53 protein-coding genes (1 of these 53 running past the window's edge) are annotated in these 55397 nt (G+C 71.1%); 20 read left to right on the top strand and 33 right to left on the bottom strand.

Annotated elements, in window-relative coordinates:
* Nucleotides 1-484 carry the beginning of a glycosyltransferase gene (locus tag ABZ434_RS29500; RefSeq protein ID WP_359142934.1) on the bottom strand. Its footprint begins 3407 nt before the window's first position, so only the first 484 of its 3891 coding nucleotides appear in the window; its start codon is at nt 482-484; the stop codon falls past the left edge of the window.
* Nucleotides 485-859: 375 nt separating this feature from the next.
* Entirely contained in the window at nt 860-1123 is a 264-nt protein-coding gene (locus ABZ434_RS29495; protein ID WP_018103995.1) for a WhiB family transcriptional regulator, read from the bottom strand.
* A gap of 701 nt (nt 1124-1824) precedes the next feature.
* Between ABZ434_RS29495 and ABZ434_RS29490 the strand changes: the two genes are divergently transcribed.
* The 3 genes from ABZ434_RS29490 to ABZ434_RS29480 all read left to right on the top strand — a co-directional run bounded on the left by ABZ434_RS29490 (nt 1825) and on the right by ABZ434_RS29480 (nt 4744).
* The gene (locus ABZ434_RS29490) at nt 1825-2316 is read left to right on the top strand and encodes a cysteine dioxygenase family protein (RefSeq protein WP_359142932.1); all 492 of its coding nucleotides are present in this window, start codon (nt 1825-1827) and stop codon (nt 2314-2316) included.
* 155 nt (nt 2317-2471) lie between these two features.
* Nucleotides 2472-3428 carry a 2-phospho-L-lactate transferase gene (cofD, locus tag ABZ434_RS29485; protein ID WP_359142930.1) on the top strand — a complete coding sequence of 319 codons (957 nt, stop codon included), beginning with the start codon at nt 2472-2474 and terminating at the stop codon, nt 3426-3428.
* A complete protein-coding gene (locus ABZ434_RS29480) occupies nt 3425-4744 on the top strand; it encodes a coenzyme F420-0:L-glutamate ligase (RefSeq protein WP_359142928.1) in 1320 nt (439 codons plus the stop codon). Before cofD ends, ABZ434_RS29480 begins: the two co-directional genes overlap by 4 nt.
* Before the next feature lie 184 nt (nt 4745-4928).
* On the opposite strand, the gene ABZ434_RS29475 is transcribed toward ABZ434_RS29480, so the two are convergent.
* The 3 genes from ABZ434_RS29475 to ABZ434_RS29465 all read right to left on the bottom strand — a co-directional run bounded on the left by ABZ434_RS29475 (nt 4929) and on the right by ABZ434_RS29465 (nt 8737).
* On the bottom strand, nt 4929-5909 hold the full coding sequence (locus tag ABZ434_RS29475; protein ID WP_359142926.1) for a DNA-3-methyladenine glycosylase 2 family protein: 981 nt from the start codon (nt 5907-5909) through the stop codon (nt 4929-4931).
* A gap of 89 nt (nt 5910-5998) precedes the next feature.
* Nucleotides 5999-7090 (bottom strand): NDP-sugar synthase, encoded by a 1092-nt coding sequence (locus ABZ434_RS29470; protein ID WP_359142924.1) that lies wholly within the window; start codon nt 7088-7090, stop codon nt 5999-6001.
* A gap of 300 nt (nt 7091-7390) precedes the next feature.
* Nucleotides 7391-8737, bottom strand: a complete 1347-nt coding sequence (locus ABZ434_RS29465; protein ID WP_359142922.1) for an N-acetylmuramoyl-L-alanine amidase — start codon at nt 8735-8737, stop codon at nt 7391-7393.
* A gap of 138 nt (nt 8738-8875) precedes the next feature.
* On the opposite strand from ABZ434_RS29465, the gene ABZ434_RS29460 reads away from it, so the two are divergent.
* The 4 genes from ABZ434_RS29460 to ABZ434_RS29445 all read left to right on the top strand — a co-directional run bounded on the left by ABZ434_RS29460 (nt 8876) and on the right by ABZ434_RS29445 (nt 14930).
* On the top strand, nt 8876-9625 hold the full coding sequence (locus ABZ434_RS29460; protein ID WP_359142920.1) for a TIGR03089 family protein: 750 nt from the start codon (nt 8876-8878) through the stop codon (nt 9623-9625).
* A gap of 203 nt (nt 9626-9828) precedes the next feature.
* Nucleotides 9829-11193: an LCP family protein gene (locus ABZ434_RS29455; protein WP_359142918.1), complete on the top strand. Its 1365-nt coding sequence runs from the start codon at nt 9829-9831 to the stop codon at nt 11191-11193.
* A 223-nt stretch (nt 11194-11416) separates the two neighbouring features.
* Nucleotides 11417-13183, top strand: coding sequence for an LCP family protein (locus ABZ434_RS29450; RefSeq protein ID WP_359142916.1), 1767 nt, complete (start codon nt 11417-11419; stop codon nt 13181-13183).
* A 49-nt stretch (nt 13184-13232) separates the two neighbouring features.
* Nucleotides 13233-14930 (top strand): LCP family protein, encoded by a 1698-nt coding sequence (locus ABZ434_RS29445; protein WP_359142914.1) that lies wholly within the window; start codon nt 13233-13235, stop codon nt 14928-14930.
* Nucleotides 14931-15003: 73 nt separating this feature from the next.
* Here the strand turns inward: ABZ434_RS29445 and ABZ434_RS29440 are convergent, their stop codons facing one another.
* Nucleotides 15004-16035 carry a glycosyltransferase family 2 protein gene (locus tag ABZ434_RS29440; RefSeq protein ID WP_359142912.1) on the bottom strand — a complete coding sequence of 344 codons (1032 nt, stop codon included), beginning with the start codon at nt 16033-16035 and terminating at the stop codon, nt 15004-15006.
* 281 nt (nt 16036-16316) lie between these two features.
* Between ABZ434_RS29440 and ABZ434_RS29435 the strand changes: the two genes are divergently transcribed.
* Complete coding sequence (locus tag ABZ434_RS29435) at nt 16317-17681, top strand: LCP family protein (protein WP_359142969.1); 1365 nt, start codon at nt 16317-16319, stop codon at nt 17679-17681.
* A 29-nt stretch (nt 17682-17710) separates the two neighbouring features.
* Here ABZ434_RS29435 and ABZ434_RS29430 read toward each other — a convergent pair whose 3' ends face one another.
* Nucleotides 17711-18259 (bottom strand): acyl-CoA thioesterase, encoded by a 549-nt coding sequence (locus ABZ434_RS29430; protein ID WP_359142910.1) that lies wholly within the window; start codon nt 18257-18259, stop codon nt 17711-17713.
* A gap of 140 nt (nt 18260-18399) precedes the next feature.
* On the opposite strand from ABZ434_RS29430, the gene ABZ434_RS29425 reads away from it, so the two are divergent.
* Entirely contained in the window at nt 18400-19695 is a 1296-nt protein-coding gene (locus tag ABZ434_RS29425; RefSeq protein WP_359142908.1) for an LCP family protein, read from the top strand.
* A 73-nt stretch (nt 19696-19768) separates the two neighbouring features.
* Here ABZ434_RS29425 and ABZ434_RS29420 read toward each other — a convergent pair whose 3' ends face one another.
* The 4 genes from ABZ434_RS29420 to ABZ434_RS29405 all read right to left on the bottom strand — a co-directional run bounded on the left by ABZ434_RS29420 (nt 19769) and on the right by ABZ434_RS29405 (nt 22284).
* Nucleotides 19769-20575 (bottom strand): class I SAM-dependent methyltransferase, encoded by an 807-nt coding sequence (locus ABZ434_RS29420; RefSeq protein ID WP_359142906.1) that lies wholly within the window; start codon nt 20573-20575, stop codon nt 19769-19771.
* Nucleotides 20572-21048, bottom strand: a complete 477-nt coding sequence (locus ABZ434_RS29415; RefSeq protein WP_359142904.1) for a hypothetical protein — start codon at nt 21046-21048, stop codon at nt 20572-20574. Before ABZ434_RS29415 ends, ABZ434_RS29420 begins: the two co-directional genes overlap by 4 nt.
* Nucleotides 21049-21092: 44 nt before the next feature.
* Nucleotides 21093-21485, bottom strand: a complete 393-nt coding sequence (locus ABZ434_RS29410; RefSeq protein WP_359142902.1) for a hypothetical protein — start codon at nt 21483-21485, stop codon at nt 21093-21095.
* A 361-nt stretch (nt 21486-21846) separates the two neighbouring features.
* A complete protein-coding gene (locus ABZ434_RS29405) occupies nt 21847-22284 on the bottom strand; it encodes a hypothetical protein (RefSeq protein ID WP_359142900.1) in 438 nt (145 codons plus the stop codon).
* A 134-nt stretch (nt 22285-22418) separates the two neighbouring features.
* Between ABZ434_RS29405 and ABZ434_RS29400 the strand changes: the two genes are divergently transcribed.
* Nucleotides 22419-23078: a DNA alkylation repair protein gene (locus ABZ434_RS29400; RefSeq protein WP_359142898.1), complete on the top strand. Its 660-nt coding sequence runs from the start codon at nt 22419-22421 to the stop codon at nt 23076-23078.
* Nucleotides 23079-23183: 105 nt separating this feature from the next.
* Here ABZ434_RS29400 and ABZ434_RS29395 read toward each other — a convergent pair whose 3' ends face one another.
* The 5 genes from ABZ434_RS29395 to ABZ434_RS29375 are packed head-to-tail and all read right to left on the bottom strand — an operon-like array spanning nt 23184 to nt 27773.
* Complete coding sequence (locus tag ABZ434_RS29395; protein ID WP_359142896.1) at nt 23184-24131, bottom strand: hypothetical protein; 948 nt, start codon at nt 24129-24131, stop codon at nt 23184-23186.
* Entirely contained in the window at nt 24128-25327 is a 1200-nt protein-coding gene (locus tag ABZ434_RS29390) for a protein phosphatase 2C domain-containing protein (protein WP_359142894.1), read from the bottom strand. Before ABZ434_RS29390 ends, ABZ434_RS29395 begins: the two co-directional genes overlap by 4 nt.
* Nucleotides 25328-25334: 7 nt before the next feature.
* The gene (locus tag ABZ434_RS29385; RefSeq protein ID WP_359142892.1) at nt 25335-26000 is read right to left on the bottom strand and encodes a VWA domain-containing protein; all 666 of its coding nucleotides are present in this window, start codon (nt 25998-26000) and stop codon (nt 25335-25337) included.
* A gap of 25 nt (nt 26001-26025) precedes the next feature.
* Complete coding sequence (locus ABZ434_RS29380) at nt 26026-26511, bottom strand: hypothetical protein (RefSeq protein ID WP_359142890.1); 486 nt, start codon at nt 26509-26511, stop codon at nt 26026-26028.
* Nucleotides 26508-27773: a methyl-accepting chemotaxis protein gene (locus ABZ434_RS29375; RefSeq protein WP_359142888.1), complete on the bottom strand. Its 1266-nt coding sequence runs from the start codon at nt 27771-27773 to the stop codon at nt 26508-26510. Before ABZ434_RS29375 ends, ABZ434_RS29380 begins: the two co-directional genes overlap by 4 nt.
* A gap of 266 nt (nt 27774-28039) precedes the next feature.
* Between ABZ434_RS29375 and ABZ434_RS29370 the strand changes: the two genes are divergently transcribed.
* A complete protein-coding gene (locus ABZ434_RS29370; protein WP_359142886.1) occupies nt 28040-28687 on the top strand; it encodes a tellurium resistance protein TerA in 648 nt (215 codons plus the stop codon).
* A gap of 194 nt (nt 28688-28881) precedes the next feature.
* Here ABZ434_RS29370 and ABZ434_RS29365 read toward each other — a convergent pair whose 3' ends face one another.
* Nucleotides 28882-30039, bottom strand: coding sequence for an acyl-CoA dehydrogenase family protein (locus ABZ434_RS29365; protein ID WP_359142967.1), 1158 nt, complete (start codon nt 30037-30039; stop codon nt 28882-28884).
* 174 nt (nt 30040-30213) lie between these two features.
* On the opposite strand from ABZ434_RS29365, the gene ABZ434_RS29360 reads away from it, so the two are divergent.
* Nucleotides 30214-31557 (top strand): UDP-glucose/GDP-mannose dehydrogenase family protein, encoded by a 1344-nt coding sequence (locus tag ABZ434_RS29360; RefSeq protein WP_359142884.1) that lies wholly within the window; start codon nt 30214-30216, stop codon nt 31555-31557.
* Between the two features lie 23 nt (nt 31558-31580).
* Here the strand turns inward: ABZ434_RS29360 and ABZ434_RS29355 are convergent, their stop codons facing one another.
* Nucleotides 31581-32093, bottom strand: a complete 513-nt coding sequence (locus tag ABZ434_RS29355) for a CGNR zinc finger domain-containing protein (RefSeq protein WP_359142882.1) — start codon at nt 32091-32093, stop codon at nt 31581-31583.
* A 102-nt stretch (nt 32094-32195) separates the two neighbouring features.
* On the opposite strand from ABZ434_RS29355, the gene ABZ434_RS29350 reads away from it, so the two are divergent.
* Nucleotides 32196-32555 (top strand): VOC family protein, encoded by a 360-nt coding sequence (locus ABZ434_RS29350; protein WP_359142880.1) that lies wholly within the window; start codon nt 32196-32198, stop codon nt 32553-32555.
* 20 nt (nt 32556-32575) lie between these two features.
* Here the strand turns inward: ABZ434_RS29350 and ABZ434_RS29345 are convergent, their stop codons facing one another.
* Genes ABZ434_RS29345 through ABZ434_RS29335 form a run of 3 tightly spaced genes read right to left on the bottom strand, consistent with a single transcriptional unit; the run spans nt 32576 to nt 35507 of the window.
* Nucleotides 32576-33772 (bottom strand): dipeptidase, encoded by a 1197-nt coding sequence (locus ABZ434_RS29345; protein WP_359142878.1) that lies wholly within the window; start codon nt 33770-33772, stop codon nt 32576-32578.
* A gap of 5 nt (nt 33773-33777) precedes the next feature.
* A complete protein-coding gene (gene purE, locus ABZ434_RS29340; RefSeq protein ID WP_359142876.1) occupies nt 33778-34317 on the bottom strand; it encodes a 5-(carboxyamino)imidazole ribonucleotide mutase in 540 nt (179 codons plus the stop codon).
* A complete protein-coding gene (locus ABZ434_RS29335; RefSeq protein ID WP_359142874.1) occupies nt 34314-35507 on the bottom strand; it encodes a 5-(carboxyamino)imidazole ribonucleotide synthase in 1194 nt (397 codons plus the stop codon). Before ABZ434_RS29335 ends, purE begins: the two co-directional genes overlap by 4 nt.
* A 238-nt stretch (nt 35508-35745) precedes the next feature.
* Here ABZ434_RS29335 and ABZ434_RS29330 point away from each other — a divergent pair, with 238 nt between their 5' ends.
* On the top strand, nt 35746-36297 hold the full coding sequence (locus ABZ434_RS29330) for a GtrA family protein (RefSeq protein ID WP_359142872.1): 552 nt from the start codon (nt 35746-35748) through the stop codon (nt 36295-36297).
* A 4-nt stretch (nt 36298-36301) separates the two neighbouring features.
* Here ABZ434_RS29330 and ABZ434_RS29325 read toward each other — a convergent pair whose 3' ends face one another.
* Entirely contained in the window at nt 36302-37567 is a 1266-nt protein-coding gene (locus ABZ434_RS29325) for an ATP-binding protein (protein ID WP_359142870.1), read from the bottom strand.
* Between the two features lie 15 nt (nt 37568-37582).
* Complete coding sequence (locus ABZ434_RS29320) at nt 37583-38260, bottom strand: response regulator transcription factor (protein WP_359142868.1); 678 nt, start codon at nt 38258-38260, stop codon at nt 37583-37585.
* Between the two features lie 421 nt (nt 38261-38681).
* Between ABZ434_RS29320 and ABZ434_RS29315 the strand changes: the two genes are divergently transcribed.
* Nucleotides 38682-40178 (top strand): oligopeptide:H+ symporter, encoded by a 1497-nt coding sequence (locus ABZ434_RS29315; protein ID WP_359142866.1) that lies wholly within the window; start codon nt 38682-38684, stop codon nt 40176-40178.
* A gap of 84 nt (nt 40179-40262) precedes the next feature.
* Here ABZ434_RS29315 and ABZ434_RS29310 read toward each other — a convergent pair whose 3' ends face one another.
* The 6 genes from ABZ434_RS29310 to ABZ434_RS29285 all read right to left on the bottom strand — a co-directional run bounded on the left by ABZ434_RS29310 (nt 40263) and on the right by ABZ434_RS29285 (nt 45870).
* Nucleotides 40263-41600, bottom strand: coding sequence for a hypothetical protein (locus tag ABZ434_RS29310; protein WP_359142965.1), 1338 nt, complete (start codon nt 41598-41600; stop codon nt 40263-40265).
* Nucleotides 41601-41635: 35 nt separating this feature from the next.
* A complete protein-coding gene (locus tag ABZ434_RS29305) occupies nt 41636-42772 on the bottom strand; it encodes a hypothetical protein (protein WP_359142864.1) in 1137 nt (378 codons plus the stop codon).
* A complete protein-coding gene (locus ABZ434_RS29300; protein WP_359142862.1) occupies nt 42769-43812 on the bottom strand; it encodes a hypothetical protein in 1044 nt (347 codons plus the stop codon). Before ABZ434_RS29300 ends, ABZ434_RS29305 begins: the two co-directional genes overlap by 4 nt.
* Nucleotides 43813-43857: 45 nt before the next feature.
* Nucleotides 43858-44535, bottom strand: a complete 678-nt coding sequence (locus tag ABZ434_RS29295) for a peptidase (RefSeq protein WP_359142860.1) — start codon at nt 44533-44535, stop codon at nt 43858-43860.
* Nucleotides 44536-44726: 191 nt separating this feature from the next.
* Nucleotides 44727-45275, bottom strand: coding sequence for an ATP-binding protein (locus ABZ434_RS29290; protein WP_359142858.1), 549 nt, complete (start codon nt 45273-45275; stop codon nt 44727-44729).
* Between the two features lie 226 nt (nt 45276-45501).
* Nucleotides 45502-45870, bottom strand: coding sequence for an STAS domain-containing protein (locus ABZ434_RS29285; RefSeq protein ID WP_359142856.1), 369 nt, complete (start codon nt 45868-45870; stop codon nt 45502-45504).
* Between the two features lie 281 nt (nt 45871-46151).
* Here ABZ434_RS29285 and ABZ434_RS29280 point away from each other — a divergent pair, with 281 nt between their 5' ends.
* Nucleotides 46152-47117: an RNA polymerase sigma factor SigF gene (locus tag ABZ434_RS29280; protein ID WP_359142963.1), complete on the top strand. Its 966-nt coding sequence runs from the start codon at nt 46152-46154 to the stop codon at nt 47115-47117.
* Between the two features lie 87 nt (nt 47118-47204).
* Here ABZ434_RS29280 and hutI read toward each other — a convergent pair whose 3' ends face one another.
* The 4 genes from hutI to hutU form a co-directional block, all read right to left on the bottom strand.
* Complete coding sequence (hutI, locus tag ABZ434_RS29275) at nt 47205-48392, bottom strand: imidazolonepropionase (protein ID WP_359142854.1); 1188 nt, start codon at nt 48390-48392, stop codon at nt 47205-47207.
* A gap of 71 nt (nt 48393-48463) precedes the next feature.
* Entirely contained in the window at nt 48464-49849 is a 1386-nt protein-coding gene (locus tag ABZ434_RS29270) for a formimidoylglutamate deiminase (RefSeq protein ID WP_359142852.1), read from the bottom strand.
* On the bottom strand, nt 49840-51057 hold the full coding sequence (locus tag ABZ434_RS29265; protein ID WP_359142961.1) for an allantoate amidohydrolase: 1218 nt from the start codon (nt 51055-51057) through the stop codon (nt 49840-49842). Before ABZ434_RS29265 ends, ABZ434_RS29270 begins: the two co-directional genes overlap by 10 nt.
* A gap of 17 nt (nt 51058-51074) precedes the next feature.
* A complete protein-coding gene (gene hutU / locus ABZ434_RS29260; RefSeq protein ID WP_359142851.1) occupies nt 51075-52787 on the bottom strand; it encodes a urocanate hydratase in 1713 nt (570 codons plus the stop codon).
* Between the two features lie 233 nt (nt 52788-53020).
* On the opposite strand from hutU, the gene ABZ434_RS29255 reads away from it, so the two are divergent.
* The 4 genes from ABZ434_RS29255 (at nt 53021) to ABZ434_RS29240 (ending at nt 55198) form a co-directional block, all read left to right on the top strand.
* Nucleotides 53021-53443, top strand: a complete 423-nt coding sequence (locus ABZ434_RS29255; protein WP_359142850.1) for a hypothetical protein — start codon at nt 53021-53023, stop codon at nt 53441-53443.
* A 65-nt stretch (nt 53444-53508) separates the two neighbouring features.
* On the top strand, nt 53509-54240 hold the full coding sequence (locus ABZ434_RS29250; protein WP_359142959.1) for a transcriptional regulator: 732 nt from the start codon (nt 53509-53511) through the stop codon (nt 54238-54240).
* A gap of 38 nt (nt 54241-54278) precedes the next feature.
* Complete coding sequence (locus tag ABZ434_RS29245) at nt 54279-54749, top strand: roadblock/LC7 domain-containing protein (protein ID WP_359142848.1); 471 nt, start codon at nt 54279-54281, stop codon at nt 54747-54749.
* 74 nt (nt 54750-54823) lie between these two features.
* Nucleotides 54824-55198, top strand: a complete 375-nt coding sequence (locus tag ABZ434_RS29240) for a hypothetical protein (protein ID WP_359142846.1) — start codon at nt 54824-54826, stop codon at nt 55196-55198.
* The last annotated feature ends 199 nt before the right edge of the window (nt 55199-55397 follow it).

Here is a 55397-nt window from a genome sequence, read left to right as displayed (position 1 = left end):
CGACGCGCAGCATCTCGGCGAGGGCGTCGGGCTCGGGGGCGCAGTCGTCGTGGAGCAGCCAGAGCCACTGCACCGGTTCGCCGTGCGGCAGGTCCGGCAGGTCGTAGGCGTCGTCGCGCCAGGACCTGGTGACGGGGTCCCAGCCGCTGGGGCGCTTCAGGTACGGCAGGTCGTCCGGGGTGAGGACCCCGGCGGTGCGGCTCGCCTCGTCGACGGCGGTGCCGAAGCTCGTACGCCGCGCGAGGTGCAGGACGCGGTCGGCGCCGAGCGCCTCGGTGACCAGTCGCGCGGAGTCGTCGGCGCTGCCGGTGTCGGCGGCGACGACGTTCTGTACGGGGCGTTCCTGCCCGAGCAGCCCGGCGAGCGCGTCGGGCAGCCAGCGTGCGCCGTCGTGGGAGACGAGCACGGCGGTGACGACATGCCGGGGGAACTCTGGGGCGGCGGCGGCCGCGTACGGCGCCGTTGCTTGGCTGTGCACGGACATCGAGGTACGGGCCCTCCGGCCGGGTCCGGGGGACGTCCCCCGGGGGCTGCATCGGTGTACACGCGCGCCCTGTCGGGTCGTTGGCGCGTCTCGGACGGGGCCCCACACTAACGGTACGGATAACCGGGGTGGCGCGGAGCGGCCGAACCAGGGCCGCGGCACAGCGGCGGAGGGCGGCCGGCGCACCGGTCCGGCAGGGCGGCGCAGCGCCCCGGGCGGGCGGGCGCGGAGGCCAGGGGCACGACAATGGCCCGCCGCCTGCGGGCAGGGTGCAGGCGGCGGGCCATGGACGGCGCCGGTCCGGGGAGGGTCCGCTCCTCGGGGGCCGGCTTCTTGTGGCCTGCCTTCGCGGCCGGGCGTTCCGTAGGGGCCGGGTCAGACCGCGGCCTTCTTGAGGCGCCGTCGCTCCCGCTCGGAAAGACCGCCCCAGATACCGAATCGCTCGTCCTTGGAAAGGGCGTACTCAAGGCATTCGGACCGGACTTCACAAGCGAGACAGACCTTCTTGGCCTCGCGGGTGGATCCGCCCTTCTCGGGGAAGAAGGACTCGGGATCGGTCTGGGCGCACAGTGCGCGCTCCTGCCAGCCGAGTTCCTCGTCCGCGTCCTCGACCAGCAGTTGCTGGAACAGCTCGGTCATGTGCGCCCCTCGTCTGTCTCTTGCGTCCCGTGATGCGGCCGTTATCGAATCGGCCGAACGACACGAGTGAAATTACAAGTGTGTAGCTCCGGTCCGGTCAAGCTCAGATCTGCTATTGGGCCCGGTATTCACTCTGCGGAACCAAGCCTATGCGTAAAGTGTGCAAATCACCAAAAACCTGACATATGCCATAGGCTTCGCCACGCTCCGAGCCTCCACAGGCAAGAACTCCCATGAGGGTGGAGACGTTGCGATTCGATCACCGAAGCGACCAAGATCACATTCGGGTCACAGGGGCCCGATCACGTTTGCCGCTGCGGTTGTTGCGCCATGTCTCCGGCGCGGGGGCTGCATAAACCTTTCTCCGCATGGAGTAACCGGATGAGGTGAAACATCAGCCCTAAATCGGGCATTGGGTTGACAGTCGAAGGTTCTCCGGTTCTCCTTGATGTCATGCCAGCGACCTCAGACACGCGCGCCACCCACATCCGTGGGTTCCGCAGCGCTGTCCAGGCCCGCTGTTGCTGTTCCAGCTGTCTCAGCTGTTGAAGCCCTCGCGCTCCAGCTCGACACAGCTCATCCCGGACCCCGGGCCCTCCCCACGCGGCTTCGAAGTTCCGCGGTCACCGGTCCCCAGGTCCTGCGACACCCCAGCATCCGCACTGCACCACCTGCATCCCTGCCGAGGAACCACCGCACCCATGAACAGCGACAGCGACCTCCAGATCGCCGGAGACCTCCTCGAGGTCCAGCACCTCCTGCGCCCCGCCCCCGAGCACCCCGCCACGGTGGCCGAGTTCGTCGGGCTCGCCCGCACCATCGCCAACGACCGCTCCCAATGGGCCCCGCTCGTCCGGTACGACACCACCACCCGCTGGTACCACCGGCTCCGCACCGGACCCGGCTACGAGGTCTGGCTGCTCAGCTGGGTCCCCGGCCAGGGCAGCGGCCTCCACGACCACGGCCCGTCCTCCGGCGTACTCACCGTGCTGGACGGCGAACTGACCGAGCGCACGGACCGCGGCCAGCGGACTCTCGACGCCGGCGCGCAGCGCGTCTTCGCCCCCGGCTACATCCACGAAGTGGTCAACGACTCCCTCGAACCGGCCGTCAGCCTGCACGTCTACTACCCGGGCCTGACCGACATGCCGATGCACACCGCGCAGTGCGCCGCGGTCCCCGCCACGGTCTGACACCCGCCACCACCCCGACAAGGATCAGGCTCCGCCTGACAGTCCCACCCGTCACCCGCCACCACCCCGACAAGGATCAGGCTCCGCCTGACAGTCCCACCCGTCACCCGCCACCACCCCGACAAGGATCAGGCTCCGCCTGACAGACTGATTGCATGCGCATTGTGGTTCTGGCCGGCGGTATCGGTGGTGCTCGTTTTCTGCGTGGCCTCAAGGAGGCCGCGCCCGACGCGGACATCACGGTGATCGGCAACACCGGTGACGACATCCATCTGTTCGGCCTCAAGGTCTGCCCCGACCTCGACACCGTGATGTACACCCTCGGCGGTGGCATCAACGAGGAACAGGGCTGGGGCCGTACCGACGAGAGTTTCCACGTCAAGGAGGAACTCGCGGCATACGGCGTCGGCCCCGAGTGGTTCGGGCTCGGCGACCGTGACTTCGCCACCCACATCGTCCGTACGCAGATGCTCGGCGCGGGCTATCCGCTGAGCGCCGTCACCGAGGCGCTCTGTGCGCGCTGGAAGCCGGGGGTCCGGCTGCTGCCGATGTCCGACGACCGGATCGAGACGCATGTGGCGGTCGACGTCGACGGCGAGAGCAGGGCCATCCACTTCCAGGAGTACTGGGTGAAACTGCGCGCCTCCGTCCCCGCGCAGGCGATCGTGCCCGTCGGCGCCGAACAGGCCAAGCCGGCACCGGGCGTCCTGGAGGCGATCGCCGGGGCCGACGTCATCCTCTTCCCGCCGTCGAACCCTGTGGTGTCCGTAGGGACCATCCTCGCCGTGCCCGGGATCCGGGAGGCCATCGCCGAGGCCGGGGTGCCGGTCGTCGGCCTCTCCCCCATCGTCGGGGACGCACCGGTGCGCGGGATGGCGGACAAGGTCCTCGCCGCGGTGGGCGTCGAGTCGACGGCCGCGGCGGTCGCCCAGCACTACGGTTCGGGGCTGCTCGACGGATGGCTCGTCGACACCGTGGACGCGGGGGCCGTGGACGAGGTGGAGTCCGCGGGCATCCGCTGCCGCTCGGTACCGCTGATGATGACCGACGTCGCCGCCACGGCCGAGATGGCGCGGCAGGCGCTGGCCCTGGCCGAGGAGGTCCGCGCATGAGCGCCGCCGCCCCGGACTCCGCCCCCTCGTACCGGGTGTGGGCGCTGCCCGGCATGCCCGAGGTGCGGGCCGGGGACGACCTCGCGAAGCTGATCGCCGCCACCGAGCCCGCACTGGCCGACGGTGACGTCCTGCTCGTCACCTCGAAGATCGTCTCCAAGGCGGAGGGCCGGATCGTCGAGGCCGCCGACCGGGAGGCGGCGATCGACGCCGAGACGGTACGGGTGGTGGCGCGGCGCGGCACGCTGCGCATCGTGGAGAACCGGCAGGGCCTGGTCATGGCCGCCGCCGGAGTCGACGCGTCGAACACCCCCGCCGGAACGGTCCTGCTGCTCCCCGAGGACCCGGACGCCTCGGCGCGGACGATCAGGGAGGGGCTGCGGGACACCCTCGGGGTCGATGTCGGAGTCGTCGTCACGGACACCTTCGGGCGGCCGTGGCGCAACGGGCTGACCGATGTCGCGATCGGCGCGGCCGGAGTGCGGGTGCTGGACGATCTGCGGGGCGGCAGTGACGCGTACGGCAATCCGCTGAGCGCGACCGTGGTCGCCACCGCGGACGAGCTGGCCTCGGCCGGTGACCTGGTCAAGGGCAAGGCCGACGGGTTGCCCGTCGCGGTCGTGCGGGGGCTGGGCCACGTACTGGACCCGGACGACGCCGCCGGGGCCCGCGCGATGGTGCGGGTGGCGGCCGACGACATGTTCCGGCTGGGGACGTCCGAGGCGGTACGGGAGGCGGTCACCCAGCGGCGCACGGTCCGCGAGTTCACCGACGAGCCGGTGGATCCGGGGGCGGTGCGGCGTGCCGTGGCCGCGGCGGTGACGGCCCCGGCGCCCCACCACACGACGCCCTGGCGGTTCGTCCTGCTGGAGTCGCCGGAGTCGCGGACCTGGCTGCTGGACGCGATGCGGGACGCGTGGATCGCGGATCTGCGGCGTGACGGCAAGAACGAGGAGTCGATCGCCAAGCGGGTGCGGCGGGGCGATGTGCTGCGCCGGGCGCCGTACCTGGTGGTGCCGTGCATGGTGATGGACGGCTCCCACACGTACGGGGACGCGCGGCGGGACGCGGCGGAGCGCGAGATGTTCGTGGTCGCCGCGGGCGCCGGGATCCAGAACTTCCTGGTGGCGCTGGCAGGCGAGGGGCTCGGCTCGGCGTGGGTGTCCTCGACGATGTTCTGCCGGGATGTCGTGAGGGAGGTCCTGGACCTGCCTCCGTCGTGGGACCCGTTGGGGGCGGTGGCTGTGGGGCGGGCCGCGGTGTCGCCTTCGGCGCGGGGGGTACGGGCCGCGGAGGCTTTTGTCGCTGTGCGGTGAGGCGGTGACCGGTGCGGGGTGGTTTCGGCGCCCCGGACCCCGGTCCTCAATCGCCGGACGGGCTTGATCTGGCCGCCCTGATCCGAAGAGGGAGCCGGGAAGGCTGATGGGGCCGCCCTGATCCGTGAAGAAGCCGGGCCGGCTTGGCTTGGCGCCCTGGTCAGCGAAGAGCCCGGACGGCTTCCTACAGACGGGCGATGTTGCGTGGCTGCATGCGGGGGGCGCGGCGGGACGGGGTGTTGTCCGAGAGCATGATCAGGCGGGTGGCCCGGTGGCGTTGGCCCTCGTACGGGGCCAGCAGGGACAGCATCTCCGCGTCGTCGGCGTTCCGGTTGCCGGCCAGCGCGTGGCCGACGATTCCGGGCAGGTGGAGGTCGCCGACCGTCACCGCGTCCGCCGCGCCGTTCGCCCGTTGCAGGGTCTCCGCGGCCGTCCACGGGCCGATGCCGGGGATCGCCTGGAGGCGGGCCATGGCCTCGGGCAGCTCCATGACGGCCGCCTCCTCCATGCGGCGGGCCACCCGGACCGCGCGCAGGATCGTCGCCGAGCGCTTGCTGTCCACGCCGGCGCGGTGCCACTCCCAGGACGGGATCAGCGACCAGGTCCGGGCGTCCGGCATGACGTAGAGGCCGTACTCCTGCGGGCCCGGCGCCGGCTCTCCGTACGTACGGACCAACAGCCGCCAGGCGCGGTACGCCTCGTCCGTGGTGACCTTCTGCTCCAGGACCGACGGGATCAGGGACTCCATCACCAGGCCGGTGCGCAGCAGCCGAAGGCCCGGGCGACGGTGGTGGGTCATGGCGAGCAGGCGGTGTCGCGGGGCGAAGGCCGCCGGGTCGTCCGTCTCGCCGAGCAGGGTCGGCAGCTGGTCCAGCAGCCAGGCCGCGCCGGGCCCCCAGGCCGCGGCTTCGATCCGGCCGTCCCGGGCCACGACGTGGAGCGTGCCGGGGCCCGCGGGGGTGCGGCTGGCCCGGCGGACCGAGCCGTCCGCGGACATCCGGAACGTGGGGTCGGCGGGGCCGCGGCGCAGCGGGCCGAGGACGAGCCGCAGGTCGAGAGGGCCCGGTGGGGTCCAGGCGCGGGTGAGCGGCGCCGGTACGGGCGTCGCCTGCTGGTGCGGGACGGCCACGCGCGGGGCGCTGCGGGGAGCGAATCGTCCTGCCACGGATGAGGTCCTCGGTAGTCGGGGGTGCCTGTCGAGGGTACGGCTGTTTCCGGCCACTCGGTGAGTCCACGAGGGAGTGGCCGGTCCGGTCATTCGTCCGAGGAGAACCTCACCGACGCGGCGGGCAGGTGTGCCCCGCACCAGATGCGGACGCCGTCGCGCAGTTCGTTGTCGGCACCGACCTTGGCCCCGTCTCCGACGACCGCACCCGCCAGCACCGTACGGCTGCCGATCCTGGCACCCGCTCCGACCATGGAGTCCGTGATCACGGCGCCCGGTTCGACGACCGCGCCGGCGAGCACGGTGGAGCCGTCGATCCTGGCGCCCGCGCCGATGACGGCGTCGGCGCCGATGACCGTACCGCCGGAGAGTTTGGCGTCGGGTGCGACGGAGGCGGTCGGCAGGACGAGGCGGTCGCCGCAGCGGCCGGGAACGGCCGGGGACGGGGCGCGGCCGAGGACCAGGTCGGCGGAGCCGCGTATGAACGCCTGCGGGGTACCGAGATCCAGCCAGTACGTGGAGTCGACCATGCCCTGGAGGTGCGCGCCGTCGGCCAGCAGTCCGGGGAAGGTCTCGCGTTCCACGGAGACCGGGCGGCCCGCAGGGATGGTGTCGATGACCGACCGGCGGAAGATGTACGCCCCCGCGTTGATCTGGTCGGTGACGATCTCCTCGGGCGTCTGCGGTTTCTCCAGGAACGCGGTGACCCGGCCGGTGTCGTCCGTCGGCACGAGGCCGAAGGCGCGCGGGTCGTCGACCCGGGTCAGGTGGAGGGAGACGTCCGCTCCGGAGTCGGCGTGCGAGGTGACCAGCGCGCGGATGTCGAGGCCGGTGAGGATGTCTCCGTTGAAGATGAGGACCGGTTCGTCCGGACCCGAGGTGAGCCGCCGGGCGACGTTGCGGATGGCGCCGCCGGTGCCGAGCGGTTCACGTTCGGTGACGTACTCGATGTGGAGGCCGAGCGACGAGCCGTCACCGAAGTACGGCTCGAAGACCTCCGCCAGGTACGACGTCGCGAGGACGATGTGCTCGACCCCGGCGGCCCGGGCACGCGCCAGCTGGTGCGTGAGGAAGGGGACGCCTGCTGCCGGAACCATGGGTTTCGGGGTGTGCACCGTGAGCGGGCGCAGCCGGGTTCCCTTGCCGCCGACCAGGAGAATCGCTTCTTTTGCCTCTGTCACAGCACTGTCTCTGCTTCCTGCTGGGGCCGGGCCTGTTGAGAAGCTGTTGTCCGGATCTCCGCTGGATCGGCGCGGGGCGTCCGGCGCGGTCGCTCGCAGGGTGCCGGAGTGTCCTCATGGCGGAGCCATTCGGTGCTTCGGCAGCGTTGCGAGCGGCCGTGCCGGACGCCCCTCGCCCAGCGGAGATCGGACAACAGTTTCTTCGGCTGGCCAGTGTATGCAGACCGGTGGAGGGTCCCCGGTCAGCAGCCCGCAGCGGGCCCCCGGCGCGGCAGGCGCCGGTTCACGGCTCCTCTCGCGTCAGCGGCCCTGCAGCCGGGCCGAAGCGGTCCGGGCCGTGCCGAGCTTCTTGTAGAGACGCGCTCCGGGGCATTCGGTTGCGAATCCGTCCCGGTGGCCGGAGATGACGTTGAGTTTGACCTTCTTGCCCTTCTTGTACTTGTTGCTGCCGCCCGAGACCAGGGTCACCTTGCCCTTGGGGTTGCCGCCGAACAGCCCGAGCTTCCAGGCGGTGAGCTTGGAGACGGCGTTCACGGCCGCGGCCGGCGGGTTCGACTTGGTGAAGGTCCCGAGCACGGCGATGCCCATGCTGTTGGTGTTGAAGCCGAGCGTGTGCGCGCCCATGACGGCCTTCGTCACGCCTCCGGCGCGGCCCTCGTAGATGTTTCCGCACTTGTCGACGGCGAAGTTGTAGCCGATGTCGCGCCAGCCGCTGCTCTTGACGTGGTAGCGGTAGATGCCGCGCAGGACCGAGGGGGCCTGGGAGCACGTGTAGTTGTTGCCGGTGGCGCTGTGGTGGATGAAGGCGGCTTTGACGCTCTTCGTGTACGCGAAGCCCTTCTCGCGGAGCTTCTCGTCGGCACCCCAGCCCTTGCGGGTGATGATGCGCGGACGGGGGCCGATGTACGGCTTGGCGGCGGGCGTGAGGCCGGCGGCCTCCTCGGTCCCGGCCCTGCTGAGGGCCGGGAGCGCGGTGGTGTCGAGCGAGGTGGCACGGCCGGCACCCGCCGCGCCGGTGTCGGGCGTCTGCGCCTGGTCGGCGCCGGTGACCTGGTGCGGGTCCTTGCCGGGGTCGACGAGTTCGAGGTGCAGGCCCGCGGGCAGCGGTACGGGGGCTTCGGCGCTCTCGCCGGAGGGCTCGGGGCTCACCCTGACCTCGACGCCGTCGGAGTCGCCGACCCAGAGCGGGGCGGTGGAGCCGCGGGCGGCGCCCGCGTCACGCTCGGCGGTCCCGGCGTCGGCGGAGTGCTCGGCGTTGTGCGTCTCCAGGTCCTGCCAGTCGGACCAGCGGCCGGTGCCGGTGGCGCGGGTGCGGACCTGGGCGGTGCCGTGGAGCTCGGTGTCCACGTCGTCCCAGACGACGCCGACCAGGGAGAACGGCTGGACGTCACGTTCGGACAGCCCCTGCTCGGCGGCCGCGGCGGCGGGTGCGCCGGTGGCCCGTACGGAGGGGGAGGCCAGCGGGTTCAGGGCCAGGGACTGCGTCGAGCCGGGCACCTGGGCCGGTTCGGACGTCTCGGCGGGCAGGGATCCCGCGGTGGCCGGGTGGGCGGGGGTGTCGGGGGCGGCGCCCGCGGGCGCGGCGAGCGGCAGCACGAGGGCTGACGCGCAGGTGACACCTATGGCGGATGCAATGAAGGCACGCATACATATGATCCTTGGCATAAGCCCACCACTCCGGCGACCCGGACTTTTCCGGGCAATTGACGGCTCGTCTGCCGAACCGGTGTACTCGGCTCCTGCCGCACCCGGCCCCTCCCGGCACCGCCGCGTACCCTTCTGCGAATGAACGCCAGCGACCGCACCCCTGCCGACCTGCTGCGTTCCGCGCTCGCCGCGGACCCGGCCCGCCCCATGGTCACTTTCTACGACGACGCCACCGGAGAGCGCGTCGAACTGTCGGTGGCCACCTTCGCCAATTGGGTGGCCAAGACGGCGAACCTGCTGCAGGGCGACCTCGCCGCCGAGCCCGGCGACCGGCTCGCCCTGCTGCTGCCCGCGCACTGGCAGTCCGCGGTCTGGCTGCTGGCCTGCGCCTCGGTCGGCGTGGTCGCCGATGTGCAGGGGGATCCCGCCGCCGCCGACCTCGTCGTCTCCGGGCCGGACAGCCTGGACGCCGCGCGGGCCTGCCGCGGCGAGCGGATCGCGCTGGCGCTGCGCCCGCTGGGCGGCAGGTTCCCGCAGGCCCCGGAGGGCTTCGCGGACTACGCCGTCGAGGTGCCGGGCCAGGGTGACCGGTTCGCCCCGTTCGCGCCCGTCGACCCGGACGCCCCGGCGCTGACGGTGGGCGGTGCGGGGTTCACCGGGGCGGAACTGGTCGCGCGGGCGCGCGCCGACGGTGCCGCACTGGGGCTGGGCGCCGGGTCGCGGCTGCTGTCGGGGCGTACGTACGACACCTGGGACGGCCTCAGCGCCGGGCTCTTCGCACCGCTCGCCACGGGGGGCTCCGTGGTCCTGTGCCGGCATCTGGGGCAACTGGGCGAGGACGCGCTGGCTCAGCGCGTCGAGAGCGAGCGGGTCACGCGGACCGTGTGACGGCCGACGGGCTCCCGCCAACACCGCGGTATGACAAGCGGTCTGAGGGCCACCCGTCCGGCCCAAGGTGGGCCGAGCCCTCCCACCGATGCGTCAACTCCGGTACATGATCTGCGGTACAGACCACTCGAGGCACAACCAAGCGTGAGGTTCAGCCGTCTACTTCTGCGACCGGCGGCCGAACGCGCTGCCGAATGTGAAGGATGGACGCAGACGTGACCGAAAGCGGCGGCACGCCGGCCGACCCCGACGACTCGGCCGCGGACGGAGACGGGACGCCCGGCGACTCGGCCGCGGGCGAGAGCCGGGCGCCGGACGGGTCGCCCGGTGCGGAGCCCGGCAAGAACCACGCCCCGGGTGGTGAGACGCGCAGCGGGTCCGGCAGCGGGCCGTCGCACGGAGTGCCGCCGGAAGGCTCCGGCGGACCGGGCCCGACCGTCGACATCGTCGTCAAGCGCAGGCGTCACTGGCTGCGTTGGACCGCCCTCGGCGCCTCGTTCGTCGTGCTCGTCGCCGCGGGGGCCGGCTGGTGGCTGTACAAGAAGCTGGACGGCAACATCCGGACGGACACCTCCGCGGCCGCCGAACTGAGGGCGTACGAGAAGGAGCGCCCCTCCTCCGTGGTCCACGACGCGCAGAACATCCTGCTCATCGGATCGGACAGCCGGGCCGGGGACAACCGCAAGTACGGCCGCGACGACGGCGGCAGCCAGCGCTCGGACACCACGATCCTTCTCCACCTGGCCGCGAACCGTAAGAGCGCCACGGCCATGTCCCTCCCCCGCGATCTGATGGTGAACATCCCGGAGTGCCACAAGCCGGACAAAACTGTCAGCAAGCCGCAGTTCGCGCAGTTCAACTGGGCCTTCGAGGTCGGTGGAACCGCCTGCACCATCCGCACGGTCGAGAAGATGACCGGCATCCGCATCGACCACCACATGGTCGTCGACTTCAACGGCTTCAAGAACATGGTCGACGCGGTGGACGGGGTCGAGATCTGCCTGAAGAAGCCGATCAACGACAAGGCCGCACACCTGGAACTGCCCGCCGGCCGCCAGAAGCTCACCGGCGAGCAGGCCCTGGGGTACGTACGGGCCCGCAAGTCCATCGGCAACGGCAGCGACACCGAACGGATGGACCGCCAGCAGCAGTTCCTGGGCGCCCTGGTGAACAAGGTGCAGAGCAACGGGGTCCTGCTCAACCCCACCCGGCTCTACCCGGTGCTGGACGCGGCCACCAAGGCGCTGACCACCGACCCGGGGCTGGACAGCCTGAAGGACCTCTACGACCTGGTGCGCGGCATGCGCAACGTACCGACCGACAAGGTGCAGTTCCTGACCGTCCCCCGGCAGCCGTACACCGCCAACGCAAACCGGGACGAACTGGTGCAGCCCGACGCGGACAAGCTGTTCAGGCAACTGCGTGAGGACAAGCCCGTCGCCGTCGTGCCCGCGGATCAGCTGAAGGATGACGACCGGAAAAACGCTGACGCCACCGACGCCTCGGGCCCGACGCCCACACCCACCTACTCGGGGAACAATGCGGCAACCGACCTGTGCAAGCAGTAAAGCAATGACCAAGCGGACATCAACGTTCGGTGTGCAATGGGAAGAATGCCCGGTTGTAAGGGCCGTGGAATAGGTCACGCCCGTCGCTGGACAGCGAATGGGACGGATAGTGTGACGCGATCCGGTGCTTCCGGCCAGTCGGCCGCGCACTTACGGAGCGAAGGATTGAGCGCCTTATCGGGGGAGGCGCCTCGCGTGGCACCGACGGAGGACTCAAACGACCGTGGATGCACAAGGCCGTGGGCGGGCGGAAGAAATCGATCCCGCAGACCAATGGGTTCTCAACCCGGACACCGGCGACTACGAACTGCGACTGAATCATTCCGGAGGGGATTCGGCCAGGGCGTCAGAGGTTTCGGCTCCGCGGGGTTCCCGGCGCAGAGGTGCCGTCCGTGAAGGGGAGGGTGACAGCCGCGGTACGGCGGGCGAGGGTGCTCGCCGCAGCCGTGAGGTGCCGCGGCAGGGTGGCCGTCGTTCGGCCCCCGGGGCGCGGGGCCAGGAGGCTGCCGCTTCCACCGAGAACGGCGCAGGCCGCCGCAAGCGCAAGGCGCCCAAGGCCCGCCGCAAGAAGGCGCTGCTCTGGACGGGAGGGGTGATGGCCTTCCTGCTCGTCGCCGTCTCGGCCGGCGGGTACTGGCTGTACCAGCACTTCAACGGCAATCTGAACTCCGTGGACATCGGCGACCGCGGCAACAAGGACGTCGTGACCGCGAACGCGCCCCTCAACATATTGGTCATCGGGACGGACAAGCGGACCGGCAAGGGCAACGAGGGCTACGGCGACAAGGGCAGTGCCGGCCACGCCGACACGAACATCCTGTTCCACGTGTCCGAGGACCGCACCAACGCCACGGCGATGAGCATCCCCCGCGACCTCATGACCAACATCCCGGACTGCAAGAGCAAGCAGGCGGACGGGTCCGAGAAGACCATCCCGGGCACGCAGAACGTCCGGTTCAACACCAGCCTCGGCCAGGACGGCCGCGACCCGGGCTGCACGATGGACACCGTCAAGGAGATCACCGGCCTGACGGTCGACCACTTCATGATGGTCGACTTCAACGCGGTCAAGGAGCTGTCGACGGCGGTCGGCGGCGTCAAGATCTGCCTGGCCCACGCGGTCAAGGACGACAAGTCGCACCTCGACCTGCCGGCGGGCCCGAACACCGTTCAGGGCGAGGAGGCGCTGGCGTTCGTACGGACCCGGCACGCCTACGCCAACGGGAGCGACCTCGACCGGATCAAGGGCCAGCAGCAGTTCCTCGGCTCGATGATCCGCCAGATGAAGTCGAACGACACGCTGACGAGCCCGAAGAAGCTGTTCAAGCTGGCGGACGCGGCGACCAAGGCGCTGACGGTCGACTCGGCCATCGACTCGGTGCCGAAGCTGAGCACGCTCGCCAAGGAACTCACCAAGATCGACACGAAGAACATCTCGTTCGTCACGCTGCCGGTGATCGACAACCCGGCCGAGCCCAAGCCGATCACGGTGGTCGTGGACCCGGTGAAGGCGCCTCAGCTGTTCTCGATGATGCAGGCGGACACCTCGCTGACCGAGGTGGCCGCGCAGAAGAAGGCTGCCAAGAGCAAGCAGGACGCACTGCTCAAGGGGACGAAGGCAGCGGCCGCCGATGTGCGCGTCGATGTCTACAACGGCGGCGAGGTCGCCGGTGGTGCCCAGCAGACCGTCACCTGGCTGCAGAACGACAAGGGCGTCCTGAAGTCCACGAACAAGGCCAATGCCCCGGCGAAGGCCGCCAGGACGACACTCGAGTACGCGCCGAACCAGGCCGACCAGGCCCGGGCGCTCGCCGAGATGATGGGGCTTCCCGCATCGGCGATGAAGCCGGGCACCGAGGATGCCGTCGGCCTGCAGGCGATGGTGCTGACGCTGGGGGCGGACTTCAAGGGCGCGGGCACCCCCATCACCGGGCCGGCGAAGATCGACATTCCGAAGTCCAGCGCCGACAAGGCAGAGTGCGCCAAGTGACACCGGGTCACCGCGCGATATCGCGAGTCTGAACAGCAGGGGGGTCCTGGTGGGACGGAGCAGCACGCCCGGGGAGGGGACGCGACCACGCGTCCGGCATGCCGGCCAACTCGGCTGGGACGACGACCTCTACGAGGACGGGGACAGCGGCAAGGGGGCCGCGGAACCCGAGACCGGTGAGAGCAGGGGCGGGGGCGGAGGCCGGCGCGCCGCCGGCCATGGCGGACGCCGCGGCCGGCCCCGCCGCGCCCCCAAGAAGAAGCACCGCGTCCTGCGCTGGACGGCCTTCACCCTCGCCTTCCTCATACTCGGCACCGGCGCGGCCGGTTATCTCTGGTACGAGCACCTGAACAGCAACCTCCGCAAGGGTGAGCGGAGCGCGGGCAACAGCGCGGCCAAGAAGAAGGCGCCGAACGCCGCGGGCCAGACGCCGCTGAACATTCTGCTGATCGGCTCCGACAGCCGTAACAGCAAGGAGAACCTGAAGCTCGGCGGCTCCAAGAAGAGCGTCGGCGGCACCCCGCTCGCCGATGTGCAGATGCTGCTCCACGTGTCGGCCGACCGGAAGAACGCCTCGGTCATCAGCATCCCGCGCGACACCCGGGTGAACATCCCGGCCTGCGAGAATCCCGACACCCACGAGAAGTACCCCGCCACCAACGGCATCATCAACGAGACGCTCCGCGGCGGCCCCGGCTGCACACTGGACACCTGGGAGCAGCTCACGAAGGTCTACATCGACCACTGGATGATGGTCGACTTCGCCGGTGTGGTGGACATGGCGGACGCCGTGGGCGGTGCCTGGGTGTGTGTGAACCAGAACGTCAACGACGTGTCCAAGCCCGGCGTGCCCGGAGGCTCCCACCTGAGGCTGACGGCGGGCCGGCACAAGATCAAGGGCGAGGACGCGCTGAAGTGGCTGCGCACCCGGCACGCCTTCGAGAGCGACATCGGCCGCTCCAAGGCCCAGCACATGTATCTGAACTCCGTCATGCGTGAACTGAAGAGCCAGAACGCGTTCACGGACACCGGTCGTCTGATGAACCTCGCCGAGACCGCGACCAAGTCCCTCCAGGTCTCCGAGGAGATCGGCACGGTGAAGAAGCTGTTCGACCTCGGCATGCAGCTGAAGAACGTGCCGCTGGACAAGATGAACATGCTGACGATGCCGCGCATCGCCGACCCCGAGAACCCCGACGCCCACGTCCTGCCGAAGCCGGGTGCCGCCGACAAGCTCTGGGCGATGCTGCGTGACGACCAGTCGCTCGACCCCAAGGACCGTGCCAAGGCGGCGAAGAAGGTGGCGGCCGGCCCGAAGGCGGGCGCTCCCGCCTCGCTCGGTGTGACGGTCGTCAACGGCACCTCCGCGGACGGTCAGGCCGCCACCGAGGGTCGCGCCGGGGTCGTCCGCGACCTGCTGAAGGCCAAGGGGTTCACCGAGGCGGACACGTCGACCGAGCCCGGATCGGCGCTGACGACCGAGGTGACCTACCCGCACAGCGCGGGCGCCCAGGGCAAGGCGGACGCGCTGTCGGTCGCCAAGGCGCTGTCGCTGCCGACCAGCGCCGTCACGGAGACACCGGACGGGGCGGGGCTGACGCTCACGGTCGGCTCCGACTGGCGGACCGGAACCACGTTGCCGAAGGCCGTGGAGGACGACAGCGACCCGTTGGAGGGCACCGAGTCGGTCAACAGCGCCAAGACGGACGACTGCATGGACGTGTACTGGCCCTACCGCCAGATGTAGCGGACGCACAGGAGACGTACGAGAGGGGGCGCCCGGTTCTCACCGGGCGCCCCCTCTCGTACGTCCCGGCCGCTCAGGCCACCGGCGTGCCCGGCTCGGTCAGCGCCGGGCGCCGGCTGGCGATGACGCGCTTCGCCAGCGAGCGCGGGCTGGTCAGGAAGCCGTATCCCCACGACATGTGCATGGTCGCCAGCGCCACCGGGATCTGCGCCCGCGCCTTCGGCGACAGGCCCTTGCCCGCCGGGAGGGACCCCGCGACGATGGCCGCGACGTAACCGGCCGGGACGACCAGGCCCCACGGGGTGACGGCGGCGCCCACCACGAGGCCGGCCGCGATCGCGACGACGGCGGCCGGCGGGGCGAGATAGCGCAGGTTGATCGAGCCGGGGTGGTAGCGGGCGACGACGTGGCGCCAGCGGCCGTAGTCCTTGTACTGCTTGGCGAGCGCCCGGACGGAGGGGCGCGGGCGGTACTGCACCCGCAGTTCGGGCGAGAACCAGATCAGGCCGCCTGCCTCGCGGATGCGGAAGTTCAGCTCCCAGTCCTGGGCGCGGATGAACTCGATGTTGTACCCGTCCGCCTTCTCCAGGGCCTCCCGGCGGAAGACACCCAGGAAGACGGTCTCGGCCGGTCCCGCCTGGCCCCCGGTGTGGAAGGCCGCGTTGCCGACGCCGATCTTCGACGTCATGGCCGCGGCGACCGCGTTCTCCCAGTCGTTCTCGCCCTCGGCGTGCATGATGCCGCCGACGTTCTGCGCGCCCGTCTCCTCCAGGAGCCGGACCGCGGTCGCGATGTAGTTCGGCGACAGCATGCCGTGGCCGTCGACCCGGACGACGACGGGGTGGCGGGAGGCCTTGATCGCGGCGTTGAGTGCGGCGGGGGTACGGCCGGTGGGGTTGGGCACGGTCTGGACCCGGGGGTCCTCCGCGACCAGCTCGGCGGCGATCTCGTCCGTGCGGTCCGTGGACGGGCCGAGCGCGATCACCACCTCCATCTCACCGGCGTACTCCTGCTCCAGGATGTGCCGGACGGAGTTCCGCAGATGCCGCTCCTCATTGAGGACCGGCATGATCACGGAGACGGCGGGGTGCTGCGCGGCAGACATGTGGTCCTCGGGGGGTCCTCGGGGGCGCCGGGGGTCTCGCACCCCACCAGGCGGCGTCATTCGGCCGCCACGTTACCGCGAATGGGGGACAGCGGCGCGCGCCGCCGGCCTGCTGCCCGGGATGCAGATCGTATGGGCCTACCGTGCGACGGGTCCCCCTCGCACCGCGGAGGTGTTCCCCCGTGCCCACGCCGCACCGCTCCCCCCGTCCGCCGAGGCCCCGCGCCGCTCCCCCGCAGCGCAGACGGCCCAGGAAGCAGGACGAGAGACCACGCTGGGGCATGCGGGTGGCGACCACGCTCTCCGTGCTGGTGCTCGGCGCCGGCGGCATCGGCCACGCCGTGGTGACCAACCTGGAGTCCGGGATCGACCGGATCGACCCGTTCAAGGACATGAAGAACCGGCCCGCGGGCGGCCACGGCATGAATCTGCTGCTGGTGGGCACCGACGGCCGCGACAAGATCACCGACGAGGAGAAGAAGGAGTACCGGCTGGGCGGCGCACCCTGCCACTGCACCGACACGGTCATGCTGGTGCACCTGTCCGCGGACAAGGATCGCGCCAGTGTCGTCAGCCTGCCGCGCGACAGCTACGCCGAGATCCCCGAGCACCGGGACGCGACGACGGGCAGGGACCACTCGGCCCACCCGGTGAAACTGAACGCCGCCTATGCCGAGGGCGGGCCCAATCTGACCGTGCGGACCGTCGAGCACATGACGGGCGTGAAGATCGACCACTATCTGGAGGTCGACTTCACCAGCTTCATGACGACGGTCGACACCCTCGGCGGAGTGAAGATCTGCACCGCCCGGCCGATGAAGGACTCCTACACGGGTCTTGATCTCGCGGCCGGTACCCACGAGCTGGACGGCGGCCAGGCGCTCCAGTACGTACGCTCCCGGCACATCGACGGCGCCGCCGACCTGGGCCGGATGCAGCGCCAGCAGAAGTTCATGGCCTCGCTGATCAAGCAGGCGACGAGCAGCGGGGTGCTGCTGAACCCGGTGAAGTTCCGTGAGGTCGCCTCGACGATGCTGAGGTCGGTACGGGCCGACAAGGGGTTCGGTACGGAGCAGATGCTGGAGCTCGGCAGGGCGATGCGGGGCTTCTCCGCCGCCTCGTCCGAATTCACCTCGGTCCCGATGGGTGACGTCGCGTACCAGGTCAAGGGCATCGGCTCGACGGTCAAGTGGGACCCGGCGAAGTCGAAGCAGCTCTTCCAGGCGCTGCGCGACGACAAGCCGCTCACCGCCGCGCGGCCCCAGCGGGAGCCGGCGAAGAAGGTCGACGTGTCGCCGAAGCAGATCCGGGTCCAGGTCTACAACGGGACCCCGAAGGACGGCCTCGGCTCCACGGTCGACGCCGCACTGCATGCCACGGGCTTCGACACCACCCGCGCCCCGCTCACCGCGCCGCAGCGCGACCTCAGGCACACCCTGATCACGTACGACCCTCGCTGGGACCGCTCCGCGAGGACTCTGGCGGCAGCGCTGCCCGGGGCGGAGCTGAAGGCCGTGCCGGGGCAGGGCGGCACGATGAAGGTGACAGCGGGCGCGGACTACCGGAAGGTCGAGCGGGTCCGGGCCGAGGAGCCCGATCCGGGCCGATTCGGCGCCGTGAAGGGCGACGAGGTGGTCTGCCCGTAGCGCCCCGGGAGCGCGCGCGGACGGGAGACTCAGTCCTCGATGCCGTCGGCCGCGCGCTTCTCGCGCAGTTCCTTGATCGCGCGGCGCCGGGCCAGCCGGTGGGTGCGCCGGATCTGCGCCTCCTGGTAGCGCCGGTTGTCGCGCTCCGTCTCCGGAATGACGGGCGGCACCCGGCGGGGCTTGCCGTCCGCGTCGACCGCGGCGAACACCAGGTAGGCGCTGCCGACCTGCGAGGCCGGGGTCGACTCGTTCCACCGCTCGGCCATGACGCGGACGCCGACCTCCATCGAGGAGCGGCCGGTCCAGTTCACCTGGGCGCGGACGTGAACAAGGTCACCGACGCGGACCGGCTCCAGGAAGACCATCTCGTCCATGGAGGCCGTGACCGCGGGGCCGCCGGAGTGCCGGCCGGCCACCGCCCCCGCCGCGTCGTCGACCAGCTTCATGATCACGCCACCGTGCACCGTGCCCAGCAGATTGGTGTCGCTGCCGGTCATGATGTGGCTGAGGGTGGTCCGGGAGGCCGCGGTGGGCTTGCCCGGAATGTCGCCCTCCGGGCGCGGAGCCTGATCTGTCATGCCCTCCACCTTATGCGGGAGCCCGGAGACGTCGTGCGGGGGCCGGGAGCGCGTCGCAATGCATCAGCTTCGCAACAGCCCTGGTCCGATTTCCCTCACACCCTGTAATAGCAGTGGCCCGGACCTGCACACTGGATCGCATGAACGATTGGCCCGAGGGTTGGACCGACGACGACCGCAGCGGCAACCGCTACGGGCAGGGAAGCGCGAGCGACCGGCCCGAGAGCGCCCGCTCGATGCCGCACGTCCAGCGCCGCCCCGCCCCGCCCCAGCAGCGTCCCGCGCCGCCGCGGCAGCCCCACGTGCCGCAGCAGCCCGGCGGCTACGGTGACGCCCCTGAGTACGACAGCGGCTACAACACGGGACAGGTCTACGGCGGCGGCCAGGGCGGCCGCGGCGGTGGCGGTCACGGCGGCGGCCCCGGCGACGGTGGCTACGTCCAGGGCCGCCCGGGGGCAGCGCCCGACTGGCGCCGCCGGATCAAGATCGGCGCACTCGGCCTCGTCGTCGTGTTGCTGGCCGTCTCCGTCGGCACGTACTTCTGGGCCGACTCCAAGCTGAAGCGCGAGGTCGACCTCTCCAAGGTCATCGAGCGTCCGAAGTCGGGCGACGGCACGAACTACCTGATCGTCGGGTCGGACAGCCGCGAGGGCATGACGTCCGAGGACAAGAAGAGGCTCCACACCGGTTCCGCCGAGGGCAAGCGGACCGACTCGATGATGATCCTGCATGACGGATCCAACGGCCCGACCCTGGTCTCCCTGCCCCGTGACTCCAACGTCGAGATCCCCTCGTTCGTCGGCTCCGAGTCCGGCAAGAGGTTCGAGGGCAGGGGCCGCACGACGAAGCTGAACGCCGCGTACGCCGAGGACGGCCCCGAGCTCCTCGTCCGTACCGTCGAGTTCAACACCGGTCTGCACATCGACCACTACGTCGAGATCGGCTTCGGCGGCTTCGCCAAGATCGTGGACGCGATCGGTGGTGTGGAACTCGACATCCCCAAGGCGTTCAAGGACAAGTACTCCGGCGCGGACTTCCAGGCCGGCAAGCAGACGCTCGACGGCCAGCAGGCGCTCGCCTTCGTGCGGACCCGGCACGCCTTCACCTCGGACCTGGACCGTACGAAGAACCAGCAGAAGTTCCTCGCGGCGCTGGCGAGCCAGACGGCGACGCCGTCGACGATCCTCAACCCGTTCAAGCTGTACCCGACGATGGGCGCCGGTCTCGACACCCTGATCGTGGACAAGGACATGTCGCTGTGGTCCCTGGGCCAGATGTTCTTCGCCATGAAGGGCGTCACGGGCGGCGACGGCACATCGCTGAACATCCCGATCTCCGGCTCCACGGGCAGCAACCTGGTCTGGGACAAGGCCAAGGTCAAGCAGCTGGTCGAGCAGCTGAACAACGACGAGAAGGTCACGGTCACCGGTAACTGACCGCGGCCGCACAGCACAGGGCCCGGCCGGTTGACCTTGGTTCAACCGGCCGGGTCCTGTGCTGTGCGGCTCCCTACACCCTCCCGTGAGCGAGCACCGCCACGTGCGGCAGCGCCAGCAGCCCGTCCTCGCCCTCGAATTCCGTGCACATCGCGTCGTACTCCCGCTTCGCCGCGGCCACCCCCTCGGGCCCACGGCTGTTGACCAGCTGCCCGATCGCGGCGACCCCGGCCGCGGGGCCGGCCCACCATTCCTCCGCGTCGGCCCGGTGGTCCCAGGAGAGCGATGCGCCGCGTACGTCCACGAGCCCGGCCGCCGTCAGCAGGGCTCCCAGCCCTTCCGGAGTGCGGGGGAAGTCGTGTTCCTCGTCGACCGTGGCCAGCCAGCCGGGCCGGGTCAGACCGGCGGCCGTGGCGGCGCGGCCGATCAGCGCCTGGCCGGGGGCGTTCGGCACCTGCCAGATCGTGACGGCGATCCGGCCGCCGGAGCGGGTGATCCGGCGCATCTCGACGAGGGCGTCCAGCGGTCGGCCGACGTGGTTGAGCACGAAGTTCGCCACGACGGCGTCGAACTCGCCGTCGGGGTAGGGAAGCTGGGGCAGTGAGCCGACGCGCACGTCGACTCCGGGGACCGCACGCCGGGTGGCCGCGACCATGCCCGGCTCCGCGTCCACGGCCCGTACGACCGCGCCCCGTCCGCCTGCGGCCGCCGTCACGCTGCCGCTCCCGCACCCCACGTCCAGCAGACGCGTTCCGGCGCCGGTGGATACGGCGTCCAGCAGGGCGGGGATCGTGTGGGCACAGAGGCGGCCGAAGGTGCGGGCGTAACTCTCGGCCCGCCCGTCCCAGATCCGCCGCTCACTCACGTCGAAGGCGGTCACCGGGCACCTCCGGACGGGCCCTGCGGCTCCACCTCGTCCAGGTCCTCGTGGAGCGCGTCCAGAATCCGCCCCGTCGGCTTGCCCTCCGGCGACAGTTCGGCCAGACACCAGCCGGGCAACTGCGCCTCGGCCTCGGGCGGAAGATCGCCGTCCGCAGGATCTGCCAGCCCGTGGAGGAGACCGAACGCGGTCTCCTTGGCCACCTCCCGGGCTATCTCGCCCAGTTCCTCGGGCGTCACCCCGAGCCGCACCGCCCGCTCCACGGCTCCGCCCGCCAGACCGTCCTTCCGGTAGGCCTCGACCCAGTCGGGGGCCGCCGAGCTCCATGCGTCGATGTCCTGCCAGACCATGCGAAGGAACCGGTAGCGGGCCAGCTGAGGGATGTTCTCCTCGGCCTCCGACTCGGCCCAGCCCGATGCGTCGTCGGCCCCCAGCGCCTCGAACAGGCCGGTGAGCGTGTCGATGTCCGTCATGGAGAGGGAAGGTACGCCACAGGCCACGCCGCCCGTCACCCGGTTCAGCCGAACAGCGAGGCGGCGATCAGCCCGACCACGACTGCGGCGCACACCAGGGCGGTCGTCGCCCCCCGCCTGCGCCTGCCCTTGCGGGAACCCGGCCGCGGACGGCCCGCCATCGGTGAGGAGGCCGGCGCCTCCCCCGCCCTCTCCCCGGCCGTCTCGGCCAGCAGGCCGCGACAACAGGCCGCGAGACGGGCGAGGTCGCCGTCGAGGGGGACGGTGGTCTCGGCACGGGCCGGGGCGGTGGTTCCGCCGTCCAGGATGCGCCCCGCCCTGATCCTCACCCGGCCGGACCCGTGGGAGGCGAGGCTGATCCACCTGCCGGCGTCCTCACCCCGGATCACTACCGAGCCGCCGCGTTCGCGGTACACGGTGTGCTGCCGCCAGAGCACTTCGCCAGCGGTGCGGGGAGGTCGGACACGGTCACGGCCTGCCGTCCGTCGTCGCTCAACGGCATGGGCTCACCCGTCGGTTCAGGGCGCGGGAGTTCGACCGGGGTCTGTGCCCCGGTATGTGCGTGGTCAACTCGGCATTCCTTTCGGGCCACGCCGGTCGGCGCGATCACCGCAGGATTGTAGGCATGCGCCAACGACGCACGCAGACAAGGGGGTTGACCGTCCGCCCTGGACCCGCCGGCCCCGAGTCACCGCGAGGCGCCCACCGCCGCCGCGCTCGCCTTCTCCACCTCGTCCCCGTGGACCGCGTGCGGTTCCGTACACGTCTCACGGCGCGGGGGAACCGGCTGCCGAGCCGTCAGGCGGAACGGCCGGCTCGGGATCCGGGCTCCGATACGAACTGCGCGCGCATCAGCCCGGTCATGGTGATGCCCATGCCGACGATGCCCACCGCCGCCAGGACGCCGGCAGCCGACGGCCGCACCACGAGCTGCAGCGCGATCGGGCCCAACGCGCCCGCTGACGCCGCTCCGACGATGCCGACTGCCCAGCGCAGGGGGCGGGGGACGGTGTGGGCGAACACGATGAGCCCTCCCGCCACCGCGGTGATCACGAGCGCTGCCACCAGCAGAGGCCCCCAGGACACACCCGGCATCTCGGTCCCGAAATCGTCCAGGCGCTCTGCGCCGTCGAAGCCGGTCCACTGCGACAGGGCGAGGCCCAGTGCGAGTTCGGCCATCGCACAGAAGGTGAGGTAGTACCCCTTGGTGTGGCGTGGCGTAACGCTTTTCCCCATGGCCTGTCCTTCGTTCGGGTTCGCGACGCGGGAGCCTACATTGCTGGTACGCAGTCGCTTCGTCGGGTGACGCACACACAGGGCCGACGCAACGGGCGTTCACACGTGACGAACAGGAGGAGACGGTGACCGGGATGACAGCACCGGAGGTGCTGGCCGAGCTGGCCGCACTCGAGGACCCGAAGGCACGCGCGGTCAACGAGCGCCACGGGGACGATCACGGCGTGAACCTCGGCAAGCTGCGCGCGCTGGCGAAGCGGCTGAAGACGCAGCAGGAGCTCGCGGTCGAGCTCTGGGCGACGGGCGACACCGCTGCCAGGCTGCTGGCGATCCTGATCTGCCGGCCGAAGGCGTTCGAGCGGGACGAGCTGGACGCCATGATGCGCGAGGCACGGGCGCCCAAGGTGCACGACTGGCTCGTGAACTACGTGGTGAAGAAGAGCCCGCACGCCGAGGAGCTGCGCCTCGCCTGGTCCGCCGACCCGGATCCGGTGGTCGCCGGTGCCGGCTGGGCACTGACCACCGAGCGTGTGGCGAAGAAGCCCCAGGGCCTCGACCTGGCCGGGCTGCTCGACGTCATCGAGGCGGAGATGAAGGACGCCCCGGACCGTCTGCAGTGGGCGATGAACCACTGCCTGGCCCAGATCGGGATCGAGCACGCCGAGTACCGCGCCCGCGCGATCGGCATCGGCGAGCGCCTGGAGGTCCTCAAGGACTACCCGACGTCCCCGGGCTGCACGTCTCCGTTCGCACCCGTCTGGATCACCGAGCTCGTGCGGCGGCAGGGCAAGTAGGCGGCTTCTCGCTCGTACCCGTGGTGTCTCCTCGTGCGGAGGAGTGGGTACGCGTATCCCCGGCCTCCCGTGCGGAGGAGTGGGTACGCGTACCCCCGGCCGCGTTCAGTCCCGGAAGCTGATCGTGCCCCGCCCGCGCCGGCCGTCGAACTTCGAGCGGTCGATCACCGGACGCGGGGCCGGGCGGGCGGCGATCAGTCTGATGACGTCCCGGCCGGCCAGCGCGGTACGCCACTGCCCCAGGTCGGGGCGGGTGCCGCAGGGCCCGTTCGCCTGCTGCCAGAGCCGTCCCACCGCCGACTCCCGACGTTCGTCCAGCACACCCGGCACCGGGACCAGCGGCTTGCCGGGCGAGACATAGGCGTCCTGGGCCAGCACGCGGCCGACCACCAGCGCCGCCTTGTAGCGGTCGCTGTCGACCGAGACGGTTCCCGGCGGGGCGAGGGGGTCGTGCCAGTCGGGGGTGTCCGCCTGCTCCAGCACCGGGTGCCGGCCGGAGAGCCGGATGCCGTCGCAGTCCAGGAGGTAGGCGGCCGGGGCGGGGTGGACCGTCCACAGGATGTTGGCCTGGGAGAGGTCCCCCATGACCAGGCCCATCGCGTGCAGCCACTCGAAGTGCGTCACCAACGCCACGGCCAGCGCGTACCGTTCGGCCGGCGAGGGCTGCTGGACCGCCTGCCAGGCGGCCTTCGGGGGCCTCAGCGCGTAGGAGAGCTCGACGAGCTTGCTCTCGCCCTTCACCGTCGTCCAGGTCATGGCGTCGGGCGCTCGGTGCATGAGGAACCCGGTGACCGCAGTTCCGTCCACGACCCTGCACAGCGGCCATGCCGCCTCGCGGTCGAGCCGGTCCCGGTCGGCCGGACCCAGGGCCTGGCGCAGCGACACGAGTGCGGCGAGCGCCGCGCCGTCGACCTTGTGCGGCTCTCGGTAGCTCTTGTAGAGCAGCGCACCGGGCCCACCGATCGCGTGCACCTCCCCCTGCCCACCGTCGCCGATCTTGTCGAACAGCTTCAGGGAGCCGTACGGGACGTCCAGGCCGTCGTGCACACTCACGCGGGGTCCTCCCACAGCACGACGACGCTGCGGTCGTCGTCGTACGACTTCACCCGGAACTGGGCCTGCCACAGGAAGTCGGCCGGACCGGGCACCAGGCCGCTCCCCCACGCCTCCCTCAGGAAGTCGCGCATGCCCTGGTCCCCCGACAGCGGCGTGGACAGCCCGTCCGTGCTGAGTACGAGGACGTCGCCCGGCACCGCGGGGGTGAGGAGCCGGGTGACCGCGATACGAGCGAGCGGCAGCGCGGCCGTACGGGTGTCGATCATTCCCGACGCCTCCGGGTCCTCCTCCTGCGTGACGTCGAGGTGCCACGCCCCGGCCCGCAGCAGTGCTGTGCCGCCATCGCCCACGGCCATGAACCCGCGTGTGCGGACGGCCGGGTCGAGCGGCACCAGCAGGACCCGGAGCGTGGTCGCGTACGCCTCCGGCCGGTGCCCCTCCCGAAGGGCCAGATCGGCGAGGAGCACCGCGATGCGGCCGACCGCCTCGTTCGCCAGCTCGGTGAAGGCGGGCAGGTCGGCGGAGCGCAGTGCGTCGAGCAGGCTGCCCGCCACACGGTCCAGGTACGCCGCCGCGTGCCGGCACACCTCGTTGGAGCCGACGTGGGAACGGGCAGCCGATCCGACGCCGTCCGCGACCGCGAGCAGCAGCAGCTCCCCGCTGTCCGGGCCGCCGATCCGGGTGACGCACAAGGCGTCCTGACGGGGCTCGCCCAGATAGCGGTGGGAGTCCCCTCGCACGGAGGCGGCCCTGACGGTCAGGGGGCCGTAGGCCGCACCGTCCACCACGATGTCGGGCAGGACCGCCGCGGCCGGGTCCTCGCCCGCGCTTCGCAGACCCAGCGGAACCGGGGCGTAGCTGGGGGGCCGCTTCCCGCTGTGCCGGGGGTCTCCGAGCAGGGGCACCGGCTCCGGTGCCTCGGGCCCGGGCTCCGGCTCGGAGGGGGGAAGGGGGGCGTGGGCGGGGAGGGGTGCGGAGGGCGCGGTGGACCGAAGAGGCGGCGGTGCGGGCGAGGCGGGCAGGGCGGCCTGTGGCTGCTGGGGTGGCAGTGGACCGGGCAACTGCCGCGGTGCCTGCGGGTGCCCGGTCGACACCACCGCCTCCACCGAACTCCAGGTGTCCTGCAACGGATCGTCGCTTCCGCCGGCCTCGTCGGCCCCGGTCGCCCCGCCCATCCCCTGCTGCTGCATCATCCCGTCCTCAGAGCTTGTCGAGGGAGACGGTCGAGAACCCCGGCACCGTCTCGTCCACGGCCAGCGTGAAGCCGGACCCGCCATCGACGGAGATGCTGCTCGCCGACCGCACGATGGACCGGGTGAGGCTGGAGGCGAACTCACGCAGCGCCTGGGCGGGCGAGACCATCGCGTCCTTCTGCATGAACGCCCGGAAGTTGGCCACCTGGGCGATCGTGGCCTCCTCGGCGTCACCGATGCCGAAGGCGATGATCTTCGGACAGAAGCGGGCCTGCTCCAGCTCCTTGTGCGCCTGCTCCCAGCCGTGGTCGGTGGGAATCCCGTCGGAGAGGAAGAAGGCCACGGGGCGGTAGACCTCGTGTCCCTGGGCCTTGAGGGCGGCCACGTCGGACTCGATGCACCGCAGCAGTGTGCGGAAGGCGTCTCCGTACGACGTCAGTCCACCGGCCGCCAGCGCCGGGACCTGGTCGATGTCGCTGAGGTCGACGAGCGGCTGCAGCACGGTGGCACTGTCGGAGAACCCGATCAGGCAGAACCTGGTCTTGTCGGCGACCGTGGGATTGGTGCTGATCTCGTGGTGCAGCTCGGGGAGGGCGTTGTTGATGGCGTCTATCGGTCCGCCGGACATCGACCCCGACTCGTCGCACAGCAGGTAGAACGGAAGGATCTGCACGGTCTCGTACCTCCGGTGGTGCCGTTCAGTAGGTGTAGAAGTAGATCTCGATGTCGGCGTGGCCCGTGGAGGACCCGCCCTTCCAGAAGTCGCGCGTGGTGGCTCCCCCGAACATGTCCGGACGCGCCTTCTCGAGCAGGGAGTTGACCTCGTGGGCGTAGGCACCGCCCGCGCCCGGGTCCGCATGGCGTCCGAAGGTCAGGACGAAGGCGGCCTGACGCCCCTTGTACGCGGCCGTAGCGGCCCGCAGCCGTTCCTCGATGCGGTCGCGGTCACCCGCCGCGGCGTCGATGGACACCTTCACGGGCTTGTTCCGCACGGCGCGCGGCCCCTTGGGCCCGGGAGCCTTCGAGGGTTTCGGCTTCGCCGAAGCGGACGCCGAGGGCTTCGCCGCCGCCTCGGCGGCCAGCGGGTCGCCGCGGTCTCCCATCGCCACGAGGGCGAGCACCAGAAGCATGTCGGCGAAGAGCCAGCCCGCCAGGTGCAGCGGATTGAAGCGAGGTGCCCTCATCGCGCGCTTCCCTGCGGCGGAACGGCGTCCTGCGGCACCTTCTCCAGCTCTACCGAGCTCCGGCGGCGGTCGGCGGGCACCGGCACGGCCCGCAGCACGTCCACGAGTCCGCCGAACCGCTCCGCCACCTCGTGCAGCGCCCCCGCCTGGTCCGCGAGTCCGCGTACGACCTCCCGCGACGCCGCGACGCCGCGCGCCGACTCCTCGGCTACGTCGCCGAGCCGGCTCAGTACCTGCGCGGAGACGTCGGAAGCCACCTCGATGCCGGTCGTGAACGAACGCTGGGACGCCGCCAGCGTGTTGACCGAGTCCTCGACGCGGTCGCCGGCCGAGTCGAGCACGTCCCGCACGGCACCGTTGACGTCCCGGACGTCCTCCAGCGCCTTGCGGACCATGGCACCACTGCCGTTCACCGCGGACTCGACCTGTTTCCCGCCGTCCCGGACGGCCTCCGCGATGCGGTCCGCCGCGTCCTCCAGCGGCCGGACCGAACTGTCGATCCCGGCGAGGCGTCCCTCGGCCTTCTCCACCGCGCCGCCCACGACGAGCGCCGCGGCCGAAAGGTCCTTGTGGGCCTTGACCGCCCGGTCGCCGAGACGATTCATCGTGGCTGCCGCCTCGGTGAGCTCGGCGGCGAACCGTACCGGAGACGACAAGCGATGCGTGTTCAGTACGAGTTGGGCCCGGGTCAGCACGGGCACGAGCCGTCTGCGCAACTGCTCCGCGTCCCGCTGGGCTCCTTCCTCGCGGCGGGTGACGGAGGACCTGCGCAGCCCGTGGACCAGCACGAGCGCGAAGAGCAGCGCGATCGCGGACGTCGCCCCCATCGCGACGTGCCCGAAGGTGAACGCACCGGTCAGATGCCCCTCGAAGCCTGACTGCCACAGCTGGAGGAAGGGCCTGGAGGCCGCCTTCGGGTCGGCGCCGGTCAGGGCCTGGTAGGCGCTGGACGCCTGCGTCAGGCCGTACCACGTCATCATGAGCGGCACGAAGACCAATGCCCCGAGCAGCGCCTCCAGCCAGGACCACGCCCGGTGCTCCCCGGCGTCACCGCCCACGAGGTCGACGCTCTCCGGCCGCGCGTACGCCTGCAGCAGATCCAGATCAGCCCACGGGTCCAGATCCGTCGTCGTGCCGGTGAACGCATCGGCCAGCGCGGCAAGTTCGGCCTTGCGAGGGGCGAGTCCCGGCTCGGAGGCGAGCTCCCTGAGCTGGCGGGCGACATCATGACGGTCCATCAACGCGCTTACGGACATGCTCATCCCTCTGAGAGAAACCCAGGGGACTCCCCACCGCGCGTCCCTCGCTCCCCAGCGACCACGAAACGCCTGCGCCCCCGCACAGCGGTACTCACGTGCTGTACCTCCGTGGGCGCAGAGCGTACCTCAGGGCTCGTCGGCCCAGGCATACAATCCAGACCCTCGTTCCCGACGGAACACCTGGCTGGGGGGCCTCATTGGGTACCGACGACAGACCGCGTGGCGTGATCCGGCTGGGGGGCCCGGCAGGCGGTTCCCGCACCGGGCCCGTGCCGACGCCCACGACCGGCGGCGATCCGCGTCCGGCCGAGCTGACGCGGGCCGCGCCGGACGGCCGGTTCGGCGGGAGGGGTGCACTTCAGGCCAATCTCAACTGGATGCCGGGCCCCGGCGCCGACGTGAACCTGTGCTGTCTCGTGTCATTCAGGGACGGAACGGTACAGGTGGTCCAGGCCCTCGGCGACGACTACGGCTCGCTCACCTCGTGGCCGTACGTCGTCCTCGACCAGGACGACCGGACGGGGGAATCGTCCGACGGCGAGACGCTCCGGGTGAATCCGCGGCACCGCGCGCTCTTCGACCGGCTGCTCTTCTTCGTGTACCTCTACGAGGGCGCCGCCGACTTCCGGCGCCTCGGCGCGACGGCGACGGTCACCGCTCCGGGCGACCCCGGGTGCCGGATCCTGCTCGACGAATCCCCTGCGGGGTCGGTCGCCTGTGCCGTCGCCCTCGTCACCCCGGACACCACCGGCTTCCGGGTCCGTCGGGAGGTCCGCTGGTTCCCCGGTGATCCAGCGGTTTCGCCCCACGAACAGATCGACCGGGCGTACGGCTTCGGGGTCGAGTGGACCAGGATGGAGAAGCCCCCGCGCCGGCCGGTGGACCCGCGGCGCGGTGGTCCGCCCCGAACACGCTGACGGCAGGGGCGAGCAGGGTGCCACGGCCCGCGGGGGATCCGGGCGGCCCCCACGGCTCGCTCGACGCGCAGCGCCGCAGTCGGCCGGTCCGCGCCGTTCAGGCGGGACCGGATCGGTCCCACGTGAACGGCCCCCGGCTCGGTGCCGGGGGCCGTTCACGTCTGCGCAGGCCAGGGACGGCTGCGAGGGGCCTGCTACGGCAGGTTCCTCGCCATGACGATCCGCTGGACCTGGTTCGTTCCCTCGTAGATCTGTGTGATCTTCGCGTCGCGCATCATGCGCTCCACCGGGTAGTCCCGCGTGTAGCCGTAACCGCCCAGCAGTTGGACCGCGTCCGTGGTGACCTCCATCGCGACGTCGGAGGCGAAGCACTTGGCCGCGGCACCGAAGAACGTGAGGTCGCCGTCGAGGCGCTCGGACTTGGCAGCGGCCGAGTAGGTGAGCTGGCGGGCCGCCTCCAGCTTCATCGCCATGTCGGCGAGCATGAACTGGACGCCCTGGAAGTCGCCGATCGGCTTGCCGAACTGCTTGCGCTCCTGGACGTAGCCCTTGGCGTAGTCGAGGGCGCCCTGGGCGACGCCGAGCGCCTGGGCCGCGATCGTGATGCGGGTGTGGTCCAGGGTCTTCATCGCGGTGGCGAAGCCGGTGCCCTCCTCGCCGATCATGCGATCGGCGGGGATGCGGACGTTGTCGAAGTACACCTCGCGGGTCGGGGAGCCCTTGATGCCGAGCTTCTTCTCCGGAGCACCGAAGGAGACGCCCTCGTCGGACTTCTCGACGACGAAGGCCGAGATGCCCTTGGAGCGCTTCGTCGGGTCGGTGACCGCCATGACCGTGTAGTACTCGGAGACGCCCGCGTTGGTGATCCAGCGCTTCACGCCGTTGAGCACCCAGAAGTCGCCGTCGCGGACGGCCTTGGTCTTCATGCCGGCGGCGTCGGAGCCCGCGTCCGGCTCGGAGAGGGCGTACGAGAACATCGCGTCGCCCTTGGCGAGCGGGCCCAGGTACTTCTTCTTGAGGTCCTCGGAACCGGACAGGATCACGGGGAGCGAGCCGAGCTTGTTCACGGCGGGGATGAGGGAGGAGGAGACGCAGGCGCGGGCCACCTCCTCGATCACGATGACCGTGGCGAGCGCGTCGGCCCCGGCGCCGCCGTACTCCTCCGGTACGTGGACCGCGTGCAGGTCGGCGGCGGTGAGGGCGTCCAGCGCCTCCTGCGGGAAGCGGGCCTCCTCGTCGACCGCGGCCGCGAACGGGGCGATCTTCGCCTCGGCGAGCGCACGCACCGTCTCACGGAGCATCTCGTGCTCCTCGGCCGGACGGTACAGGTCGAAATCGGTCGAACCCGCCAAGACGCTCACTCCCCAAGATGCTAACTACCGTTAAGTAACCCAATTTTAGGCGCCCGCCCCCGCAAAGGCCTACGCGCGCGGGCCGTGAGCTTCACGACAGCCGGAATGGGACGTTTCAGAGGCAGGACTATGCTCGTTCACCGCACGTCTGTCCGCATCTCACAGGAGCACTACATGGCCCTCAGGATCACTGTGATCGGCACCGGCTACCTCGGCGCCACCCACGCCGCGGCCATGGCAGAGCTGGGCTTCGAGGTTCTGGGGCTCGACATCGTGCCCCAGAAGATCGAGATGCTGTCCGCGGGCCGTGTCCCGATGTACGAGCCGGGCCTCGAAGAGATCCTGAAGAAGCATGTCGCGGGCATCGACGGGTCCACCGGACGGCTGCGGTTCACCACCTCGTGGGAAGAGGTGGCGGAATTCGGCGATGTCCACTTCGTCTGCACCAATACGCCGCAGAAGCACGGTGAGTACGCCTGCGACATGAGCTACGTCGAGAGCGCCTTCGATTCGCTCGCCCCCCTGCTGACCAGGCCCGCCCTGGTCGTCGGCAAGTCCACCGTGCCGGTCGGGTCGGCGGCCCGGCTCGCCGCCCGGCTCGTCGAGCTCGCGCCCGTCGGCGAGGGTGCCGAGCTGGCCTGGAACCCGGAGTTCCTGCGCGAGGGCTTCGCCGTCAACGACACCCTGCACCCGGACCGCATCGTGGTCGGCGTGGAGAGCGAGCGCGCCGAGAAGCTGCTGCGCGAGGTGTACGCCGGACCGGTCGCGGAAGGATCCCCGTTCGTGGTGACGGACTTCCCGACCGCCGAGCTGGTGAAGACCTCCGCCAACTCCTTCCTCGCCACCAAGATCTCGTTCATCAACGCCATGGCGGAGGTCTGCGAGGCCGCCGACGGCGACGTGGTCAAGCTGGCCGAGGCGATCGGCCACGACGAACGCATCGGGAAGAAGTTCCTGCGGGCCGGCATCGGCTTCGGCGGCGGCTGCCTCCCCAAGGACATCCGCGCCTTCATGGCGCGCGCCGGCGAGCTGGGAGCCGACCAGGCGCTGACCTTCCTCCGCGAGGTCGACTCCATCAACATGCGCCGTCGAGGCCACATGGTGGAGCTGGCCCGGGAGGCCGTCGGCGGGGACTCGTTCCTCGGCAAGCGGGTCGCCGTGCTGGGCGCGACGTTCAAGCCGGACTCGGACGACGTACGCGACTCGCCCGCACTGAACGTCGCCGGGCAGATCCACCTCCAGGGCGGGCAGGTCACGGTCTTCGACCCGAAGGGCATGGACAACGCCCGCAGGCTCTTCCCGACCCTCGGCTACGCCGACACCGCCCTGGACGCCGTGCGCGGCGCCGACGTCGTGCTGCACCTCACCGAGTGGCGCGAGTTCCGCGAGCTGGACCCGGAGGCCCTGGGCGAGGTCGCCGGCCGCCGCATCATCCTGGACGGGCGCAACGCCCTGGACCCGGTGGTGTGGCGCGGGGCCGGCTGGACGTACCGGGCGATGGGGCGGCCGAAGGCCTGAGGCGGGCCGGACCCACCCGACCCTCAGCCGCGCTTCGCGCGGTACGTGCGCATCTTCGCGCGGGCGCCGCACACCGCCATCGAGCACCACCGGCGGCGCCCCGCCGGGCTGCGGTCGTAGTACACCCAGCGGCAGTCCGCCGCCTCGCACGCCTTGAGCCGCGCCCAGGTGCCCTCGGCCGATGCGGCGGCCAGGGCCACGGCGACCCGGGCGGTCAGCCCGGGCGGCTCCTCCACGGGACGCAGCGAGGCCGAGCCCTCCTCGTCCACGGTGACGCGCAGCGGCGCGTCGGCGAGCAGCCGGTCGAGCACGGACACCGGGCCGGCTTCGGGCGGGTGGTGACCGGCGTGGGCCAGGCAGGCGGCGCGCAGGGCTTCGCGCAGGGTGCGGGCCGCCGGCACGTCCGGTTCGGCGATCGCGAGCGGGGCGCGCCCGGCCGCCGTGTCGAGGGTGTCCGTCCCGGTCTCGACGTTCAGGGTGTTGACCAGGGCTTCGACCAGCGCGAGTCCGCCGGGTGCGGAATCCCTCTCATTCATGGTTGCGACGTTACCTCCATTGCGGGAGCATGCAGTAACGGTGACCGGTTGCGTGCTTCTACCGGTAACCATGTGTCCGCATCTGCCCGAGGAGGAAACGTCATGGCTGTAGCCAAGCTGGGTGCCGTCGTCCTGGACTGCCCGGATCCCGTCGCCCTCGCCGGTTTCTACGCCGAACTGCTCGGCGGGAAGGTGGAGCGGCAGGAGGACTGGGTGGACCTCGCCGGAGTCACCGGCGCACCGCTCGCCTTCCAGGCCGCGCCCGGCTTCGTAGCCCCGCAGTGGCCGCGCCCGGATGCCTCGCAGCAGTTCCATCTGGACCTGACCGTGCCGGATCTCGACGCGGCGGAGAAGGAGGTGCTGGCGCTGGGTGCGACGGTGCTCGACGCGGAGGACCGGCAGCGGACCTTCCGGGTGTACGCCGATCCCGCCGGGCACCCGTTCTGTCTCTGCGCCTGCTGAGCGGACGGCGCCCCGGGGGCTCAGACCGCCGGGGCGTCCAGCTGCTCGATCGTGGCGTGGGACGGGCTGCGGCGGGTGCGCAGGTCCCGGGCCACGTCCTCGGCGGCGCGCAGGACCCGTACGGCGTTCTGCCAGGTGAGCTTGGCCAGGTCGGCGGTGGACCAGCCGCGGCCCAGGAGCTCCGCGATCAGGTTCGGGTAGCCGGCCACGTCTTCGAGGCCCTGCGGGAGGAACGCGGTGCCGTCGTAGTCGCCGCCGATGCCGACGTGGTCGATCCCGGCGACCTCACGCATGTGGTCGAGGTGGTCGGCGATCGTGGCCACGGTCGCCATCGGGCGGGGGTTCGCCGCCTCGAACGCGGCGTGGATCTTCATCGCCCGCTCGGTGGTGTCCAGGTGGTGCAGCCCCTGGGCGCGCATGTTGTCGTCCGCGGCCGTCGTCCAGGCGACGGCCTCGGGCAGGACGAACTTCGGCACGAAGGTGGCCATGGCGATGCCGCCGTTGGCCGGGAGCTGTGCGAGGACGTCGTCGGGGATGTTGCGCGGGTGATCGCAGATCGCCCGGGACGAGGAGTGCGAGAACATCACCGGTGCGGTGGTGGTGGCGAGCGCGTCGCGCATCGTCGTCGCCGCGACGTGCGAGAGGTCCACCAGCATGCCGGTGCGGTTCATCTCCCGTACGACCTCGTGGCCGAACGGGGAGAGGCCGCCCACGCCCGGTGCGTCCGTCGCCGAGTCCGCCCAGGCGATGTTGTCGTTGTGGGTGAGCGTCATGTAGCGGACGCCGAGGGTGTGCAGGGCGCGCAGGGTGCCCAGCGAGTTGTGGATGGAGTGGCCGCCCTCGGCCCCCATCAGTGAGGCGATCCGGCCTTCGGAGCGGGCCGTCTCCATGTCGTCGGCCGTCAGGGCGCGGCGCAGGTCGGCGGGGTGGCGCTCCAGCAGTTCGGCGACGGCGTCGATCTGTTCCAGGGTGGCGCTGACGGCGTCGTCGCCCGCCATGTCGGACCGTACGTACACGGACCAGAACTGGGCTCCGACTCCCCCGGCGCGCAGCCGGGGGATGTCGGTGTGCAGGTGGGCCGACTGGTCGAGGGCGATGTCGCGGGCGGCCAGGTCGTACCCGACCTGTTCACGCAGCGCCCACGGCAGGTCGTTGTGGCCGTCGACCACGGGGTACTCGGCGAGGAGTTCCCGTGCCTGGTCCAGTCGGTCCGTCACCGTTCCTACTTTCCGAAGCCGAAGGAGTCGGCGCCTTCGACCCTGCTGCGCAGACGCTTGCCCTTCTCGGTTGCCTGGTCGTTCAGGTCCGAGAGGAATTCGGTCATGCGGGTCCGCAGCTCGGCGTCGTGCGCGGCGAGGATGCGGACGGCCAGCAGACCGGCGTTGCGCGCGCCCGCGATGGAGACGGTGGCGACCGGGATACCGGCGGGCATCTGGACGATGGACATGAGGCTGTCCATGCCGTCCAGGTACTTCAGCGGGACCGGGACGCCGATGACGGGCAGCGGAGTGACCGAGGCGAGCATGCCGGGCAGGTGGGCGGCACCGCCCGCACCGGCGATGATCGCCTTCAGGCCGCGGCCCGCGGCGTCCTCGCCGTACGCGATCATCTCGCGCGGCATGCGGTGGGCGGAGACGACGTCGACCTCGTAGGGGATCTCGAACTCGTCGAGGGCCTTGGCCGCCGCTTCCATGACGGGCCAGTCGGAGTCCGAACCCATGACGATGCCGACGACCGGCGCGGTGGAGGCGGGGGAAGTCATTCGGTGATCGTTCCTCGCAGGTAGTCGGCCGCGTGCCGGGCGCGCTCGCGCACGTCCGCCAGATCGTCGCCGTAGGTGTTGACGTGGCCGACCTTGCGGCCGGGCTTCACGTCCTTGCCGTACATGTGGATCTTGAGCTGCGGGTCGCGGGCCATGCAGTGCAGGTACGCCTGGTACATGTCCGGGAAGTCGCCGCCCAGCACGTTGGACATGACCGTCCAGGTGGCGCGGGGGCGCGGGTCGCCGAGCGGGAGGTCCAGGACGGCCCGGACGTGGTTGGCGAACTGTGAGGTGATCGCGCCGTCCATGGTCCAGTGCCCGGAGTTGTGCGGGCGCATCGCCAGTTCGTTGACGAGGATCTGCCCGTCGCGGGTCTCGAAGAGTTCGACGGCGAGGTGGCCGACGACCCCGAGCTCGGCGGCGATGCGGAGGGCGAGCTGCTGGGCCTCACCGGCGAGCTTCTCGCTCAGCTCGGGGGCCGGGGCGATGACCGTGTCGCACACGCCGTCGACCTGGATCGACTCGACGACCGGATAGGCGACGGCCTGGCCGTGCGGCGAGCGGACGATGTTGGCCGCGAGCTCCCGTACGAAGTCGACCTTCTCCTCGGCGAGGACCGGGACGCCCGCCCGGAAGGGGTCGGCCGCGTCCGCCTCGGAGCGGACCACCCAGACACCCTTGCCGTCGTAGCCGCCGCGCACGGTCTTGAGGACGACCGGGAAGCCGCCCACCTCCTCGGCGAAGGCCGCGGCGTCGGCCGGGTCCTTCACGATGCGGTGGCGGGGGCAGGGCGCGCCGATCTCGGTGAGCTTCGCGCGCATCACCCCCTTGTCCTGGGCGTGCACCAGCGCGTCGGGGCCGGGGCGCACGGGGATGCCGTCCGCCTCCAGGGCCCGCAGGTGCTCGGTGGGCACGTGCTCGTGATCGAAGGTGATCACGTCACAGCCGCGCGCGAAGGCGCGCAGCGTGTCCAGGTCGCGATAGTCGCCCACGACGACTTCGCTCACCACCTGGGCCGCCGAGTCCTGAGCGGTGTCACTGAGGAGCTTGAACTTGATGCCGAGGGGGATGCCCGCCTCGTGGGTCATACGGGCGAGCTGACCGCCACCGACCATGCCGACTACCGGGAACGTCACTCCTCCAGGGTATCCGCACCGTCCGGGGGCGCCGGACGATGCCCCTGGCGCCACCCCGCGGACGGCCGGGGAAGGGGTTCCCGGGTGTCACGGCCCCGCCCCGCGGACGGCCGGGGAAGGGGTTCCCGGGTGTCACGGCCCCGCCCCGCGGACGGCCGGGGAAGGGGTTCCCGGGTGTCACGGCCCCGCCACAGCTGTCCCCGTTCTCACAGGCAGCCGACGGGCGGCCTGGTTAGCATGGCTGGGTTGACGGAACCTGAAGCCGAACCGACAGACGGGCTGAGCGATCACCATGAGCGAACGGGGCGCACTGCGGGCCCGGCTGGATCTGCTGGCCCGGGAGGTCGCCAAGTTCGGCGTGGTCGGCGCGGTCGGCCTGGTCGTCAATATCGCCGTATCCAACCTGCTGTGGCGGTACACGGACATCCCCACGGTGCGGGCCGGCCTGATGGCGACGTTCGTCGCGATCCTCTGCAACTACGTCGGTTTCCGCTACTGGACGTACCGGGACCGCGACAAGAGCGGCCGGACCCGGGAGCTGACACTGTTCCTGCTGTTCAGCGCGGTGGGCGCGGTCATCGAGACCGGTGTGCTGTACGCGGCGACGTACGGGTTCGGCTGGAACACCCCGGTCCAGAGCAATGTCTTCAAGATTCTCGGAATCGGCATCGCGACGATGTTCCGCTTCTGGTCCTACCGGACGTGGGTCTTCAGGGCGCTGCCTGACAAAGACGTGGTCGTGAACGTCGTGAACGCGCAGGACGTCACGCCGGAGGGGCCGGCCGTCTCCGTGCCCCCTCCGGCCGCCGCGGTGCGCGTCGAGGCGGACACGGCCCGGCGGTAGCGGGTCACCTCACCGGGCGTTCCGGTTCGTCCCTGTCCAGGGCGACCTGGCTGAGGAACAGCGCGAAGACCGGGGGCTGCTGCTGAAGCAGTTCCAGGCGGCCGCCGTCCGCTTCCGCGAGGTCGCGGGCCACCGCGAGGCCGATGCCCGTGGAGTTGCGCCCGCTGATGGTCCGCTCGAAGATCCGCGCACCCAGGTCGACCGGGACCCCGGGACCCTCGTCCGTCACCTCGATGACCGCCTGGTTCCCGGTGACCCTGGTGCGCAGCGCGACCGTACCGCCGCCGTGCATGAGTGAGTTCTCGATCAGCGCGGCGAGCACCTGGGCGACCGCGCCCGGGGTGCCGACGGCCCGCAGCCCCTGTTTGCCGGAGCAGACGACGGCCCGGCCCTCGCTCCGGTAGGCCGGGCGCCACTCCTCGATCTGCTGCTTGACGATCTCGTCGAGGTCGAAGACGACGGCGGAGCCGGTCCGCGGGTCCCGGGCGTTGGTGAGCAGTCGCTGGACCACGTCCGTGAGCCGCTCGACCTGGGTGAGGGCGATGTTCGCCTCCTCCTTCACCGTCTCGGGGTCGTCCGTGACGGAGATCTCCTCGATGCGCATGGAGAGCGCGGTGAGCGGCGTACGGAGCTGGTGCGAGGCGTCGGCGGCGAGCCGCCGCTCCGCGGTGAGCATCCGGGCGATGCGTTCCGCGGAGGAGTCCAGGACGTCGGCGACCCGGTCCAGTTCCGGTACCCCGTACCGCTTGTGGCGCGGGCGCGGGTCGCCCGACCCCAGGCGTTCGGCGGTCTCGGCGAGGTCGGTGAGCGGCGAGGTCAGCTTGTTGGCCTGGCGCACGGCGAGGAGCACGGCGGAGACGATGGCCAGCAGCGCGACCGCACCGATGATCATCAGGGTGCGGCCGACCTCACGGGTGACGGAGGAGCGGGACTCCTCGACGGTGACCTTCTCGCCGTGTTCACCCTCCTCCGTGGCACTGATCACACTGCCACTCGGGCGGTCGCCGACCTCGATGGGTGCGCGGCCGGGCATCTTGACCAGGGCGTAGCGCGTGTCGTCGATCTGCTCGGCCAGCACGCCGGGGTTGATCCGCTCGGCGCCCAGGAGCCGGCTCTCGATCACGCTGATCAGCCGCAGCGCCTCGGAGTCGACGCTCTCCTGGGCGCTGCTGCTGATGGTGCGGGTCTCGACGATGACGAGGGAGACGCCGAAGACGGCGATCACCACGAGCACCACGGCGAGGGTGGAGTTGATCAGGCGTCGGCGCATGACTGCTTCTGTACGTCAGCTCTTCTCGAAGCGGAAGCCGACGCCCCGGACGGTGGCGATGTAGCGGGGATTCGCGGCGTCGTCGCCGAGCTTCTTGCGGAGCCAGGAGATATGCATGTCGAGGGTCTTGGTGGACGACCACCAGGTGGTGTCCCAGACCTCGCGCATCAGCTGGTCGCGCGTGACGACGCGGCCCGCGTCCCGGACCAGGACGCGCAGCAGGTCGAACTCCTTGGCGGTGAGCTGGAGTTCCTCGTCACCCATCCAGGCCCGGTGCGACTCGACGTCGATCCTGACCCCGTGGGTGGCGGGCTGCGGGGCGGGTTCGCTCGCGCCGCGGCGCAGCAGGGCCCGGACCCGGGCCAGGAGCTCGGCGAGCCGGAAGGGCTTGGTGACGTAGTCGTCGGCGCCGGCGTCGAGGCCGACCACCGTGTCCACCTCGTCGGCGCGGGCGGTGAGCACCAGGACCGGCACGGTGTGGCCCTCGGCACGGAGCCTGCGGGCGACTTCGAGGCCGTCCATCCCGGGCAGCCCCAGGTCGAGCACGACCAGGTCGATGCCGCCCTGGAGGCCGGCGTCGAGTGCGGTCGGGCCGTCTTCGCGGACCTCGACCTCGTAACCCTCCCGACGCAGGGCGCGGGCCAGCGGCTCCGAGATGGATGCGTCGTCCTCGGCGAGCAGTACACGGGTCATGCAGTGATGGTAGTCCGCGCGGACGACAAGGCGTGAGGTGATCCGGAAGCCCTGCGGGTCTGCGACCCGTTCATGTCCAGACCTTCGAATGTGGGAGTGTGGTTGCACCTGGACCTGTGATCCATGTCTCAAGTCCTTCCATATGCCGCTCAGTCGTGTCGTATGGTGTTTCAACGCCTGTTGCACTACTCAAGGACCTTTGGGCAGCTATGAGCGCCGAAGGTCCTTCTGCATGTGCGGGGCTGGTACCCGCCAGTCCGGAATTTTTCAGTGAATGACCTGTGGGCCGGGCCCGGTACGCCGATGAAGGCGCTCCGGGCGTGGATCCCGACGCGGTGGCGTACCCGCGTCGGTGCCGGCCTCCCCCCACCGGGCGCGTACGGCTCACGAGCGACGCGTCCCGAGCAAGCAAGGATCGACCATGGCGTCCAGCCTGACGAAGGACCCGGCGAGCACCGCGGGTGGCGAGAAGACCTTCTTCGGCCACCCCCGCGGCCTGGCCACGCTCTTCATGACCGAGATGTGGGAGCGCTACAGCTTCTACGGCATGAAGGCACTGCTCCCGCTGTACCTGATCGCGCCCGGCGGCATGCACATGAGCGCCACCACGGCGACGGCGATCTACTCCGTCTACATGGCGATGGTCTACCTGCTCGCCATGCCCGGCGGCTGGATGGCCGACCGCTTCTGGGGGCCGCGCAAGACGGTCGCCATCGGTGGCGGTGTCGTCATCCTCGGCCACATCACGCTCGCCGTGCCCAACTCGGCGACCTTCTTCGCGGGTCTCGTGCTTGTCGCGCTGGGATCCGGCCTGCTGAAGGCGAACATCTCCACGATGGTCGGCCACCTCTACCAGGGCCCGGAGGATCCGCGCCGTGACGGTGGCTTCACGCTCTTCTACATCGGCATCAACGTGGGAGCCTTCCTCGCCCCGCTGACCATCGGCACCGTCGGCGAGAACGTCAACTGGCACTTCGGCTTCGCGCTCGCCGCGATCGGCATGGCCCTGGGCCTCGCCCAGTTCATGCTCGGCACCCGCCACCTGAGCCCGGAGAGCAATGTCGTCTCCACCCCGGCGACGGAGCAGGAGAAGCGTTCCGTCCTGCGCAAGGGCCTGGTCTGGCTGATCGTCGCGGCCGTGTTCTACAGCCTGCTCGGCATCACCGGCAACTTCGCCGACTGGGCGCTGCTGCCGATCACCATCGCCGGTCTGATCATCCCGGTCGCCGTCCTGGTCCGCATGAAGCGTGACAAGGAGCTCACGGAGACCGAGCAGTCCAAGCTGTCGGGCTACGTCTGGTTCTTCGTCGTAGCGGCCGTCTTCTGGATGATCTACGACCAGAACGGCTCGACGCTGTCGATCTTCGGTGAGAACTCGACGACGAACAGCCTGCTCGGGTTCGACTTCCCGACCTCCTGGTACCAGTCGCTGAACCCGGTCTTCGTCATGGCGATCGCCCCCGTGGTCGCCTCGGGGTGGCTGTGGCTGAACAAGCGCGGCAAGGAGCCGAGCACCGCCGTCAAGTTCGCCTCCAGCCTCGTGCTGATCGGCATCTCCTTCGTCGTCTTCCTGATCCCGCTGCTCGACACCGCTGCCAACGGCGGCAAGGTCAGCCCGATGTGGCTGGTGTCGATCTACTTCATCCAGACCGTCGCCGAGCTCTGCCTCTCGCCGGTCGGTCTGTCGGTCACCACGAAGATGGCCCCGGCGAAGTACAGCTCCCAGATGATGGGTGTCTGGTTCCTCGCCGTCACGGCGGGCGACTCCGTGACCGGTCTCCTCACCTCCCCGCAGCTCGGGGTCGACCTGAACACCTCGGGTGCCGTCGCCTTCGAGGTCGTTCTCGCGGTCATCGCCGGTATCGGCATCTGGATGTACCGCAAGAAGGTCTCGCAGCACATGGGCGACGTGAACTGATCCCCCGTTCCACGCGCAGGGGCCGCCGCACCGTTTCCACGGTGCGGCGGCCCCTTCCGTATGCGTACGGGGTCCGGGCTCAGCTCACCTGCCCGAGCGCAGCCGGCGCCACGGGGTGAACGTGAACACGGCGCCGCCGAGCAGGATCGCGGTGCCGGCCACCAGGCCGAGTGCGCGCAGGGCGCCGTCGCCCTCGGCCCCGGTGGCCGCGAGGCCGCCGCCGGATGCCGTGCCGCCGCCTGCCGCCGCCGCTCCTCCGGAGCCTGCGGTGTCACCTCCGGAGGCGCCGCCCTCCTGGGCGGTGGTGTCGAGTTCGAGCGATGCCTTCGTGGTGCCCTTGACCGCGCACGGGATGTTGATCTTCGAGCCGCCCAGGGTGACGTCGATCGTCAGGGTCCCGGGGGTGAGGCTGGACTTTCCGGAGGCTCCCGGCTTGTACGTGCCGGTCATGTCGGGCAGGTCGACCGGCTTGCCCGTCTTCAGGGGCTCGGGGTTCCCCGGCCCGGTGACGCCGACGGAGCCCTTGTCTGCGCCGCCCACGACGATCTGCATGGACGGCTTGAGCGCCCCCGCGGGCAGGTCGGCCGGGCTGTCCATGACGCCCTTGGCCGTCTTGACCGTGAGCGCGTAGCTGCCGCCGTTCTTCTTGGCGTTGATCGTCACCTTGGAGGCGATGCCGGCCGGACCCGGCGACTTGCAGGCGAAGTTCACGGCGACCTCCTTGCCCGGGAAGTCGGTGGCTCCGCCACTGCCGCCGGAGCCCGAGGTGGAGCCGCCGGCGGTCGTGCCGCCGCTGGTCGTGCCTCCGGAGGTCGTGCCGCCCGTGGTCGTCGTACCGCCGCTGGTGGTGCCGCCCGCGGTCGTTCCGCCGGCCGTCGTGCCACCCGCCGTCGTACCGCCGGAGGTGCTTCCACCACCGTCCGTGACCTTGATCGTCGCGCCCGGCCGGACCGTTTCCTTCGGGGTGCACTTGGTGTCGGTGGAGATCGGCTTGGAGACGTTGAGGTTGTACGCGTCCGGCGTCAGCGTCAGCTCACCCGCCTTCTCCAGCTTCAACGAGCCCTTCATGTCCGACATGATCATCGGGCTGTTCTTGGGGATCGCCGGGTTCTCCCGCGGCCCCTCCATCTTCAGGTCGCCGGTCGCGGCACCGCCCAGCTTGATGGTGCCGGTCGGCTTGACGGTGTTCTTGTCGAGATCGAGTACGTCGGGGTTGTCGGAGGCGCCCTGGACCGTCTTCCACACGACCTCGACGGTGTCCCCGACCTTGGCCTCGGCGGGCGCGGTCAGCTGCACCTTGGTGGTGCCCTGGACGGGCGGCAGTCCGGAGATGGCCGGGGGTATGCACTCCGTCTTGTACGAGATGTCGGCGGCCTGGGCCGGGCTCGCGGCCAGCAGCATGCCCGCCCCGCCGATCATCATCGCGACTCCCGCCGCGACCGTCCTGCGTTGCGTACTCACGAATGTCCCTTCGTCGTCGGTCTGTGCTCTGACGGTGCGGAATCAGGGGTGAACCACGGCAGCGCGGCCGTGGTGGTGCCCGGGCCCTCCCCCGGCGGGGGGCCGGCGTCCTGTGCCGGGGCACGTTTCAGCTTCGGGAACCTCGCGGTCGCGCCTGTGCGCGGGGACGGGCGTCGCGCCCGCCGGCGGCCTGCGGCGTGCCCCGGGCGCGGCCGTACCTTGTCGACGATCGCCATGCCGATCCGGAAGACGGCCGCGGGCACGACGAGGCAGAGCAGGATCCAGAAGAGCGTCACGCCCCACGGGCGGCCGACCCCCCACGGCTGCTCGGCCAGCACTTTCGTGCCGTACTTCAGTGAGATCTGGTAGTCGCCGTGCGCGCCGGCCGTCAGCTCGACGGGCAGTTCGATACGCGCCTTCCGGCCGGGTTCGACGGTCCCGCGCCACTGCCGGTCCTCCCACTGCGCGGCATAGACGCCGTGCGCGGTGCCGACCCGGAAGACCGGGTCCTTCACCGGAGCGGAGCCCAGATTGCCGACGGTGAACACGAGGCTGCGTGACGGCGGGGCGCCGAACCAGGTCAGCGGCCCGCTGTCGCCCTCCAGGCGGGTCGCCGCGAGAACGGCGAGCTTTCCGTCCCCGGTCTCCTTCGGGAGCGCGGCGACCGGGTGCCCGGCGACGACGAACACCGCGTCGGCCAGGGCCTGTTCGCCGGTGACCGTGGCGACATGGACCACGCAGGGGCACGGCACGGGCGGCTCGGTGACCGGCATCTTCCTGGTGAAGGCGCCCGTCTTGTCGGTGGTGACGGCGCGGCCCTCCGCGTTGGCGCAGGAGTTGGTCCCGCCGATCACGCCGCGCGCGGGGGTGGACTGCCCGCAGATCAGCATCATGAGCAGGGTGTCGGGCCGCCAGCCCTTGCCCTTGACGGTGATCTCACCACCCTTGCCCGCCTGTTTCTGCGAGAGCGTGACCACCGGCTTCGCGTCCGTCGCGCTGCGCCCGTCGGCCCCGGCCCCGGTCGCGGTCAGCAGCAGGGCGGGCACTGTCGCTGCCAGCAGCAGGGCGAGCAGCGTGGCCGCCCGCCCGCGGCGCTCGCTCCGGAATGCCGCCGGTCCGGTCCGTCCAGTCACGATTCCGCTCCCGCCTTCACCAAGTGCCTCTCGTCGCAGGTCTGTCGAAGGTCCGGGGCCGGTGCGGCCCCGACGTCGCGTGCGCCTCGCCGTGCCGTTCGCCGGCGCCGGAGGCCGTACACACCGGCGGCGACGGCACCCAGGAGGCACAGCGCACCGCCCGCCACCGGCCCCCAGGGCACGAAGGCCGCGGAGGCGGTGGCCTCGCCGTGCGCACCGCCCGCCGCCGTGACGCGCAGCCGTACGGTGACGGAGTCGAGGGCGGGGGCGTCCCGCCACGGTTCGGTGAGCCGCACCCGCTGACCGGGCAGCAGTTCCACCGGCAGGGTGCGGGCGGCGCGTCGCAGCACGGTCCCGAAGAGCCCGTCCGCGCTGACGGACAGGCGCGGCACGAGGACCGCGTTGCCCCGGTTGACCAGCGCGTAGTGGATGGCTCCGCCGCCCACCTCCACGTCCTCCACCGTGATCGCGGCCAGCGTCGGTCCGCCGACCCGCAGTTGGACCCGTACGCCCACGGAGCGGCCGCCGCTCTCGGCGACGACCGCCCCGGGGTGGTCGCCCGGCAGCGCGTCCTCGGGCACGGTGAAGGAGAGGGGCACGTCGGCCCTGGTCCGGCCGGGCACCGTCACCTCGGTGCTCGCCGTCCGCAGCCAGGAGCCGGTCCCGGTGGAGCCGTGCGCGCCGCGCACCGCGAAACCGCCGCCGCCCGTGTTGTAGGCGTCGGCACCGCGCAGCCGTACCGTGACCGGCTCCGGCCCCGGGTTGGTGACCGAGAGCCGGTCCTCCAGGACGCTGCCGGGCAGGCCTTCCAGGTAGAAGTACGGTCTGCCCCCGTCCCGCCCGGGGCCGCTCGCCGCGGGCTGCGCCGTCCAGGCCGGGCCGGCCGGGTGCTCGGTGGCACCGGCCACCGGCGCCGCCGCCAGGACGCACCACAGGGCGGCGAGCAGCGGCAGAGCACGGGCCAGTCGCCGTGCGGCGGACGGCGGTCCGACGACGGGCGCCGGTGCGGTGCGGGGGGCGTGACCGGTCAACGGCGGCATGGGCGGCTCCCTGGTGCGTGACGGCGGCGGCGGTTCGCGCGGGATTCAGCCCGTGGCCCGCTGCCCCCGCCTGGTCAGCCACAGCACGCCGGCCGCACCCGTCAGCAGCACCGTGCCGCCGAGGGTGCCGAGCGCCACCGCCGAGTCCAGCGGGCCGGTCCTGGGCAGCGACGCGTCGGTGTCGGGCGTGGTCGCACTGCCGCTCGCGCCGCCGCCCGCAGCGGTGACGTCGAGGGAGAGCGAGGGCCCCGGGCTGTTCGACGGGGTGCAGGTCGTCGTCGTACCGAGCGCCTTGATGGTGAGAACCCCGGCGGTGAAGTCGACCTTGCCGCTCTTCCTGGGGGTGTACGTCCCCGACAGGTCATTGATCTTGATGGGGCTGTTGGCGGGAATGGCCGCGGAGTTGGCCGGGCCGGAGACCTGGACCTGTCCCGGGTCGGCGCCACCCACCTTGATCACCGCGCTGGGGTTCATCGCCCCCTTGCCCAGTTCGACCGGACTGGAGGAGACGCCCTTCTGGAAGGACATGGTGAGCTTGTAGCCGCTGCCGCTCCTGACGCTCTTGATGTCGATCGGCGAGACGGCGGCCTTGTCGCCGATCGGGGTCTTGCACTTGTAGTTGACGTCGACGACCGTCGCGTGGGCGGCGGGCGCGGTCAGCAGCACCACCGCGCCGGCCAGCCCGGCCGCCAGCGCGAGAGCTGTTCGCTTCTGGTTCGACACCTCGGGTTCCCCTCATGCCGGGAGTCGCCGCGCGCCGCTACGGTGCGGCGCAAGTAACTGACGACACATCAGATTGGCCGTCAAGGTACGCCCGGGGCCTTGTGGAGGGAAGACAAAGAGCGCGCCGATCCGGCGCGCTCTTCGAGGGGCGTACGAGCCCAGGGGGACGAGCGGGGGAAACCCGCAGGGTGCTACACGGGGGCGGCCAGCTCCGCCCAGACGGTCTTGCCGGGTTCGTCCGGCACCCGTACGACTCCCCAGTCGAGGCAGAGCCGCTGCACGATGAACATGCCGTGGCCGCCGGGCCGTCCGGCACGGTGCGGGGTACGGGGCGCGGGCTGCCCGGCGCCGCCGTCGGTGACCTCCACCCGCAGCGCCTTCGGCGTACAGGCGATGCGGAGCTCGTCCGGGCCGTCCGCGTGCAGGCACGCGTTGGTGACCAGCTCGGAGACGACCAGCAGGACGTCCTCGGCCGCGGCACGCCGGTCGGCGTTCGCAGCCGGGAGCCAGCCCCAGTCATGGAGCGCCTGGCGGGCGAAATCACGGGCCGTCGGCACGATGCCGCTGACCTCGCGCAGCGGCAGCGTGCGCCACTGCCGCCCCGTGGGCTCCACGTGCGCGGCGGAGGGAACGCCGATGTCCGCGCCCGCGGGCATGCCCGCGTCCGCGCGTGCACCCGCGCCTGCGCCCTCCGGCTCGCGGCCGAGGTCGCCCGGCGGATGCTGCCGGGTGGTGCTCATCAGCGCTTCACCTCACCGATTCACCATGTCGCCATCGAACAGATACAGAAACGCATATTGATATGGACACTGATACAGGTACCGGACGGACACGCAGTGTGCGGGTCCCTCGCGGCTCGCCGATGTGTCTCCTGCCCGGCCGTATCGTGACAACACCCACTTCGCTACGCGGGACGCGTAACTCGGGCGACGGAAGAGACTCCCGGGGCGACGAAACGCACCACGATCAGGTGTCCAGAGCCTCTGCGAGGGAGTCGTGGACGGTGAAAACCGCCTCCGCTCCGGTGATCTCGAAGACCCTCGCCACCACCGGCAGCATTCCGGCCAAATGGACCCCTCCCCCGGCCGCCTCCGCCTTGAGGCGGGCACCGAGCAGCACATTCAGCCCGGTGGAATCACAGAACTCGAGTTGCGAGCAGTCGACCACCAGGCGCACACGCCCCTGCTCGACCGCGTGCTCCAAGGGCTCGCGCAGCAGGTCGGCCGTGTGGTGATCGAGCTCACCCACCGGCGTGACAACCTCACTGCGGCCCTCGGTCCGGGCCTCGACCTGAAGCCGACCCCGGTTCGCGCTGCCGACCGTCCCGCGGTCCATGCCCGCCCCTCTTCGTCTCGTCACTGTCTGCATCGATGCACATGCAGATGAGTTGCAGCTGTCGCTGACGTTCTTGAAACTCTACGCGTTCCGTGCGCCACGCGGTAGCCGGAGACCTCAACAAACCGGACATATAGCGTCAATTGGAGGTTGTAACGAGCCGCAGGGACCGGGTAAGGGTAGGGGGACACCCAAAACACGGCCGGCTTTGGAGGCGCCGCTTCACCGCAGGAACACGTATCGGCATCGGCAGCCATATGCCGAGAACGATGGAGGAGACCATGTCACCCCGGCTCGACGAACCGCGTACCCACAACGCGACGTCAGCATGTCCTCAGGGACTGACCGAATCAGACTCCCCTGCTGCGGCCGTCATGGACGGCACGCGCAACAGCACCACCAGCAGTGGCAGTGACACCAGCAGTACCGAAGACGCGACCGGGCTCGAAGGACTTCCCGAGATCCCGCCCTGCTCCGAAGTGGGGGCGGTGGATGCCAGAGCTCTGTCGAAGACGCTCTTCGCGCGACTGGAATCCCTCGAAGAGGGCACGTACGAGTACTCCTACGTACGCAACACGCTCGTCGAACTGAATCTCGCCCTGGTCAAGTTTGCCGCCTCCCGGTTCCGCTCGCGCAGCGAACCCATGGAGGACATCGTCCAGGTCGGCACCATCGGCCTGATCAAGGCGATCGACCGGTTCGAGCTCAGCCGCGGCGTCGAGTTCCCGACCTTCGCGATGCCGACCATCGTCGGTGAGATCAAGCGCTTCTTCCGCGACACCAGCTGGTCCGTGCGCGTACCGCGCCGCCTGCAGGAGCTGCGGCTGGACCTGGCCAAGGCGGGCGACGAGCTCGCCCAGCAGCTGGACCGCTCGCCCACCGTGGGCGAGCTCGCCGACCGCCTGGGCATCACCCATGACGAGGTCGTCGAGGGCATGGCCGCGAGCAACGCGTACACCGCGAGCTCGCTGGACGCCAAGCCCGAGGAGGACGAGAACGAGGGCGCGCTGGCCGACCGGATCGGCTACGAGGACCACGGCCTCGAAGGAATCGAGTACGTCGAGTCCCTGAAGCCTCTGATCGCCGCGCTGCCGGGCCGCGACCGGATGATCCTGTCGCTCCGGTTCGTCGCCAACATGACGCAGTCGGAGATCGGCGAGGAGCTCGGCATCTCGCAGATGCACGTGTCGCGGCTGCTCTCCCGCACCCTGGTCAAGCTCCGCAAGGGACTGACCCTGGAGGAATGAGCGGGCGCCCCGCAACGCGCTTGCGGGATCGCCGGATCAAGGACCTGCCCCGACCGGGGCAGGTCCTTCCGCGTTCTTGGCACCCGGTCAGCCGCGGTGCGGTACCACGGCCCGCTCGCCGCGCCGCCAGACCTCGTGCACGAGGGGGACGCCCGGGCGGTAGGCGAGGTGGACGTGGCTGGGGGCGTCGAGGACCACCAGGTCGGCGCGGGCTCCGGGAGTGATCCGGCCGATGTCCTCCCGGCGCAGTGCGGCGGCGCCGCCCGCGGTGGCGGACCAGAGCGCCTCGTCGGGGGTCATTCCCATGTCGCGTACGGCGAGGGCGATGCAGAACGGCACGGACGAGGTGAACGAGGAGCCCGGGTTGCAGTCCGTGGAGAGCGCCACCGTGGCTCCCGCGTCCAGGAGGCGACGGGCGTCGGGCCAGGCGGCCCGGGTGGAGAACTCGGCTCCGGGGAGCAGCGTGGCGACGGTCTCCGACTGCGCCAGGGCGTCCACGTCGGAGTCGGTGAGGTGGGTGCAGTGGTCGGCGGACGCGGCATCGAGCTCGACGGCGAGCTGGACGCCGGGACCGTGCCCCAGCTGGTTGGCGTGGATCCGGGGATGGAGGCCCTTGGCGCGGCCCGCGGTCAGGATCGCCCGGGCCTGGTCGCCGTCGAACGCGCCCTTTTCGCAGAAGACGTCGATCCAGCGCGCGTACGGGGCGCAGGCGTCGAGCATCGGGCCGGTGACCAGGTCGACGTATCCGGCCGGGTCGTCCGCGTAGTCCGGGGAGACGATGTGGGCACCGAGGAAGGTGACCTCGTCGGTGTGGCGGGCGGCGATGCGCAGGGCACGGGCCTCGTCCTCGACGGTGAGGCCGTAACCGGACTTGGTCTCGAACGTCGTGGTGCCCTGGCGCAGCGCCTCGGCGAGGTACCGGGCGACGTTGGCGGACAACTCCTCGTCGGTGGCGGCGCGGGTGGCGGCGACCGTGGTCCTGATGCCGCCCGCGCTGTAGGCGCGGCCGGACATCCTGGCGTTGAACTCCTGGGTGCGGTCTCCCGCGAAGACGAGGTGGGAGTGCGAGTCGACGAAGCCCGGGATCACGGCCCGGCCTCCCGCGTCGACGGCGTTGTCAGTGGCGGGTGCTCTGCTTGACGCACCGGTCCAGACGACCCGGTCGCCCTCGATGACGACGGCCGCGTCCTGGATCAGTCCGAGGGGGGAACTGTCACCGAGGGAGGGGTCGTTGGTGACCAGTGCGGAGATGTGGGTGATGGCGGTCGTCGTCATCGGGGAACTGCTCTCCTTGCGTGTGGGCGGTGAAGGGGGCTCCGCCGCGATGCTCAGTGGTGCGCGCCCGCTCAGTGGTGCAGGGCCCCGATGGCTTTCGCGAGCGCTCCGGGAACGTCGTCGACCGACGCGTGATGTCCGTCGCGGACGATGTGCCGGCCCGCGACCACGGTGTGACGCACATCCGCTGCGGAGGCGGCGAATACCGCTGTCTCGGCTGCCAGCCGGGGCACCGGCCCCGCTGTTCTGACGGAGTCGAGGGCGATGGTCACGAGGTCCGCGGGGGCGCCCGGTTCGAGGATGCCCGCATCCGGCCGTCCGAGGGCCGCGTGACCGTCGGCGGAGGCGGCGCGCAGCAGCGCGGCGGCCGTCCAGTGACCGCGGGTCCGGGTGCGCAGCCGCTCGTTGAGCTCCATCGCGCGGGCCTCCTCGAACAGGTCGATGACGGCGTGGCTGTCGCTGCCGAGGGAGAGCGGCGAGCCGGCGCGCTGGAGGGCGACCGCCGGGCCGATGCCGTCGGCAAGGTCGCGTTCGGTGGTCGGGCACATGCAGGTGCCGGTGGCCGTCGAGCCGATGAGCTCGATGTCCTCGCCGGTGAGGTGGGTGTTGTGGACCCCGGTGGTGCCCGGGCCGAGGACTCCGTGGTCGGCGAGGAGCCGGGTGGGGGTGCGGCCGTGGGCGGCGAGGCAGGCGTCGTTCTCCGCGGTCTGCTCGGAGAGGTGGACGTGGAGCGGGGCGCCGCGCTCCTGCGCCCACCGGGCGACGGTGGCGAGCTGGTCGGCGGGTACCGCCCGCACGGAGTGGACGGCGGCGCCGATCAGGGTGTTTTCGTCGCCCTTGAGCAGGGAGGCGCGCTCCGCCCAGGCGTCGGCGGTCCTGTCGGAGAAGCGCTGCTGGTGCTGGTCGGGCTTCTGGTACTGGGAGGGCCGGCGGCCGAATCCGGCGGCGAGGTAAGCGGTGTCCAGCAGGGTGATCCGGATGCCTGCCTCGCGGGCGGCCGCGATCAGGGCCTCGCCCATCGCGTTCGCGTTGTCGTAGGGGACTCCGCCCGGCGCGTGGTGCAGATAGTGGAATTCGCCGACCGCGGTGATGCCGGCCAGCGCCATCTCGGCGTACACGGCGCGGGCCAGGTCGTAGTACGTGTCGGGGGTGAGCCGGGACGCGACCTGGTACATGGTCTCGCGCCAGGTCCAGAAGGTGCCGGAGCCCACCTGGACGGTGGAGCGCAGGGCACGGTGGAAGGCGTGCGAATGGGCGTTGGCGAGACCGGGCAGGGTGAGTCCGCGCAGGACGGTCGCGCCGGGCGGCGGCGAGGCGACACCGGTCCGCACCCCGGCGATGCGCCCGCCGGCCACCTCCAGGACGACGTCCGGCTCGACATGGGTGCCGAGCCAGGCGTGGGACAGCCAGTACGTCACTGCGGCGGGCTTGCCCGTCGCTTCCGTCGTCAGCGGCACGCGAGACCTTCCAGTACGTCGGCGAGTGCGATCACCCCGGCCACGCAGTCGTCCTCGGTGGCGTGTTCGGCCGGCGAGTGCGAGATCCCGGTGGGGTTCCGTACGAACAGCATGGCGGTAGGGACCGAAGCGGACAAAATACCCGCGTCGTGTCCGGCCCCGGTGCCGAGTACGGGGACGGCCCGTCCGGTGTCCCGGAGGCCGGCGGACTCCTTGAGGAGCGTGCCCAGCTCGTCGCGCAGGGCGTGCTGGAACTCCACGACGGGGCTGAAGGACTCCCGTACGACGTCCAGGTCGATGCCGGCCCGCTCGGCGTGCTCCCGGGCGGCCCTCTCGATGCCGGAGACCACGGTGTCCAGGGTGTCCTGGTCGGCGGCGCGGGAGTCGAGCCAGCCGCGCACGAGGGAGGGGATGGCGTTGACACCGTTCGGCTCGACCGCGATCTTGCCGAAGGTGGCCAGCGCCCCGGTCAGCTCCGCCTCCCGGCGGGCCGCGAGCACGGTCTCGGCGTACGTCAGCATCGGGTCGCGGCGGTCGACGAGCCGGGTGGTGCCCGCGTGGTTGGCCTCTCCCCGGAAGTCGAAGCGCCAGCGGCCGTGCGGCCAGATCGCGGAGGCGATGCCGACCGGGTCGCCGCTCAGGTCGAGGGCGCGGCCCTGCTCGACGTGGAGTTCGACGAACGCACCGATACGGGCGAGCCGTTCGGGGTCGGGACCGATGGCGTCGGGGTCGTACCCGGCGGCTTCCATGGCCCGGGGCAGCGTGACGCCATCGCCGTCGCGCAGCCGGTGCGCGGCCTCGACCGTCAGCTGCCCTGCTGCGAGCCGGGAGCCGACACAGGCGAGACCGAAGCGGGCCCCTTCCTCGTCACCGAAGTTGGTGATGGCCAGCGGCCGGGTGAACTCCACTCCCCTGCGGCGGAGTTCATCGAGCGCGGCGAAGGAGGAGACGACCCCGAGCGGCCCGTCGAAGGCTCCGCCGTCCGGCACGGAGTCGAGGTGCGAGCCGGTGACGACGGCGTCCCCGGCCAGGGGGTCGCCGAGCCAGGCCCACTGGTTGCCGTTGCGGTCCACCTCGCAGTCGAGGCCGCGGGCCTCTGCCTGCATCCGGAACCAGAGCCGGCAGTCGGCGTCGGCCCCGGTCCAGGCGTAGCGACGGTAGCCGCCGGACTCGGCGTTGCGGCCGATGTTCCGCAAGGACGCCCACATCGCGTGGAAGGTGGGGCTCACGCGGCGGTCCCGCCCGCGCCGGACGCCTCGCCCGTGCCGGCCCCAGCGTCCGTGCCGCCCTCGCGCATCGGGACCCTGACCCCGCGCTCCGCGGCGACCGACTCCGCGATGTCGTACCCGGCGTCGACGTGCCGGATGACACCCATGCCGGGGTCGTTGGTGAGCACCCGGCGGATCTTCTCGCCCGCCAGCTTCGTCCCGTCGGCGACCGTCACCTGTCCGGCGTGGATGGACCGGCCCATGCCCACGCCGCCACCGTGGTGGATGGAGACCCAGGAGGCTCCTGACGCCACGTTGACCATGGCGTTCAGCAGCGGCCAGTCGGCGATCGCGTCGGATCCGTCGAGCATGGCTTCGGTCTCGCGGTACGGCGAGGCGACCGATCCGCAGTCCAGGTGGTCGCGGCCGATGGCCAGCGGGGCGACCAGTTCGCCACTGGCGACCATGTCGTTGAAGCGCTCACCGGCCTTGTCGCGCTCGCCCTGGCCGAGCCAGCAGATCCGGGCGGGCAGGCCCTGGAAGTGGACGCGCTCGCCGGCCATCTTGATCCAGCGGTGCAGCGACTCGTTCTCCGGGAAGAGTTCGAGCATCGCCTTGTCGGTCCTGTGGATGTCGGACGCCTCACCGGAGAGCGCCGCCCAGCGGAACGGGCCCTTGCCCTCGCAGAAGAGCGGCCGGATGTAGGCGGGCACGAAGCCGGGGAAGTCGAAGGCCCGCTCGTATCCGGCGAGCTGGGCCTCGCCGCGGATCGAGTTGCCGTAGTCGAAGACCTCCGCACCGGCGTCCATGAAGCCGACCATCGCCTCGACGTGACGGGCCATCGATTCCTGTGCGCGCTGGGTGAAGTCGGCGGGCTTCTCGGTGGCGTAGGACGCCATGTCGTCGAAGTCGACGCCGAGCGGGAGGTAGGCCAGCGGGTCGTGCGCGCTGGTCTGGTCGGTGACGATGTCGATGGGGGCGCCCTCGGCGAGCATCCGGGGCAGCAGCTCCGCCGCGTTGCCGAGCAGGCCGATGGAGAGCGGCCTGCGCGCGTCCCTCGCCTCGGTGGCCAGCTGGAGCGCCTGCTCCAGGCTGTCCGCCTTCACGTCCAGGAAGCGGTGCTCGATGCGGCGGTCGATGGCGCGCGGGTCGCAGTCGATACAGATCGCGACGCCGTCGTTCATCGTCACGGCGAGCGGCTGGGCGCCGCCCATGCCGCCGAGTCCGGCGGTGAGCGTGATCGTCCCGGCCAGCGTCCCGCCGAACTTCTTTGCGGCGACGGCGGCGAACGTCTCGTACGTGCCCTGCAGGATGCCCTGCGTACCGATGTAGATCCACGATCCGGCGGTCATCTGGCCGTACATGGTGAGCCCGAGCGCCTCCAGGCGGCGGAACTCCTCCCAGTTCGCCCAGTCGCCGACCAGGTTCGAGTTGGCGATCAGGACCCGCGGGGCCCACTCGTGCGTCTGCATCACACCGACCGGACGCCCCGACTGGACGAGCATCGTCTCGTCCTGCTTGAGCGTCTGCAGCGTGCGGACCATCGCGTCGAACGAGCGCCAGTCGCGGGCCGCCTTGCCGGTGCCGCCGTAGACGACGAGCTTGTCGGGGTGCTCGGCGACCTCGGGGTCCAGGTTGTTCTGCAGCATGCGCAGCGCGGCTTCCTGCTGCCATCCCAGGGCGCTCAGTTCGGTACCGCGCGGTGCCCGTACGGGGCGGGGTCCTGACATGGCAATGCCTCCTCGCGACTGTGATTTTTCTATTCACATCTTGAGCGGCTGAATAGCTCCAGTCAACAGGGCAGGACGGACAAGGTCCCCGCGCCGCCCTCCACGGCCCGCGGCGGGGCATTCTCCCGAACCGTTCGCATGTACCTGTGGAAAATGCCAGAACCTCCACCTGGACCGAGCACGTTGCGTAACCTCGGGGTCACAGCCGCACGCCGCGTCGGAGGGGAGTCCGCGTGCCCGGAATCGACGAGTGCCTGCTCGACGTCATGAGACTGCCCGGTGCCCGTGGCGCCGCCGTGATCGACTGGACGAGCGGTCTCGCTCTCGGCACCATCGGTGACTCGCCCAACGGCGATCACGAGGCCACCGCCGCGGAGACGGCGGAGGTGGCGCGGATGGCGGCCGAACAGCCCGCCTTCGCGGCCGGCTTACCGGAGGCGTCGAGCGACGTGGACGGCACGGGAGCCGCGGGGACTCCGCCGCCCGTCGAGGACGTCATCGTCACCACCCGCGCCGGGTACCACATCCTCCGGTTCGTCGAGACGGACTTCGACAGCAGCGTCTTCCTCCACCTGTGGCTGGACCGCGCGGAGGGCAATCTGGCGCTGGCCCGGATACGGCTGGGCGAGATGGCCGAACGGCTGGTCCTGGCATGAGAGGCCCCGCCCCCTCGCCCGCCCATGCCGCGGACCCGCCCACCGCGGCCGCCGTCCTCTCGCCCATGCTCCAGCGTCTCGCGGCGGAACGGGCCACCGGCGCCCTCATGCGCGACCGCGGCACCCTCTACCTCGCCGGCGGCAAGGTGGTGCACGCCGAGAGCCCGGCCACCCCCGGCATCGACGTCCTGCTCACCCGGGGCGGAGCGCTGCACCGCGAGGGCTGGTGGGACGCGGTCGCCCAGGCCGGCGCCGGGCAGCGGGTGGGCCGCTACCTCGTGGACAGCGGCCGGGTGCCGGGCGGCGCTCTGGAACTGTGCCATCTGGGAGCGCTGTACGACGCGGCGTTCTTCGCCCTCGCCCCGACCCGGACCCCGGCCCGCTTCCGCTACGGCGTCGCCCACTGGATCGGCCCCGTCCGTCCCGTCCCCGTGGACGCCGTGCAGCGCGAGACGCTCCGGCGCCGCGAACTGCTGGACCGGATCTGGCCGGAGGCGGCGACCGACAGCGCCCCGCTCGTGGGCACCGGCAGTCCGGCCGACTCCCCCGTGCCGCCGCGCCAGCGCCGCGTACTGGATCGCGTGGACGGGGTCCGTACGGCAACGGACATCGCGCAGGAACTGGGCAGATCGGCGTTCCACACCCTGGTCGACCTGCGACGGCTGGCGGCCGCCGGGCTGGTCGCCGCGGTACGGGAGACGGCGGACCCGTCCAGCCGCGTCGCGCTCCCCGAGGTCACGGCCGACCCCGACGTCGCCCTGCTGCGCCGGCTCCGAGACGCATTGGAGGCCCTGTGATACGCGCGCTCAGACAGCGTGCCGGGAGGAGACAACTGATGGTGCCCGAGGCCGAAGTGCAGGATGTCCTGGCCGAGCTCCAGCGGTTACGGGCGCGGGTTCCGCTCCTCTCCGGGGCACTGGCGGCCAGTACCGACGGCCTCGTCCTGGCCCATGACACCCCGGGAGTGGAGGCGGAGGGCGTAGCGGCGCTGACCGCGGCCGCGCTCGGCGTCTCGATCCGGATGACGGACGCGACCGGCCGGGGCGGCTTCCGCGAACTCCTCGTACGCGGCGAGACGGGCTACATCGCGACGTACGCCGCCGGCTCATCGGCCGTACTGACCCTGCTCGCAGAGGACCGGATCAACGTCGGCCGGCTCCATCTGGAGGGCCGCAGGTCGGGCTCCCGGATCGGCGAGCTCGTCGACGCCGCCCTGGAGCGCGCACCTCAGCCCGCCCCCGGCCTCAGGCCTCCGGCGCCGCGCACCCCGCAGCAACCGGGCCCTCTGCCGCACCGCACGACATGACCCCGCACGAACCCGGCAAGCCCCAGAAACGGAACCGGTCGTCCCGACCGGTCAGGGAAAGGAAACGAGCACTCATGGCGAACACCGAAGCGTCACTGAAGGAAGCGATGTCGTCCATCGAGGGCACCACCGGTGTCGCCCTCGTCGACTACACGAGCGGCATGGCGCTGGGCACCCTCGGCGGAGGCAAGGACTTCAACCTGGAGGTCGCGGCCGCCGGCAACACCGACGTCGTACGCGCCAAGCTCCGCACCATGGAACACCTCGGGATCCAGGACGAGATCGAGGACATCCTGATCACCCTGGGCACCCAGTACCACCTGATCCGGCTGCTCAAGACCCGCGGCAGCAACGGCCTGTTCCTCTACCTCGTACTGGACGCCGGCCGGGCCAACCTGGCCATGGCCCGCCACCAGTTGAAGAGGATCGAGGCCGATCTGGAGATCTGACTCCGGCCCCCTGGCCCGCGCCTCACGGGGCGCGGGTTCTGTCCTCAATCGCCGGACGGGCTTGGTGGGTGCGGGTGCCCCGCCCCGGCGGCGCGGGGTTCCGTGGTGCGGGTTTTGTCCTCAATCGCCGGACGGGCTTGGTGGCGCGGGTGCCCCGCCCCGGCGGCGCGTTTGCCCGGTGGGTGGGGGTCCGGGGTCC

The sequence above is a fragment of the Streptomyces sp. NPDC005761 genome, from assembly GCF_040630635.1.
In the GTDB taxonomy this organism is placed as follows: domain Bacteria; phylum Actinomycetota; class Actinomycetes; order Streptomycetales; family Streptomycetaceae; genus Streptomyces.
Note: the sequence above shows the minus strand (reverse complement) of the source record. Positions and strands in the feature narration are given on the sequence as shown.

Excerpts from the sequence above, each read along its gene's own strand:
- ABZ434_RS29495 (WP_018103995.1), bottom strand. The coding sequence starts at position 1,123 with ATGACCGAGCTGTTCCAGCAACTGCTGGTCGAGGACGCGGACGAGGAA.
- ABZ434_RS29490 (WP_359142932.1), top strand. The coding sequence starts at position 1,825 with ATGAACAGCGACAGCGACCTCCAGATCGCCGGAGACCTCCTCGAGGTC.
- cofD (WP_359142930.1), top strand. The coding sequence starts at position 2,472 with ATGCGCATTGTGGTTCTGGCCGGCGGTATCGGTGGTGCTCGTTTTCTG.
- ABZ434_RS29480 (WP_359142928.1), top strand. The coding sequence starts at position 3,425 with ATGAGCGCCGCCGCCCCGGACTCCGCCCCCTCGTACCGGGTGTGGGCG.
- ABZ434_RS29465 (WP_359142922.1), bottom strand. The coding sequence starts at position 8,737 with ATGCGTGCCTTCATTGCATCCGCCATAGGTGTCACCTGCGCGTCAGCC.
- ABZ434_RS29460 (WP_359142920.1), top strand. The coding sequence starts at position 8,876 with ATGAACGCCAGCGACCGCACCCCTGCCGACCTGCTGCGTTCCGCGCTC.
- ABZ434_RS29455 (WP_359142918.1), top strand. The coding sequence starts at position 9,829 with ATGGACGCAGACGTGACCGAAAGCGGCGGCACGCCGGCCGACCCCGAC.
- ABZ434_RS29440 (WP_359142912.1), bottom strand. The coding sequence starts at position 16,035 with ATGTCTGCCGCGCAGCACCCCGCCGTCTCCGTGATCATGCCGGTCCTC.
- ABZ434_RS29435 (WP_359142969.1), top strand. The coding sequence starts at position 16,317 with ATGCGGGTGGCGACCACGCTCTCCGTGCTGGTGCTCGGCGCCGGCGGC.
- ABZ434_RS29430 (WP_359142910.1), bottom strand. The coding sequence starts at position 18,259 with ATGACAGATCAGGCTCCGCGCCCGGAGGGCGACATTCCGGGCAAGCCC.
- ABZ434_RS29425 (WP_359142908.1), top strand. The coding sequence starts at position 18,400 with ATGAACGATTGGCCCGAGGGTTGGACCGACGACGACCGCAGCGGCAAC.
- ABZ434_RS29415 (WP_359142904.1), bottom strand. The coding sequence starts at position 21,048 with ATGACGGACATCGACACGCTCACCGGCCTGTTCGAGGCGCTGGGGGCC.
- ABZ434_RS29405 (WP_359142900.1), bottom strand. The coding sequence starts at position 22,284 with ATGGGGAAAAGCGTTACGCCACGCCACACCAAGGGGTACTACCTCACC.
- ABZ434_RS29400 (WP_359142898.1), top strand. The coding sequence starts at position 22,419 with ATGACAGCACCGGAGGTGCTGGCCGAGCTGGCCGCACTCGAGGACCCG.
- ABZ434_RS29390 (WP_359142894.1), bottom strand. The coding sequence starts at position 25,327 with ATGATGCAGCAGCAGGGGATGGGCGGGGCGACCGGGGCCGACGAGGCC.
- ABZ434_RS29380 (WP_359142890.1), bottom strand. The coding sequence starts at position 26,511 with ATGAGGGCACCTCGCTTCAATCCGCTGCACCTGGCGGGCTGGCTCTTC.
- ABZ434_RS29375 (WP_359142888.1), bottom strand. The coding sequence starts at position 27,773 with ATGAGCATGTCCGTAAGCGCGTTGATGGACCGTCATGATGTCGCCCGC.
- ABZ434_RS29360 (WP_359142884.1), top strand. The coding sequence starts at position 30,214 with ATGGCCCTCAGGATCACTGTGATCGGCACCGGCTACCTCGGCGCCACC.
- ABZ434_RS29355 (WP_359142882.1), bottom strand. The coding sequence starts at position 32,093 with ATGAATGAGAGGGATTCCGCACCCGGCGGACTCGCGCTGGTCGAAGCC.
- ABZ434_RS29350 (WP_359142880.1), top strand. The coding sequence starts at position 32,196 with ATGGCTGTAGCCAAGCTGGGTGCCGTCGTCCTGGACTGCCCGGATCCC.
- purE (WP_359142876.1), bottom strand. The coding sequence starts at position 34,317 with ATGACTTCCCCCGCCTCCACCGCGCCGGTCGTCGGCATCGTCATGGGT.
- ABZ434_RS29330 (WP_359142872.1), top strand. The coding sequence starts at position 35,746 with ATGAGCGAACGGGGCGCACTGCGGGCCCGGCTGGATCTGCTGGCCCGG.
- ABZ434_RS29325 (WP_359142870.1), bottom strand. The coding sequence starts at position 37,567 with ATGCGCCGACGCCTGATCAACTCCACCCTCGCCGTGGTGCTCGTGGTG.
- ABZ434_RS29320 (WP_359142868.1), bottom strand. The coding sequence starts at position 38,260 with ATGACCCGTGTACTGCTCGCCGAGGACGACGCATCCATCTCGGAGCCG.
- ABZ434_RS29315 (WP_359142866.1), top strand. The coding sequence starts at position 38,682 with ATGGCGTCCAGCCTGACGAAGGACCCGGCGAGCACCGCGGGTGGCGAG.
- ABZ434_RS29310 (WP_359142965.1), bottom strand. The coding sequence starts at position 41,600 with ATGATGATCGGCGGGGCGGGCATGCTGCTGGCCGCGAGCCCGGCCCAG.
- ABZ434_RS29300 (WP_359142862.1), bottom strand. The coding sequence starts at position 43,812 with ATGCCGCCGTTGACCGGTCACGCCCCCCGCACCGCACCGGCGCCCGTC.
- ABZ434_RS29290 (WP_359142858.1), bottom strand. The coding sequence starts at position 45,275 with ATGAGCACCACCCGGCAGCATCCGCCGGGCGACCTCGGCCGCGAGCCG.
- ABZ434_RS29285 (WP_359142856.1), bottom strand. The coding sequence starts at position 45,870 with ATGGACCGCGGGACGGTCGGCAGCGCGAACCGGGGTCGGCTTCAGGTC.
- ABZ434_RS29280 (WP_359142963.1), top strand. The coding sequence starts at position 46,152 with ATGTCACCCCGGCTCGACGAACCGCGTACCCACAACGCGACGTCAGCA.
- hutI (WP_359142854.1), bottom strand. The coding sequence starts at position 48,392 with ATGACGACGACCGCCATCACCCACATCTCCGCACTGGTCACCAACGAC.
- ABZ434_RS29265 (WP_359142961.1), bottom strand. The coding sequence starts at position 51,057 with ATGTGGGCGTCCTTGCGGAACATCGGCCGCAACGCCGAGTCCGGCGGC.
- hutU (WP_359142851.1), bottom strand. The coding sequence starts at position 52,787 with ATGTCAGGACCCCGCCCCGTACGGGCACCGCGCGGTACCGAACTGAGC.
- ABZ434_RS29250 (WP_359142959.1), top strand. The coding sequence starts at position 53,509 with ATGCTCCAGCGTCTCGCGGCGGAACGGGCCACCGGCGCCCTCATGCGC.
- ABZ434_RS29245 (WP_359142848.1), top strand. The coding sequence starts at position 54,279 with ATGGTGCCCGAGGCCGAAGTGCAGGATGTCCTGGCCGAGCTCCAGCGG.
- ABZ434_RS29240 (WP_359142846.1), top strand. The coding sequence starts at position 54,824 with ATGGCGAACACCGAAGCGTCACTGAAGGAAGCGATGTCGTCCATCGAG.